The organism is Gimesia sp. (assembly GCF_040219335.1).
Lineage (GTDB): Bacteria > Planctomycetota > Planctomycetia > Planctomycetales > Planctomycetaceae > Gimesia.
On record NZ_JAVJSQ010000004.1, the window covers coordinates 230686 to 288356 of the forward strand.

The following is a 57671-nucleotide window of genomic DNA, read 5'->3' on the forward strand; positions in this document are numbered from 1 at the left end:
CTGATGCTCACTGCATCGGTGCTTTTTTTTATTGCGTCGACTCCAGAATTCGCACTACTTGCGCATAGGTGTCGACTTCGATCAAATCGCCATCATGGATCGTTTTCGTGGCTCTGCCTGTGCCGATGAGCGTCGGCTTTTTGAGTTCGCGTGCCAGAATCGCTGCATGACAGGCGATGCCGCCATCATCGGTGACAATGGCGCCGCAGGTTTTCATGAGCGGAAGCAGGGCAGGGTTGGACTGGATCGAAACCAGCACTTCATCAGCCTGAACCGTAAAACCTTGAGAATCCAGACTCAGAACCACCCGAGCCCGACCGCGAAAGATTCCCGGCCAGGCGGTCTGCCCGGTCAACTCATTAGAATTTCCCACAGGCAGATTCTGTCGCTGTTTCGCGAGACGAGTCAACAGATAACCAGTCTGGGAAACCAGATGAAAGCTCTCCTGTCCATCAAGCAACTGAAAGATGTAGCGTTCTCCGGAATCGACCGACTGCAGGCGCGTTTCCAGCAGTTCCCTGGTAACGAGCCCCTGTTTCAGTTCGCTCCATAACACCAGATCACAGGCGCGATCTGGCTGTGAAAACCACAGCCTTTCAGCGGTCTGTTTCGCCAGCGGTTGTAGCAGTTTTCTTTCAATCACCGGATAGAGAGAATGAGAACGAATCTGCTCCGCCAGAGAACGGACTTCAGAATCATCAATCTGATGTAACTCAATATATGTCAGTAACCAGGCTGGAAAAACAGTTGTATGCTGGGCAACATCGGCGAAAAAATCTTCCAGTTCTGCCAGATTGGCGAACCCACTCACTCCCTGTTCAATCACGGCCGAGCCCTGTGCATATATTCCCAGTCCGTAACGCAGGATACGAATGATTTCGTCTCGATCATTTTGGAATAGATATCCAATTCGTTCGAGGAACTCATCAGCCGATTTTTGAGAACTAAACAGATTCATCATACCCGTTTCGTCTTGTATCAGCAGTGCTTCATTGAGATGCGTCCCCAACGTATGATCCGCATGCCGGGCATCCATCCAGTAGGGGAGAATCGAAGCAGCCAGCAGGAAAAACGGGCGTCTTACACAAAAATGCCATTCCAGACTTTGATCAAACAGACTTTGATCATACTCAGCAGCCAGCGTGGTGATGGGACGTGCCTGAAGGATCTGGAAGTTCCCATTCTCAATGGCCCATTCCGTGTCGATGGGATGTCCGTAATGATCATGCAGCCGTGCCAGGATCCCGGCATATTCCGTAACCTGTGAGGTACTGATTTTAGGCTGGCTGCCTCGACCATCCAGTTCCTGCCAGACGGGCTTCGTATTTCCATCCCCCAGCCAGAGGGCCTCCTTCTGCTCACCAATCAGCGACTCCAGTATCTGAAAAGACTCACGCTCTACGATGAATTGATCTGGAACAATCCGTCCTGAAACAATCGCCTCCCCCAATCCCAGACAGGCCTCGATTAATTGGATATCCGGTTCCTGAGTTACCGGGTGGACAGAAAAACCAATGCCCGAAATTTCGCTGGCCACCATCTGCTGTACGACAACCGCCACCGCGATCTCCCCTGAGGCATAACCGTGAGTCGCTCCATAGGCAAGAGCAGATTCGCTGAAGAGAGAGAGCCAGCAGTCCCGAATCCGTTTCGTAATTTCGTCTGGGGACACATCCAGCCAGGTTTCCAGTTGGCCGGCCCAGGCACTTGTAGCGCTGTCCTCGCAGGTGGCGCTGGAGCGTACGGAAACACGTTTTAGCTGCATTTCATCAGTTGCCTGCCTGACAGCCACTTCGAGTGGTTCGGGAAAACAGACTTCCTCGAGACAGCTCTGAATTTCGGCGCGCGCCAGGGGCAGGGGCAGTTGATTCGCATTTAGTCTCTGGATGACATCAATCACAGCACGTTTGGGCTCCCCCTGAAAAAAATATTCTCGAAATGCACAACTGGAGACCACAAAGCCCGGAGGAACCGGGGCCTTAGCCTGAATCAGTTCTCCCAGGGATGCCCCTTTGCCTCCGGCTTCCGCCACATGGGTCGCATTGATTTCGGATAGTCGATAGATCAGCTGTGGCATTGCTCTGGTTCTCCTGGATCAGATCATTTTTCAGACCAAAGCTTACCGAGTTCTCTACTGCCAAGAAATACTATTCATTTACACATATCTCAAAATAATAAAATCCTCATTTCCTGCTGATTTTCAGCAACTGACTATAGAGAGTGATCTGTACTTCAAATCCATTTCTACTTATGGTTCCCCCCCTGGACTTGAACTCCCTGGCTGGGATTTGATGCGCCTAACTACGCATCGCAAGTCTGCCTTACCTTAAACCCTTCTCCTGGTTAGTCAGCAACGGACTGTAACATGAGATATTTTCTGCTCTTACTTCCACTGCTACTATTTGAGGGGGATGCAGGTCTTTTTGAGTATCGCACCAAAAACTTCACCGTATACTGTCATGACGCAACACTCGCAGTTCAGGTGGGAGAAGCTGCCGAGCATTATCGCGATCGACATGCACGGGAATGGCTCGGGCATCCAATTCCCAACTGGTATGCGCCCTGTCCGATTCGAGTCAATGCAGGAGACTATGCAGGGGGAGGGGCAACGACCTTCTCCTTCGACCAGGGACAGGTCTTTGGCTGGGATATGCAGGTACAGGGATCTTCCCAGAGCCTGCTGGAGAGTGTTATTCCGCACGAGGTGCTGCACACAGTCTTCGCATCACACTTCCGTCGTCCCTTGCCACGCTGGGCAGACGAAGGGGCTGCAACCTATGAGGAAGCAGAAGCAGAGAAACGACCGATCCGTGAACTGGCTCGCGAAGTCGTCGGCACCGAACGGCAGATCCCGATTCGGCGGTTGTTGGTCATGCAGAAATATCCCGACAATCTCGGCGGAATCGCTGTCCTGTACGCTCAAGGTTTCTATCTGGCAGAATACCTTATCGATCTAGAAGGGAAGCAGGAGTTCGTCCGCTTTCTAGACACAGCTTATCAGACGAACTGGGATACCGCTTTTCTTACTCATTATGGTTTCCAAAACCAGGAGGTTGCATACACAGCAGCCTGGCAGAAAAATAATAAGCTCGACCAGCCAATTGCAAGCCGCTACGAAGTCAAAATGTTTACTGGTACCAACTGCCGTCAGTGCGAAGAAGATCGCAGGACGATTTTACCTCAACTGCGTGCTCGAGGACTGGTTGTGAAGGTTCTGGATTATGATCGCAATCTCGAACAGGCACGTCAGGAAAATGTAATCGGACTTCCCACTTATATCATTTATGAAAATGGAAAACGGATCGCCAAACTACGAGAGAGTCGGGCCCTGAGTTCACTGCTGCAGCGTCGCCATTGAAATTGAGTTTATTCTGGTAGAATCGCATCGTCAGTGAATGGGACTCTTGGAATCAGCCTTAGTGATTATCGATATGCCTCCGACTATCACTCAATTGCAGGCTTAGCAAATCGCGATCGATTCGACTACCTGTCGAAGCTCAAAGAACAAAGTTCCGAACATCTATCTCGCGAATCATTTCCAGGAACGCAGTTCAATTCCCCCGACAGCCCTGTTGCCTGGTAACAGGCCGGATGACCACTGATCCAGATGAGCGCCTGACAGAGAATAGCTGAAGTTCTATCTACCATGTCTTATCAAGATCGATGCATGCAAATGCGTAGAATGTTCAGCGGTTGCAGTCTATTTTTTGAGTCCTCAAAAAATATGGGCCTGGATCCACAAGATTAATAACATTTCTTAATAAACAATCTTGTTGCTTCTCTTTACTCAACGCATAATGAATTTAGCTATGTGCATCATTGATACACACGGCCTTGGTATTCTCGCGAAGAATCAAGCGCTCTGATTGAACGAAATACTAATCACTTCAATTCTCCTGAATTCTATTTCGTTTCATCGATTATCTTTGAAAGGCACTCTCATGCGCACGCGCCCTCACAAACGTGGTTTCACCCTCATTGAGCTGCTGGTCGTTATCGCCATCATTGCAATTCTAATTGCGCTCCTTCTTCCCGCAGTTCAACAGGCCCGTGAAGCAGCTCGCCGCAGTACTTGTAAGAACAATCTTAAGCAAATCGGGCTGGCACTTCACAATTACCATGACACACATCGAGTACTGCCACCGGCAACTATCAACGCGGGTTTATCGTCATGTGATGCAGTCCATGGCTCAACTGGGAATCTGTTAAACCACACCTGCTACCAGATGATCCTGCCCTTTATTGATCAGGCAAATATCTATAATCAATACAACTGGAGCCTGCCCAGCGGCCGTGCAAATCATGGCTCGGGATGCACAGGAACTGTAACGACAGATCAGTATTCTATTGTGACATCTCCCGTCCCTGTCTTTCTGTGTCCTTCAGATCCGGGAACTCAGCAAAATTCCACGACCTCTGGGCCTTACTACGTCAGTCCTGGTTGGCGAACCAGTTACGGAGTAGTAAACTACACCACTGGAGGAAGTGGTGGCAGTTGGAGAGCAAATAACAGCACACTCAAAGGTGCCATGGGACCGAATGGTGCTGCTCAGTTCCGTGACTTTAAAGATGGTACCAGTAACACCATGGTTATGTGTGAGACCCAGTTGAACAAGACATCGACCAGTTACGGACCATACTGGAATGCCGCCACACATACCTTTTTCATCCTGCCAGGTGTCGCCGGTTATACCCTCAATTTTGACCACACGAATGGAAAACAATACGCTTGGGGAGCTGGTAGCCACCATGTCGGCGGAGGTCACATCCTGATGGGTGATGGTGCCGTTCGATTCCTGAGCGAAAATGTGGACCGCGTAGGAGTAGTTCAGGGTCTGGTCTCCATCGGTGGTGGCGAAGTCATTCCGGAATTCTAAATCCGACTTCCAGTAACAGACTGAATGGTAATTCGACACTGGCCGCGGTGGTCTCGTCCACTGCGGTCAGAGTCATTTCTCTGCGACGCTCGCATTTATTCCACTGCTTCTAATTTTCTGACTGGATCAGATACATGCACTCTTCTTTGAATTCGCTCAAATTCATTCTCATCAGTTCATTGCTCCTTTGTTTTTCTGGCTGTTCCGCTGGCAGTGGTGAAGCAGTTCCTGAATTGGCAGATGTAAATGGTGTGGTGACTATGGATGGTGCTCCACTGGTTAGTGCGAAGGTTATTTTTGAACCTCAGGAGACGACTGGAAACGCCAGGCGACGAGCTTCGAGTGCCACGACTCAGGAGGATGGTTCATACAGTCTGGAATACAATGAAGACGCCTCTGGCGCTTCCCTGGGTAAACACAGAGTTATGATCATTAAACTCACTGATAATCCGGAAGACGCAGGCAAACAACTGGTTCCCACGAAATACAACGACAAATCTGAACTTACGGCAGACGTAAAAGCAGATGGGAACATAATTAATTTCGATCTCAAATCAAAGTAGGTCGCATCAGATCCGGACTGGCTGTTTGACATGAGCAGTTTTTCGTTCAGATTTCTCTGAACTGATGTAGTAGCTGCTCCGCAGCAGAAACCGCTTTTCGACTAGATTCCACAACAGGATTGCCCCGAGCAGCGTCAGGCAGACTGCTGTCCCCAGGAAAGACCAGGCATGCTCTTCAGACCAACCGGCATTCAAAAGCATCTGGATTAGAGGGAAGTGCAGGATATAAACCCCGTAGGAGAAATCTCCATACTTTCCAAAGTTGCCTGCATACAAAAACAGACCGAAAAACAGGACAAGCACTGCTAGCGCAGCAGGTTGCAGCCAGGGCAGGGGAGTCCAGTGATGCGTCAGCAACACGACGGTCGCCAGCGTGACAAATAACCTGATATGACGTTCGAAAAAAGGCAGGTAATAAAACAGTGCTGCTCCTGCGATGAAGAAACAGAGCTGCCCAGGTAGTTGGCGTGCCAGCTGTTCGTAAAACGGATTCTCTGTCCGGATTGAAGCACCTAATAACATTTCGGCATATCCGATCGACAAGCCATAGACGAGAATCAGCAGTGGTAAGCGGGGGACTCGCCGCAGGCAATATACCAGCACTGGAACGGAAAAATAGAACATCACTTCCACTTTCAGTGTCCAGAGCGCGCCATTCACCGCCGGCATCCGATTCGCTTCAAAGACTCCCGGTAGAGTGGACTGCAGAAAATTCAGAAACGTCAAATTAGCCAGCAGATATTTTACCCAGGTAAAAGAAAAGTACTCAGTAAGAGGTACTCGGCTTACCAGAACCAGGCTAAGGGCTGCCAGTAAAATGACGGTAACGTACGCTGGATAAATCCGTCTGATCCGTTTGCTGGCATACGAGGAAAGCGAAGAGGAACGTTCGTAACTCATCACGATTAGAAACCCGCTAACGACGAAGAATGCCTGCACTGCAATCCGCGATGAGAGATATTCAGGCAGCACAGCTAACGCGCTAAATCCGGAAAGTTCCGCTGCATGCACCAGGCAGACTGTCAGTGCCAACATTAATCTGAGCAGATCGAAGTTATTCTTCTTGAGGCGGGGGTGATCGAGTGGCAGTAAATCCATTTTCTGACCCGAAATTGATAGAGTGAACGGCGAAGTACCAGCGGGGACTGTCGCAAAACAGGCAAACTCTGTCAATATGGGACATTAATGAGACTGATTTAAAGCGGTTCAGGAAGTCAAAACTGCTTGCATACAGGTACTTAAAACCGAATCGGAACCGATCTGCGTTCTAGCAAAGTCGCTTTCAGCTCCTTACAGGCATTCAGTTCCTCAACATGAGCTCGACACTGTTGCTGCAGATATCGAACCATCTCTTCCCGCTGTTCCTCAGAGATCTGCGGAGACTCAGGGGGTGAGAGACGAGTCGGGGCCGCCTCTTCCAGAGACGATGCCAGTACACCCACCAGCCCGGTGGCAATATTCAGGGTCAACAACACCAGATAACGTGTTCTTTTATCGGTATTTACTTCTTCTTCTGAACTTGCGAGCCGCGTGTCCGGTTCGTGAAAAGCAGGTTCAAAATCGAATTCACAATTGCAGAATTCACAACGACTACTATTACGATCAATGTCTGCTCGACAGCTGGGACACACATGAAATTGCGTCCGAGGATCGTCCTCATGATATCCAGTCATCACAACTCCTTTACTGGTTTGAGGAGAAAGAGCGCGGGTAGCTCAGTCCATTAGTCGGCCCACCGTCAATTGTACCTCCTTGAAAACAGCTGGCAATGTCATTTCAGGAGAGTGGTTCATCAATCAGAAAAACGACTGATTCGACAGGAGTGTACCGACCAGCACCCGAAGTGAATGGAAGCCACCTGACTTGTCTGGAATAATTGTTTTAGATCCAAAGCCGCTATTCTTTAGAGTTCTTCTCTCTCAACAGCTTATCGTTGAAATCAGCCGGCTTTGATCCACTCTCAAGTCGCAGGTTGGCTCCCATGCTCCGTTTGTGACTGAAGGGAACCCGGTTCGCCTCTGACTTCTCCAATATCGCATGCAGATCGGCTCGCATCTTCCGGATCTGTTTCTGATACTCAGGATCAAAAATCAGATTGTGCTGTTCCAGCGGATCCTTTTCCATGTCGTAAAGTTCGTCAATATCCCAGATACCATGGTATTGGATAAATTTATAACGTGGTGTCCGCAGTGCAAAGGTCGTTGGCGTCTGAGGGAAATTGAATTCCCAGTAATATTCATACAGAATATTCTTCCGCCAGTCGGCAGCCGGTAGTTTCCCCGCCGCCAGCTCCAGGAAACTTTGGCCATCCATCTGAGGTGGTGTTTTCAAACCGGCAGCCGCCAGACAGGTTGGACCGATATCGATGTTGGCGACGACTTCATCTACCACGGTGCCTGGTTTCCAGAGACCGGGACAGACGCCAACCAGAGGCACCCGCATTGAGGCTTCATATGCGGTCCGCTTATCAATCAGGCCATGTTCGCCCCATTGAAAACCGTTATCCCCCATGTACATGACCAGAGTGTTCTCACCATAGCCATTATCTTTCAGCCACTTCCGCACGCGAGCAATCGATTCGTCCACGCTCAGCAGGGCTTCACAGTATAGACGATAATGCTCTTCGATGTCCGTATCCTGGTGATAGGCAAAATCAACGCCGTGCCAGCTGTTTCGCTGATTCTTCAGCCACATCGGCTTGTTGAAGTAATTCTCAGAGGTATTGGCCATCGTTTTAGGAATCGGCATCGATTTATCTTTGTAACGTCCCGCATGACGTTCCGCAGGGTGGAACATCCCATGCACTCCCTTGTGTGAGAGATACATGAAGAAGGGTTTATCCTGCGTTTTGACACTTTCGTTCAACCAGTCGATGGCATAGTCCGTCAGTTCGTCGGTAATGTAACCTTTTTGCGGAACTCTTTTTCCATCGACATTCAATGACCATTTCTTCAAATGCTCGGGCGGGTAATAGTGCCCCTGGCCGCGAAAGGAAACCCATCTGTCGAAACCGGGCCGTGGGTCATCAGAGTGACCGCCCATGTGCCACTTTCCAAAGAATCCTGTCTGGTAACCAGCGGCCTGCAGGTACTGAGGAAAGAATTTCGTCCCAGGCGGGGTCAGTACGTTATTATCGACCACACCATGATTGTGCATATACTGTCCGGTCAGGATCGAAGCCCGACTGGGAGAGCAGAGCGAGGTGGTAACGACTGCATTCTTGAAGTAAACCCCCTGTTTGGCCATCGCATCCATTGCAGGAGTCTCTACCCAGGGATGACCGGCAAAACCCATCACGTCATAACGATGATCGTCCGCGAGAATAAAGACCACATTACGCGGTTTGGCACCTTTGATTTTTTCCAGTTTGAGATCTGCAGGAGCGGAATCAGCGGCGGACAGAGAAGTGGTCCCCATCAGGGCCAGGAGACAGAGCGTCGAAATCAATCGCATGGCAACACCAGTATAAATTGAGAGTAATTCTTGGTTAGAGACGGATTGTCACACAGACGGGATTAAACTTATACACTCCCAAGTTAGCAAAGGGCTCAAGCCAATACAATAAAAGCGGCTCGGGAAACAACGCGTACTCTGGCAACACCTGTAAATCTCCGCATAATACAGGCTGTAAATCCATACGTAATTTTCCACAAAGGGAACAATGGAATGTACGATTGTGTCATTATTGGAGCAGGGCATAACGGACTGGTCTGTGCACATCAACTCGCACGACAGGGTTGGAAGGTGCTGGTACTGGAACGCCGCGAGCTTGTGGGCGGAGCCTGTGTGACCGAAGAACTCTGGCCCGGTTATAAAGTATCTACCGCGTCGTACCTGGTCAGCCTTTTACTGCCTGAAATCGAACAGGAAATGGAACTGGCTCGCTATGGCTATCGCGTCCTGCCGCGCAATCCGAGTTCCTTCACCCCCTGTGCAGACGGACGTTCTCTGTTGCTGGGACCGGATCTGAAACAAAACCAGGAACAGATCGCGCAGTTCAGCCAGCGCGATGCGGAGCAGTTCCCCCGCTATGAAGCGATGCTGGAACGAATCGCCGAGTGCCTGGAACCGGCACTGGTGCAGACGCCCCCCGATCTGCTTCCTCTCCCCGCCTCCTGGAGATCAATCGGCCTGGGGAAAAAACTCCGCGACACGAAAACGGCGTACCACCTGCATCAGTCGCTGAAACGACTGGGAGAAACCATCCCGGAAGCAGTCGAACTGCTTACCGGTCCGGCACTGCCGATCCTGAATCGTTGGTTTGAATCAGACGTTCTGAAGGCCACGCTGGCAACCGACGCGATCATCGGAACCTTTCAGCCTCCTTCCGCACCAGGTACTGCCTATGTCCTCCTGCATCACGTCATGGGCTCTGCCGGTGGTGCACGTGGTGTCTGGGGTTATGTCGAAGGGGGCATGGGCGCGCTCAGTCAGGCCATGGCCGCCTCTGCCCAGGCATCCGGTGTCGAAATCCGTACCGGTGTCACGGTGGATGAAATTCTGGTCCAGGGACAGCAGACAACCGGCGTCCGCCTTTCAACTGGTGAGACGATCACGACCCGCAGCGTAGCCTCCAATGCCGATGCACATGTGACATTCGAAAAACTGATCCCTGCCGGCACGCTTCCTCAGAACTTCTCTGAAGCGGTCAGCCGAATCGATTACAGCAGCGCCAGCATGAAAATCAACGTAGCTGTCAGTGAACTCCCCGATTTCAACTGTCTGCCCGGCCATAATGAACCCGGCCCACAGCATCGGGGAACCATCCACATCGGCGCCAGTTGTGAGGAAATCGAACGGGCCTACGATGATGCCAAGTATGGCATGCCCTCACAAAAGCCGATTATCGAGATGACGATCCCCACTGCAGTCGACAATTCTTTGGCACCAGAAGGCCAGCACATCCTCTCTCTTTTCGTGCAATACGCCCCCTATCAGCTTAAGCAGGGGAACTGGGACGAAATCAAAGAAGAGTTCGCTGACCGCTGTCTAGAGCGGATAGCAGAGTTAGCACCAAACGTCCCCTCATCAGTCCTGCATCGACAAGTCCTCTCTCCATTCGATCTGGAACGAACCTTCAGCCTGACCGGCGGAAATATTTTTCAGGGAGCGATGCCCGCGCATCAACTTTACAATCTGCGTCCCGTTCCTGGCTGGAGCGATTACCGCACGCCAATCAAAGGACTTTATCTGTGCGGGAGTGCCGCGCATCCGGGAGGCGGTGTGATGGGTGCGTGTGGCCGGAATGCAGCACGGGAGATGCTTCGCAATGGCAAAGATTAATCAGTGTAATCATCAGTACACTCTGATTAGTAAGCAGCCTCATTTTACTTTCATAACAGCACCAGCTCTCTTAATCGGTGCGGTCGATATCATGTTTCACAATTCAAGATGAGGAACGATATGTGCTGTACAATCCTCATCCTTTGTTCCATTTTCAGCCGAATAAAACAATGCCGAAACCAGCGTTAGTGATCGTGTTCGAGTCACTGACAACTTGAATCCATTCACTATCCGGGAGAAATACCGTGAAACACCTCACAGGTTTGCCTGCCATCCTAGTTGCCCTCGTCTTAACTCTTTCAATTCCTGCTTCTGACACATCCGCCTGTACCGGGATCACGATCAAGCCCAAAGACGGATCAGCGATCTTCGGCCGTACTTTGGAATTCGCTCAAGACCTGAAATCCAACATCATCATCATCCCCCGTAATCGTGAGAATGTCGGAAGTACTCCGAATCAGAAACCGGGTTTAAGCTGGACATCCAATTATGCGATGGTCGGTATGAACGCCTTTAATCTACCGGTGATCGTCGATGGTCTTAACGAAAAAGGGCTGCATGTCGGAATCTTCTATTTCCCCGGTTATACCGACTATCAAAATTTGTCTGAGGAGGATCTGGCCCACAGTATTTCTCCTGTTGAGCTGCCTCTGTACCTGATGGGGACTTGCCGGAATGTCGATGAAGTAACTTCTGCGGTAAAAAAACTTAAAGTCGGCAACGTGGTCATGCCTCAACTGGGTGGCGTCCCCCCGTTCCACTACATTGCCAATGACACAAGTGGAAAATCGATCGTAATCGAATACGTGAATGGTGAGTTGAATATCCATCAGAATCCACTGGGTGTTCTGACCAATGCGCCAACGTTTGACTGGCAGATAACTAACCTGAGTAACTACGTCAACCTGCTCACCAATAATATATCCGATATCAAAGTCGAAGGAGTCGAAATAAAAGGCTTCGGACAGGGAAGTGGAATGCTCGGTCTGCCTGGCGATTTTACACCGCCGTCCCGCTTTGTACGTGCCGTCGCTTTTTCTTCGTCGGCATTTCCGGTTCAGACTGCGAAAGAGGGAATCCTGCAAACATTTCACATTTTGAATCAGTTCGACATCCCCAAAGGAACTGCCCGCGGAGTCGAACAGGGGAAAGTCGTCGGCGATTATACCATGTGGACCGGCGTCTCCGATCTGACGAACCTGCGTTATTACTTTCGGACTTATGACGACAGCAGTATCCGAATGGTCAATTTAGGTTGCCTGAATCTGGACGCTCTGGAAATTCAAACAATCTCCATCCAGGGTCCCGAACAGATCATCGATGTCTCTGGCTGTGCCCGCTGAATCATTCCTGAATTCCGTAAATCTCATCAGAAATTTTTGACGAGTTCAACCGAGACATTGCAAAACAGATTTCGTGGCGATGCCCCATTCATCTGCCTGACCAGCATCCTGCCAATCTCCTGCCCATAAGCTTCGGGAGAGAGGCAGGGGCGAATATGCGGGAACAGGCAGGAGGCTTGCTCGCGGGCAAAATGATCCGCGACCACTACAATAGGCTGTTTCTTCCGCGGATAATTCAGTTCGGAAATAATCGCCGCAATCGCCTGAGCCGCTGGTTCAGAGCGACAGAGGATTCCATGCTTATCTGAGGACCGTTTCAGGACATCCTGAGCGGAGACCTGTATCGCCCGATCATCTGCCGGAAGACAGCGAACCGTCAGTTGATCGATTCCCCAACCTGCGCCGTGCATCTCCTGCCGCACGGCATCCAGTAGAAGATGATCGCCGGCTGTCACCTGATCACGAAATACAACCAGTGCCCGCTGGCATTTCTGTTGGAGCAGATGCTGAAATAAGAGCCGACCAATCTGTCTCTGATCCCTGTCAATGTGGGCCAGTCCAGTAATCGATGGTTGCAGTACCCCATTCACGACGGTTGGCAGTCCGCTCTCCTGCAGGATCCGCTGCACGCCCACCTGTGCTCGTTGCAAAACAAAGCCCTCAGTCTCGTTCGACTTGAGCGCCCGGTTCACAATCTCTTCCACATACGCTTCTTCATCCCGGTGCGGCAGGAAGTTGAATTCAAGTTCTGCCTCGGGGAGTTCCCGCTGCAAGCCGATCAGAATACCGTCGGCCAGCAGGCCTTCCCGTTCGAGGTATTTCTGGTGTACCACCAGATGCACGCGACGCAGGGCCTGCTCAGTCAGGTTCGATTCCGGATCCGCAATGAACGTACCGGCCCGTTGTTTACGCACCAGAACCCGTCGCTGAGTGAGCAGTTGCAGAGCCCGGTTGGCAGTCGTTCCACTGACCTGAAACGAACGTGCTGTTTCACTGGTTGTGTAGTAGGGATCCCCGGGCTGCAGCTTTCGCTGTTTGATATCGGACTGAATCCGCTCGGCCAGATCCACAATCGCTGGTTTCATTGAGAAAGTACATTCACTCGAAAAAGGACAGTTTTTGCTTTGATTTCCGGATCAACTTTTATAATATTACGATACAGATAATAATATCGCAACCAAAATATTATTAAACCTTTTTACTGGAAATCAGCCCATGCCCCCTTTTCTCCAGCGCCTGGCGAAAACCTGTCCTCCGTTCCTGCTGATGATCTTGAGCCTGCTGCAGATCACTCGAGCAGGCGATCTGCAAAAGACGACGCTCTTTTCAGCCCGGGATGGTCAATATCACCACTATCGGATTCCGGGCATCATCGCCACCAGCAAAGGAACGTTGCTCGCTTACTGCGAAGCCCGCAAGACTGCTGGCGACTGGGCCGATATCGATAGTCTGATGCGTCGCAGTACCGATGGAGGACAGACCTGGGCAAAGCCACAGGTCATTCACAATGCGAAAGAAGAAACAGTCAACAATGTCGTTGCCTTCAACGATGCCCAGACCGGACAGGTGCATCTCCTCTATTGTGAAAACTATGCCCGCTGTTATTACACCCAAAGCAATGACGACGGACAGACCTTCAGCCCTCGCGTAGAAATCACCCCGGTCTTTGAAGAGTTCCGCAAAGAGTACGACTGGAATGTCATCGCCACTGGTCCCGGACATGGTATTCAACTACAAAACGGGCGGCTGCTGGTACCAGTCTGGCTATCCACCGGAGGGAAGAAACATCGACCTTCCTGTGTCTCCACCATCTATAGCGACGATCACGGCAAAACCTGGCATCGCGGTGAAATTATCGTCGACCAGGGAGCTCAGATCGCGGGCGAGACGATCGTGAATCCCAGCGAAACGGTTGCCGTCCAGCTGTTCAATGATAAAGTCCTCGTGAATATCCGCACCGAATCGAAGCCGCACCGGCGGTTGATTGCTGTCAGTGAGAACGGCGCGACCGGCTGGACGGACAAGCATTTTGATCCGCAACTGCTCGAACCGGTCTGTATGGGCAGTATTCTGCGTATCCCGGTGAGCAAGTCTCACCCCCAGAATGCCATCGTGTTTGCGAATCCCGATAACCTGGAAGGTTCCAGCAAACGTAGAGGTCCCAACCGGGACCGCAAAAACCTGACACTGCAGGTAAGCTTCAATGACTGCCAGACCTGGAGTGGCAAAAGAGTGCTTGAACCGGGGATCAGTGGCTATAGCGATCTGGCAGCCCTTCCGGATGGCACTATTGTCTGCTTCTACGAAGATGGCGGCCTGAAAAATAACGGTTACGACACAACCGGCTTGACAGTGGCTCGATTTCCATTGAAATGGATATTGGAGGATTGAGCCTGTCCGTTGTCTTTCATTTGTCCCTCCTCCCCGGCTACGCTCACCGAACTTTATTGAAAGTTGATCATGCCTCGTTCCCTTACTATTGTTGCTGCGCTTCTCTGCAGCCTCCTCGTAATCCTGTCTCCTCTCTCTGCTGCCGAACCAGACCACAGAGTCGACATCTGCGTCTATGGCGGCACCTCTGGTGGTGTCGTTGCAGCTGTCAAAGCAGCCCGTCTTGGTAAGACCGCCATCCTGATCGAACCGGGCCAGCACCTGGGCGGCATGAGTTCCGGTGGAGTCAGCTTCTCTGATATGGGAAAGTCAGCCACGGTGGCTGGCATGGCCCGCGAGTTCTACGAACGGATCGGTAAGAAATATGGCAAGCAGCTGGAAACACGATTGGAGCCACACGTCGCAGAAACGGTCTTTGAAGAAATGATCAAAGAAGCCGGCGTAAAAGTCATCCGGGGAGAACCACTACAGAAAGTTCAAAAGCAGGGACCACGGATCGTGGAACTGACCACAGAGCAGGGGACCCGCATCGCGGCAGAAATGTTTATCGACTGCACCTATGAAGGCGATCTGCTGGCCGCAGCCGGCGTCTCTTATTCTCTGACCCGCGAAGCCAATTCACAATACAACGAAACATTGAACGGCGTGCAGCTGTATGAAATTCCTCAAGTCCATTTTGGTAAGTATGACAAAATCGGCCGCCGCAAAGACCGGCGGGGGCTCTGGGATCGTGCCATCCCCCTCGATCCATACAAAATCCCTGGTAAACCGGAAAGCGGTCTGCTACCCCTGATCGAGGAAGGAGAACTGGGAACAATCGGTGAAGCTGCTCCTGGAGTGCAGGCTTACTGCTTCCGTTTATGTGTGACCGATCAACCGGAGAACCGGATTCCGATCGCGCCTCCTGCCAACTATGACCCGGCCCGTTACGAGATCGTGGCTCGCTATATCGCAGCCTGTGAGAAAGCGGGCGACGACATGGACCTCCGCTGGTTTACCAAGCACGATGCTCTCCCCAACGGCAAATTCGATTTCAACACCGCCTATTTCGGTTTGAACTATGTCGGCGGTAACAAGGGGTACAGTGAAGCCTCGCACGCCGAGCGGCAGCAGATCATCAAGGAACACGAAAACTACGCCCGCGGCCTCTTTTATTTTCTGAAGACAGACAAACGCGTCCCGCAGAAAGTAAGTGACCAGGTCAGCCGCTACGGGCTCTGTAAAGACGAATTCCAGGACAACGGAGGTTGGCCGCACCAGCTCTACATTCGCGAATCACGGCGGATGGTCTCTGACCTGGTGATGACCGAGCATTACTGTCGCCACCAGGTGGTCGCTCCGAAATCGGTCGGTCTGGCCTCGTACGGCATCGACATCCACGAAATCCGCCGGATCGTGCACAACGGAGTGATGGTGCGGGAAGGTAAACTGCTGGGGCACCACAGCACCCGCGGCCCCTATCCGATCGGCTTTGACGCGATCGTCCCCAAGCCGGAAGAATGCGACAACCTGCTGGTCACCTTCGCGATCTCCGCCAGTCATGTGGCTTTCGGCTCGACTCGCATGGAACCGGTGCTGATGATCCTCAGCCAGTCCGCCGCAACTGCCGCCAGTCAGGCCATCGACGTGGGTTGCTCAATTCAGGATGTGAATTACCAGCGACTCCGCACCCAACTGCTGGCTGACGGACAGCTGCTCGACTGGCCCTCCCCGGTTCAGAACGGTAAGTCGACTGCACGAGTGATCGTAAACCCCGAAACACTACCGGGCATCGTACTCGACGACTCCGACGCCAAATTCACAGGTAGTTGGGCGGAGAGCAACGGTCAGCCTTCACCAATCGGCAGGAACTATTCCCACGATGGAAACAAGGACCGGGGCCAGAAGTCGGCCCGGTTCACTCCTGAAATCAAACAGTCAGGCGACTATGAAGTCCGGCTGCTCTATACCTGGCATCCGAACCGCTCCACACAAGTTCCGGTGACAATTCAGAGTGCCGACGGCAAGAAAACTGTCATTATCAATCAGCGTCAGCCAGCGCTAGTCAAACAGGTGCCGGTTTCGCTGGGAACCTTTCACTTTAAAGCAGGACAGCCAGCCTCCATCACAGTTTCCAATCAGGGGGCCGACGGCTATGTCGTCGTCGATGGTCTGCAGTTGCTACCGGTGAAAATCGCTGAAGCAGAACGGGCGGGGAAACGAAAATCGGGATACCCTCAGCTGACAATGGAAGCCAAACCGAAATTCCGTCAGCCCAACGCAGCCCAGGCAGCACAGGTCGCCTTCTCCCCACTCGCAGAACAAACCTTACCCCGTACAGCCGGTGAATCGACGCGTCACTCCGTTGAACCGGTGCAGCTGGCACTGTCTGCGAACGCGGATGAAGTCGCCGGGAAATCGTATGACCTCGTCGTGATCGGCGGAACCGGGGGCGGTGTGGCAACAGCGGTGCGGGCGGCCCGCGAAGGGTGTTCGGTCCTGCTGGTACAGCACAACGGGCATATCGGCGGAATGATGACCAACGGTCTGATGCAGTGGGACGCCCTGTATGGTGGGCCACGTTCCCCGCTGTTCAGCGAGCTGTTGGAAAACATCGAAAACTACTATATCGACACCTTCGGCCGCGACTCGCGCGATCATCAGACCATCCGTTACACTCACGAAAAATATCCGATCGGCTGGGCTGAACCGCACGTCGCCGAGCGGGAGTACAACCGGCTGGTGGCGCAAGAGAAAAACATCACGCTGCTCCTGCACCACTACCCGACGGACGTCGATCGCCAGGGCGTTCTCATCAAATCAGTCACCCTCTGCCGATACGGCACGCCCGAAACGATTCAGGTAAAAGGAACCACGTTTGTTGATGCCACCTATGAAGGGGATCTGTTCGCGCTGGCCGACGTCCCTTACCGCGTGGGTCGCGAAGCCCGCGATGAATATAAGGAGCCACACGCGGGCAAAGTCTTCGTCAACATTGACGGTCATCGGCCAGAGAGCGTCGTGAAAGAGAGGCTCAACATCCGCGTCTATGGTGCCCGTCAGGGGAGCATCGATCCCACCAGCCCATTATCAGCGGATGGCGCAGTGCAGGCATATAACTACCGGTTCTGTGTGACGTCCGATCCCGCCAACCGGCTGCCGATCCCAAAGCCGGCGAGTTATGATCGTGCAGACTACCTGGCCTTTCACCGTCGGTACATCCCGGCGAGCCAGGGGCCAAACCACAAATCACACGTCAACAGCCCGATCATGCCCGGTCATAACCATGCCTATCCCGAAGCCGACTGGCCGACCCGCGAGAAGATCATCCAGCAGCACCTCGACTTCGGCCTGGGACTGATGTGGTTCCTGCAGCACGATGAATCAATCCCGGAAACCAAACGACAGGAGTACCTTAAATGGGGGCTGCCCAAAGACGAATACGCCGACTATGATCACGTGCCTTACGAAATGTACGTCCGCGAAGCACGGCGGATCGTGGGCCGGCAAGTCTTCAACGAAAATGACGGGATGCTGGCGGATGGCTACCATCGCACACCGATCCACCAGGACAGCATCGCGGTGACCGACTGGTACATGGACTCGCACTCCTGCACAACCGACAGCCGCCCCGGCTTCAAATATGACGGCAAACTGATCCTGACCGAAGAGTCCCGCCCGTCTCAGATTCCATATCGCGCACTGTTGCCGCAGGGGGTCGACAATCTGCTGGTGCCGGTCTGCCTCTCCGCGACCCACATCGCCTGGGGCGCAATCCGCCTGGAACCGGTCTTTCTCTCCACAGGCGAAGCCGCTGGTTACGCCGCCGCCTTGGCAAAGCAGCAGGGAACCACGCCTGCGGATCTCAATCCCGACCTGCTACTGAAAACGCTGGTCCGCCGCCGGCAGCTGGTCAGTTTCTTCAACGACCTGAAAGTCAACAACTCAGATCCCTCAATCCCCGCCGCCCAGTACTTCGCCACCAAAGGCTTCTTCAACGACTATGACGCCCGTCTGAACGAACCACTGACGCAAGCAGTCCGCGAAGTGTGGGAGCGGGGGCTGAGACAGCTGGAGCAGGGAACGCTGAATCCCCACCAACTGGCTGCAAAGGTTCAGCAGGCGGAAGAACAAAAATCGCCGACGTCAGGGGAGACGCGCGGGGCATTTTTATTAGAAGCACGGAGCAGAATTGAACCACGGTCTTCCTGAGAATCTGAAACCCAAGTTGACTGTTTTCTCAGTGGAAGTATGATCTGAACGTTTTGATCTTCATTCTCAGAGTGCTCATTCTTCAGGAAGCAGCCATGTTCGACTTCGATACCCCCACCGTTAATGAAATTGCTGCGGATGTGTTTCGGATTGGCTGTTATGCGCCGGCCTTGGATCTGCAATTTAATTATTTCCTGGTGCGGGATGACGCGCCGCTGCTGTTTACGACCGGGTATAAGTCCAGCTTTTCACTGGTACAGCAAGCGGTCGCGCAGGTGATGGATCCGGCAAAACTGCGGTACATCGCCTTCAGTCATTTTGAGTCGGATGAATGCGGGGCGCTCAACCAGTGGCTGGACGTGGCGCCCGAGGCGGAGCCGGTCTGCAGCCTGGTCTCGGCGATGGTGAATATCAACGACTTCGCGATCCGACCGCCCAAAGGGATGGTCGACGGCGAGCAACTTAACACGGGCAAATATCAGTACCGCTTCTGCTCGACCGCGCAGCTGCCGCACGGCTGGGACGCGGGTCTGCTCTATGAAGAGACTCAGGGGACGCTGTTCTGTTCGGACCTGTTTCACCAGGGAGGGAATGTGGATGCGCTCACCGAAAGCGATCTGTCAGAACAGGTGCTGGCGGCGATGCAGCAGATGCAGGCGGGACCGCTGGCCGATTATATCCCCTACACGAAACAGACGGGCCGAATTCTCAACCGTCTGGCGGACCTGAAACCCAAAACGCTGGCAATTATGCACGGTTCCAGTTTCGCCGGAGATGGGGAACAGGCCTTTCGGGATCTGTCGACCGCGATGAAGTCGGTCTTCGGTTGAAGAACCAAAGTCATTTTCTTCCACCATGCAAGGGACGTAAAATACGAACGTTTCTATTGGTGAAGAGATCATGCTAAGAGACGGCAGACTGAAAAAGTGGTTGCCTACTCGAATGAGATCCGTCAGAATAAAGCGCAAGAGTCCTTTGGAATGTTTCGCGAGGTTCTGTCCAATGCATCCGTCCATTAAGAAGTTACTGATCCTCTTCTGCCCATCCGTCGTTTTTCTGCTGCTGATGATAATTCTGGTTTACAACAAGCACAGTGCGCAGCATGAGCCAACGCCGCTGGAGATCAAAATGTCACAAATTCGACTGGGCACCAGTGTGGAGGACGCTGATGCCATTATCGGGACGCCCCCCGACCTCACGAAAGAGTCCAGGGGAGTGATTGTTAATTCCACTATGTTACTGGATGAAACGAATCCAAAGTCAGCCGGTCATGGTCCGCCCCAGGACTATACCCTGCGAACCTGGAAGGGTGAAGAAGTCAGCGTGACAGTCGTGTTTGACCTGGACGGAAAATCTGTCTGCCACTGGTCCTGGTGGAACAATCAATCCCCTCAGTCTCCCTACGGCCCCTATCGGGTGTTTGAGCGCGTCGGGCTGTTTTGAATTTATTTCACCTTCGCGAACTGCTTCTGGAAGAACTCCAGCATTTCGCGTTGAGGATTGCGGCCTTTGGCTTCCGGTGTGTAGATGAAGACGTTGTCGATTTCGAGTTCGTTCATCTTTTTCACCAGATCACGCCCGAAGTTGGGGTGATGGATACCCTGGCCGGGGCGGGCGTTGGCGGGCAGGGGGCCGTCTGCTTCGCTGTAGACCATGTAGAGTGGTGGATCGTCTTTCGTCAGATGCATGATCGCAGATGATTCGTCGTAGCGTTTCTGCTGTTCCGGAGTGGGATGCAGGGCCTCTTCTGCTGTGTCCACGCCGTAAGCTTTGAAGATCGAAGGGTGCTCCCAGGCCCGGCCACCTACCAGAGCTTTGATTTTGATCGGATCGTATGTGCTCTGTCCGCCAAAGGTGCCGACCGCCTGAATGCGGGTCGATTCGCGTTCAATGGGATCGTCGCTGTCCGGTTTAGCCAGGTCGTCGTGAAAGGCGATCCACATTGAAATCCCGGCGCCGGCGGAGCCTCCAAAGCAGGCCACCCGCTTCGGGTCAATGTTCCACTCTTTTGATTTGCTGCGAAGAAACTGCACGGCTCGAGCTCCGTCGCGCTGTGGCTCGGGAAGCAGGACTTTTTCCCCGTCAATAAAGCGGTAGTGAATCGCAGCGACGCTGATGCCGGCGTCCAGACACTGCTGTAGGAAGCCGGGATTCACCCGCTTACTGCCTCCTACAAATCCTCCGCCGTGAATGTAGACGACCAGGGGAGTCGGCTGATCCGATTTGGCCTGGTAGAAGTCGAGTACGTTCCGTGCATGGTCACCGTATTTCACATCGGCGTGGGTTGGTTTGACAGAATTGACCGGTCTCCCCTGACGTTTCTGCATTTGCAGGCGATAGGCCCGCGCTTCGTCTCGGGTGAGAATACCATCCTTGTTTTTGTCAGCCGCCGGAAAGCGTTTTAGCAGTTGCTGCAGCCGCTCGTCCGGCTGTGGTTTTTCATCGGCTGCCCAGACGGGATACGAACTAGCCACAAAAGCGCAGACGGCAAGGACGCGGAGACTGATATTTGTGAAACGCATGTGTGGCATTGAGTCACCAGTTTTCTGTTGATATGGGAAAAGAAAACGATTCATTAAAATCATTGATTATTTTATGATGCCGTGCTGTTAATTCTCAAGAAAATTCTTAACCACTCTAAACAACACATACTTTTTCCACCACGACGAACACAAAACATTATTGGTGCCCAAGAGTAATTGCCCCAAGTGAGTTGGCCAGTACCGTTTTCCAGAATGGAATCAACAACAGTACTAAGGACCGATAAACGAATCCGGTTCTGCCGGGCAAGAATCACAAAACAGGTCTGACTTCGGGGTATCTGGACTGATAGAATAATATAAATCGTCTGGAATTTGCGGGCCGCAATCTGGAACAGCCCTGACAGGGCGGAAAGCGCTGGTCGATGAAACTCCTCTCTTACTTACAAAGCAAACGAAATCTATACCGGCTCGGGGTAATGCTCTGTCTGACGATCTGCCTCACTTCAGTCAGTCTGGCTCAAACCAATAACGGAGGCAACAATAACGGTAACAACACCAATAACCAGAACAACAATCAGAATGCTGGTGGGATCACCATTGATGCGAAAGGTGTCATTTCGGCGCCGTTTCAGATCACGTTGAACAGCAAGCAACTGAACCAGAAACGGCTACAAGCCCTGGCGGCCCAGGCTCTACCTGCAGACGTCAATCAAAAGTCGGAGTTCCGCAAGGTTTCACTGGTGCAGTTGGAGAAAGTCTGCCAGGAATATAAAACAAAAAATGAGCCACTGCCTCCCGAGGTGCAATATCTGGCAGGGCTGTGGCGAATTGATTACCTGTTTGTCGATCGGGAGAACCATGATCTGGTAATCGCTGGCCCGGCAGAGGGCTTTGCAACGAATGCACAGAACCGAGTGGTCTGTGTGAATTCAGGGAGGCCACCGATCCGACTGGACGACCTGGTTGTGGCACTGCAATCTCAGGAACAAGACCTGGTGACTGGCTGTTCGTTTGATGCGAAACAGGAAAACCTGGCGCGGATGCATGAATATATTCGCAGAACAAACAACGCCTCTTCGACGGCGACCGCGGTAAGCCGTTTCCGCACCATGGCTCAGATCCTGGGGATGCAGGACGTGACCGTGACTGGAGTGCCGGCAGGTTCTCATTATGCTCGGGTACTGGTTGAAGCGGACTACATGTTGAAACGAATTTCGATTGGCCTGGAGCCCTCGGGAATTCGTGAGATCAAAAGTCACCTCGCGACCCTGCGGGGTGGAGGCAACAGCACTCAGCGATGGTGGTTCACACCCCTCTATGATGCATTCACAACTACAGCAGACCGGGATGCATTTCAGCTCTCCGGACAGCGCTTACAGATGATGTCCCAGGAGGAGTTTGTTAGCCAGGCGGGACAGCGAACAGAAGCTTCAGAGACCCGAAATTCAACAACCCGGTATGCGCAGCAGTTCACAAAATATTTCGCAAAACTGGCAGACCTGCACCCCACATTTGCCGAGCTCCAGTCAATCACCGACCTCACTGTGCTGGCGGCGTTGATCCGGAAAGAACGACTCGACGATCAGGTGGGATGGGATCATCGGTTCTTTCTTGCTGAATCTGATTATCTGATCCCTCAGGGAAATATTCCCACACAAGTACCAACGGCGATGAATTATAAGAAAGCAGGGCGTTTGATGATCTGCCTCGTCGGAGGTGGTGTGACGATCAATGCTCGATCTTTACTGCGTCAGACTGAGTTTGTAACGATGCGGGATAATTCACTGACTGAACGAAAACAATCTATTCAACGAGGTGTAGGCAACCTGAAATCCCGCTGGTGGTGGGATTGACGTTCGATATGTGATACGTTTTACTGAAACTGATTCTCGTCACCCTCCAGACACTTCAGGCCGATACTTTAGTGCCTGACCAACTGAAATCAACACGATCTATTAAAAGAAACTGAATTCATAATGAGACGCGCTTCCTTATTGACTCTATTCTGTTTTCTGGTCTGTTCCATAGTTTTGTCGAACGGAGCTCTCCTCTTTGCGGTGAAACCGAATGTGCTGTTGATTATGACTGATGACCAGGGATGGGGGGACGTCCGGCTGCATGATAATCCGTTGATTGAGACGCCAAACCAGGATCTACTGGCGCAACAGGGAGCCCAATTTGAGCGGTTCTTTGTTTCGCCCGTCTGTGCCCCGACTCGAGCCGCACTCTTGACGGGACGCTATAGTCTGCGGACGGGCGTGCACGGTGTGACCCGCGGTTTCGAGAACATGCGCGGGGAAGAGGTCACGATTGCTGAGATTCTGAAATCAGACGGATATGCAACCGGTGCCTTTGGGAAATGGCATAACGGGCGACATTATCCGATGCATCCCAACGGCCAGGGATTTGACGAGTTCTTCGGTTTCTGTGGAGGTCACTGGAACAGTTATTTCGACACGAACCTGGAACATAATCGACAGCCGGTTAAATCAGAGGGCTACATCACAGATGTACTGACTGACAAGGCGATCGATTTCATCAAACAAAATCAGGAACAGCCGTTCTTCTGTTATGTCCCTTATAACGCACCGCATTCGCCCTGGATCGTTCCAGAGAAATACTGGAACAAGTATGCCGACAAAGGTCTGGATGACAAAGCACGTTGTGCCTACGCCATGGTGGATTGTGTGGATGTAAATCTAGGTCGATTACTCAAAACCCTGGATGAATTGAAGCTGGCTGACAACACCATTGTACTGTTCCTGACAGACAACGGCCCGAACAGCAATCGGTACAATGGTGATATGCGCGGTCGCAAGGGCTCGATCCACGAGGGAGGTATTCGCGTACCGCTGTTCGTACGGTACCAGGGAAAAATCGAGCCTGGGACAGTCGTCAAGCCGATCGCCGCACACATTGACATTCTGCCAACGCTGCTGGAATTCTGTGACGTGGAGTCAACATCTGGAGTTCCCGTGGATGGCAAAAGCCTTGTGCCGCTGTTGACCAAGTCTGCTGAAGCGAAATGGCCAGAGCGAATGCTATTTGTCGATCGTCTGTTCCGCAATTCGATTCCGGGAACGGAGCTTCCCGTTGGATCAGTGCGTACCGATCGCTGGCGAGCTGCATATGAGCGAAACAAGTGGAGCCTGTATGACATACAAGTAGACCCGGGAGAGAAAATCGATGTCTCTAAAGAGAACCCGAAGGCTCTAAATCGATTGAAGACAGCTTACAGCAAGTGGTTTCAGGATGTATCAGAACTCGGCTTTGAGCCGATACCCATTCCTGTAGGACATCCCAAAACAACGACAACATCTCTGCCGGCAAATGAATCATTTCTGAAACCGGAAGCCGGGCAGGGGATTAACTACAGTGGCAAAGGACACAATGGTTACGCTAACAGCTGGCTCGAAGACTGGACCGACACCGGAGCAAATGCGGTCTGGCACCTGGAAGTATTAACACCCGGAACTTATACAGCAACTCTGAAATACACCTGTGCCAAAACTGATGTGGGTTGCCAGATTGCCGTGGAAACCGGTGACCAGAGTCTGAGTGCGACAATTTCCAAGCCTCACGACCCGCCCAAGATAGGAAACCAGGATCGGGTTGAGCAGTCAGATAACTATCAGCGAAAAGACTGGGCGGAGCTCAAGCTAGGCACATTGGAACTGAAAAAAGGCACCTGCGATCTCAAACTCACAGGTATCAAAAAGCCAGGCAATGAACTGATCGACGTTAAGGGGATTGAGCTGATGCGTCTGCAGTGAGAGTAAGCATGAGCCGCTCTGCGGCGTCCTCTGCACTCTGAATCGAATCAGGTATGCCAACACCACGATAGGCATTACCGGCCAGTTCCAACCCTGGATAGCGTGACGCCTGTTGTTCGATCTGCTCGACCAGTTCCAGATGCCCAAGATGATACTGGGGCATGGACTGATTGTGTCTGAGCAACTTAGAGAACAGAGGTTTGCCCTGCAGTCCCAGGATATCGTCGAGTTCGCTGCGCACAATTTCCTGCAGTTCCTCATCGGTGTGTTCCAGCATTTCTGATTGCATGGCACCACCGATGAAAGTACGAAGTTGAATACAATCTTCCGGCGCTCGACCAGGAAACTTGCGACTGGCGAATGCGACTGCAAATATTTTGCGTTTCTCTGCAGCAGGAATCACCAGACCAAAAGCGCGGAGCGGATGTTTGATATCTGAGAGCTTATAGATATTAACGAGAATCGCTGTAGATGCGTATTCAATCTGCGCAAGCAGGCTGGAGAGTTCGGGAGCGAATCCTGTGGTCATACTCGCCGCCTGATGTGTGGGCGCCGCGATTAAAACGGCGTCGAAATGCTGTGTTTGAGCTGTTCCCTTCGAGGCCATGGTCACTTCATATCCCCCCCCCGCTGAGGGCACAACATGGGTAACACAATGTTCAAAGAGGATTGTTCCCCGCTCGGAGACACGCTCCGCCAGAGTGCGTGTCAGCGTTTGCATACCTCCCTTGAACGCGGCAAACAGACCATAACGGGCACCTGTGGCATCGGACTGGGAGCGGGCTGCTTTCTTCTGATGCCGGGCGGCTTTGATCAGGCTGCGATGATCCCGTTCCATGTCCAGGAAGCGTGGAAGTGTCGCCCGTAAGCTTAGTTTCTCTGGATCGGAGGTATAAATACCAGCTACCAGTGGTTGCACGAGTCGCGTCAGAGCTTCTTTACCAAATCGGCGGGTTACGAAATGGGCAAGACTTTCATCGTCCTGGTCAAGACCATTTGAACTGTGCCGACGGGGCAGAAAGTATTCCAGTCCCATGCGAATTTTCCCCCACAAGCTCAGCAACGGAGTACGCAGTATAGGGAGCATGCGCGAGGGGGTCATCAGTTCGAACCCGAGTGGGACAGGCACTGTTAACCCTCGACTCAATACGAGTGCTCCCCGGTAGCGGGTATCAGTGGAAATCAGCTGATCTACCAGCCCCAGACGCTTACAAAGATTGATACCTGCAGGCTTGTTGGTAATGAACATGTCGGCGCCGGTATCGATCAGATAATCACCCTGATCGATAGTCCCGATCCACCCACCTGATTCAGGTTGTGCTTCGAAAAGGGTCACTTCCACAGGCTGCTGCTGTTCATCGGCCAGTTCCAGAATACGATGTGCAGCAGATAGACCTGTCACTCCACCACCAATCACGGCGATGCGTTTTACTGCTGTTGAAGGATTGGAGTCAGTCATGAGGTCGTTCAATATCAACAGGACAACAAAAAGAACTTATTTCAGGCGAAACAGTTATCTGCAGCCGAGTTCATGGACCATTTCAACAAGCGCTTTGACGTTGTCTGGATTCATATCAGGCATCACGCCATGTCCGAGGTTAAAGATATGACCGTTGCGACCGCCGGCGGCATCGAGGACGGACTTTGCTTTCTGCTTGAGAACCGGCAGATCGGCATAGAGAGCAATCGGATCCAGGTTCCCCTGAACTGCCACATCCGGACCAAGAATTTCCCAGGCATCTGCGAGGTTAATACGCCAGTCGATCCCAAAGACCTGACCGCCGGTCTGCTTCTGCAGTGGGATCAGAGCGGGGTTCCCTGTCATGAAGTTAATGACAGGAGCGTGATCCTGTACCCCGGCCACCAGCTTCGCGGTATAAGGCTGAACGTACTGCTGATAATCTTCAGGGGAAAGACAGCCGGCCCAGCTATCGAAGATCTGCACGGCCTGGCATCCGGCTGTGATCTGTCGTTGCAGATAGATGATCAGGTTGTCAACGAAGCGGTTCATCAGGGCATCCCAGGCAACCGGATCGTTATACATAATCTGCTTGGTGCGTCGGTAATTTTTTGAGCTTCCCCCTTCGATGGCATAGCTCGCCAGGGTAAAGGGGCAGCCGGCAAAACCGAGCAGAGGAATATCTGTCGGCAAGTCGGCACGGATCAGTTTGACGGCATCAAAGACAAATTCCAGGCAGTTCATATCAGCGATATCGGTCAGACGATCAACCTGGGAAGATTCCTGAATTGGATTGTGAATGACTGGGCCTTCGCCTTTGACATATTCCAGATCCAAACCCATAGGCTCAAGAATCGGCAGTAAATCAGCGAACAGGATGGCAGCATCAACCCCCAGTACACTCTGTGCAGTGAGAGTGACTTCCGCTGCGAGTTCAGGAGTTTTACAGAGTTCAATGAAGGTGACCCGATTACGAACTTCCATGTATTCCGGCAGGTAACGTCCTGCCTGTCGCATAATCCAGATGGGGGTGGTATCAACGGGCTCGCGACGGACAGCCTTCATAAACCGACTGTTTTGACAATAGGCTGTATCAGCCTGCGGCGAATTCATTCTATTTCTTTCCGGTACGTAACGTATTGAGAATATCTATCAGGTGGGAATATTCTAACAGGTAGGTCGGTCTTCTGAAATTCAGGGCAGCATCGATTCCGGAATCAGATCAGGAGACAGGATGAGTCATTTTTTCCGGGCCAGGATTTCATGAGCAGACTCTAAGGCCCCTTTAACCAGCGGCCCCATTTTAGGTGGGCTCGATTCGAAGTCGATAGGGAGTCCCTCCTGATTCAGGGCCTCGGAGCAGGCGGGACCGACTGAAGCGATCATTGCCCTGGCTGCAGCAGCGAGCCATTTATCGCGGACCTGTTCCTCTTCAGCGATCTGCAGAACATGAGACACCTGCTGTGCACTCGTGAACATCAGGATGTCAAATTCTCCTCTGATCGTTGCATGAACTGCATTTCGCAGCCCGGAAGTATCTTCAGGAAGCGCCCAGCGATATACGGTCACCGGCGTCACCTGGGCTCCCTGATTACGGAGTTCGTCATAAAATTCCTGAACCGGCTTTCCGTATTCCTGAACGACAATGTGCTTACCGGTAACGGAGAATTCTTTTTCGTTCCAGATCGAAATAATTTCGTGCCAGGTATTGGGTTCCGGGGCGGAATAATGAATGGGAACTTCCCAGTTGCGAAGTACAACAGTTGGCTTAGGTCCGCGCACTGTAACTATTGTTTTTCGCAAAGCGTCGAGAACCCGTTCCCGGGGATAATATGCCTCTGCAGCCTGTAGCAGAGCAGTAGCTCCGACTCCGGTCAGAAAGACAATCACATCGATTTCACCACGAAACAACCGTTCGCAAAATGATTTAACCTGCGCATTGTCTTCCAATGGTATTTCATCCATGGAGTGCACCAGAGTGGGAATCCCCTGATTGCGTTCGATCAGAGCCTGCATGGCGTCCTGTTTTCGACTTTCAAAACTACAGACGCGTAAACTGGTAGCATTCATAGAGCGAGTTTCACTGTAAACGTAATCAAAAGAGGGTGGCTGTGTCGTTATTATAGAGCGCGCAGCAGAGACATTGAATGACCGATTTGCAGTTTCTTAGAGAGAACCTGTATTTCGGCGACAGGAGCCCAGCCACTCACGAAAATCTGCATCAACTGTAGAGAGATCATCCACATTCAGAATCTGACACAAGGTCAGTCGGCCTGTGGGGTCAGAAGCCTGATTCTTTCTGAGTTTGCGATAGAATGGGGAGAGGAGATTCTTTTGTTGCAGATACAGACAGAAACAACGAGCGTAAGCATATGTCAGAGCTTCCCGATCCGTTCGAATTCTGGCCTGGATTACCAGATCATTGAGAGGTGGAAGCTGATTTCGCTCAAGGGCGGATAACAGGATCTGAACCCTCCAGTTAGTCGTCCCCAAAAGTCGATTCCCCTGGTCGGAAAACTCACACTGCTCATGTAGCGAAGCGAGCCCTTCATCGAACCATTCTGGCATGTCAGGATAATCGACCTCGGCCAGTGCGTGGGTCAATTCATGCCCCAAAGTTCCGCTTCCTGTAGTCAAGTTCAAGACAATCCGCAACTCATCAGCGATAAAGTAACCATAATAAGATCCGGTCTGCCGCTGATCCAGATCGCGAGCGACCTGCTGATACCGTTCCTGGCTGGAAAGAGCAACAATTGTGACAGGTTGATCTGGTTTCGTGTCAAAATATGAGACATTCAGTGCGTATTCCGTCGGCTGGATCGCTTTGCGGTAAAGTGCATCAAGAGTCGTGACCTCATAATCGCCAATCAGAACATAAGGTGCGATGATTAGACGATTGGTCGGTAAGGAAATGCGTTTCTGAATTGACTGCGCCTGCAACTCGCAAGCCGTCTGAAGCTGCAAGGGTACTGATTCAGAAGGTCTATCCGGTAGGGCTTGCCAGGATTCTGGTGGGCTGAGGCGAACGACATTTGCCAGTGCGCGGTTCTCCTCTGTACCAGAAAATACCAGAAGGTAAAATCCGGCGACCAGACCAAGTGGCCCGGCGATCAGCAGAGTGGTGCGATGAATAGACAAAAGCAAACCTTCGACAAAGTCGATCTGATTAGAATTCAGATTTCCCCAATTGACAGACGGATCTATCAAAAAGACGACATGTAATTATAGATTACCTGCCGATGGTCCACTTGAGTAAAGCTTGCCGGTTTTTGAAATTTAGAACATGTTGCAGCCCGCTTGAATATATTATCCATCCTGATCGCCGCGAATTGCCCAATCACCAAAACCCTCATGATCGGTTTAATTTAACAGATTACTGAATACTGTTCCCGGAGATGCAGAAAGAACGCGGTAAAACCCCATCAAGGATCAGTAACAATCTAACCGAAATCTTGTTATAATGGGCTTACCAATTATGATGGCGCAGAGGCCGACTGTACCATCAGACACTGAATACAGACCTTTAAAACAGATCAAAATGAGCCAATCTTTTCATCCTGAAACAAACCAAAACCGCCCCAATGTTCCGTGGCGGCCCCAAAGCCTGCACAATAAGATTCAGACTCGTCGACCATTATTTACTTCCGCCGAACTTCACGCACTAAAGACAGGAATGCATTGCACCATGTACCAATCAATGGGAGCTCACCCCGACGAAGTTAATGGAATTAAAGGCACACGCTTCGCTGTCTGGGCACCAAATGCACAGGAAGTCTGTGTGATTTGTGATCGCAACCACTGGAAACATGGAGAAAATCACCTTAACTCCAGTGATGCAGGAGTCTGGTCGGGGTTTCTTCCCGAGGTAGGGCAGGGAGACGCTTATAAATTCAGTCTGCGAGGTCAGAACGGGGAGTTCTTTGAAAAGAGCGATCCCTACGCTTTTTACTCCGAACTACGCCCCAAGACTGCTTCGATCGTTTATGATATCGAAAACTTCCCCTGGCAGGACCAGCAGTGGTTACGGAAACGCCAGGAGACCAACTGGCATAATGAACCTGTTTCAATTTATGAAGTCCATTTGGGTTCCTGGAAACGCCCCAAAGACGGGCGTCAGTTCTTTTCTTACCGGGAGTTGGCCAAGGAACTGGTCGATTATGTGCATCAGATGGGCTACACCCACATTCAGCTGATGCCTGTCACAGAGCACCCGTTTGATGGATCCTGGGGCTATCAGACGACCGGTTATTTCGCGCCAACCAGCCGATTCGGCACCCCACATGACCTGATGTATTTCGTAGATTACTGCCATCAGGCGGGAGTCGGTGTACTGTTCGACTGGGTTCCCGGCCATTTTCCCACAGATGGTCACTCCCTCGGCCGTTTCGACGGCACCTGCATATACGAACATGCAGACCCTCGCAAAGGGTTCCACCCCGACTGGGGGACCTACATTTTTAATTACGGGCGGAACGAAGTTCGCGATTTTCTGTTGTCGAGTGCCCATTTCTGGATTGATAAGTATCACTTTGACGGTCTCCGCGTAGATGCCGTTGCCTCAATGCTGTATCTGGACTATTCACGAGAGGAAGGGGAGTGGGTTCCCAATCCCAGTGGAGGCCGTGAAAATCTGGAAGCAATTCAGTTCCTGAAGGACGCAAATATCAGCCTGCACGGAGCCTATCCGGGAATTCTCACGATTGCCGAAGAATCTACATCCTGGGGCGGTGTATCGCACCCGGTTTATAATGGAGGACTGGGATTCAGCATGAAATGGGATATGGGCTGGATGAACGACACCTTGCGTTACATGCATTTCGATCCGATTTATCGATCACATCACCAGGGCGAACTTTCTTTTCGCATGATCTATGCCTTTACAGAAAACTTTGTACTGCCTTTATCTCACGATGAAGTGGTACACGGTAAGCGTTCCCTGCTATCCCAGATGCCGGGCGATCTGTGGCAACAATTCGCAAATTTAAGACTGTTGTACGGATATCAATACACAATGCCAGGCAAAAAACTACTCTTCATGGGGGGAGAACTGGCACAGTGGACCGAATGGAATCATGATAACGAACTTGACTGGAAACTGATCGGTCACGAAAAACACGATGGAATTCGTCGCTTGATCGGCGACCTGAACTACTTATACCGTACCGAAAAACCTCTATATGAAACTGATTTTTCTCAGGAAGGATTCTCCTGGCTCCAGTGTGATGACTCGAAGAACAGCGTGTTTGCATTCCAGCGAAATTCGACAGATGATGAGGAGCACGTCATTGTGATTGCTAACTTCACACCTGTGCCAAGGGAAGGCTATCGAATCGGGGTCCCCAAAGCGGGTTACTACCATGAAATCATAAATAGCGATGCAAAGATTTACGGTGGTTCCAATATCGGAAATGCAGGTGGGGGCTATAGCGAGAAAATCAGCAGTCATGGCAAGAACAACAGTATCACGTTGAATTTGCCCCCCCTGGCATTGCTGATTATGAAACCGGTAGCAGCACCGCAGAAGAAAATAAAACCAGACACGAAGTAGAGTAAGTGTTTTGGGGATTCCAGATGGTACTGAACATCGTCTAGTACCCGTGCAGATCGAGAAATTCTGCGAAGAAAAGGGTGGAAATTGCGGTTCCACCATTCTATGATATTGAACTTATCAGCACGTTTTGCATGCTGATAAAAAAAGGACGCCGCTGAGTGTATAGGCGCTCGCCCAAACAGTCCCAACGAGGGAAAGTTCGGCTATACTCCCCAGCAGCGTATCCTTTGGTGAAGTTCAAGTCAGAGTGAGGAAGTTGCTCGTTTCCTCACTCTGTAGCTGGTAACAAAGCAAACACCGTACCAGCGACAACCCCATCTCATTCACATTTCCATAAGTCCATACTCTATCGTGACTTACAACACAAAAATAATATCCCCCTTTTTTACAACCACCCTCCAAACTCCAAATCTGCCCTCCTCGAAGGCATTTTGCTGCTTAGATACACAGCAGATGGTTATCAAATGTGCTGCCAAAGATTCAGATAGAGTTATTCCGGGCAATCGTCTACTATATTGGTTGAATAAAAGAATCAGGGACTTGCTGAGGATCTATGTTTGCATAATCCCTCGACTGGTCCAGTCAGAGTCATTTCTTGTGCTGATGGTGATTTCTTGTCTGACTTAGAATTTCAAGAATGGGCGCGTTACACGGGACCTGCGTGCTGGTATTCACTGTCCTATCCTGGCGACTGGGTTAAAGATGAGAAAGATGGGATTCTGCAACTCAGCCCCCCGGAAGGTGAGTCCACTCTTACAATCAGCTGTCACTGGAAATCAGTCCTGCCTCAGACTTCTACAGTTGCTGGCATGGAAATGGATTTCGATCAACTGTTCGTCAGGCATCGCAATATCCAGCAGCGCACCCCATTAGCAATCGAACATGAATCGAGTGCCTATTCTGGTGAAGCCATCATTCAAAAAAAACGGAACTGGTGGCAAAACCTGGTGTCGCGGATCCCCGGTTTTCCCCAGAACTGGCAGTTCTGGAACCTGTGGTTGATACGAGAGCGCTCGATTCAGATGGTAGTCACCTATTTTTATGATCCACGCTACAAAGACGAACATTTTAAAATCGTACAGCAAATCTTACACTCGATTCAGATTACTCTCGATCCTGCACATCCTCCAGAACTATTTGCACAGGAAGTCCTGACTCTGGCAGAAGCTAAGTTCCCACTGATTTCTTCACATTTATTACCGGGGTTCCGGCTCAAATTTGGTGAAGCAGAGTTGAATCTGAGCAATTTTTATCGAGCCTATCTGAATTCTCGATCTGAATTCGAGAAAAATATCACGACAGCCCTCGCCACGATTCTGCAGATCAATGAATGGGGAACTGATCAAACGGAACCGGAATTTGAACAGGTGCGGGATCGAATCATGCCGATCCTGTTATCCCGAGACTCCTGGCAGAACCATTTTCCCAATTTTGTCGGGGAGAACTGGATTGCGAATCTCGCCATCCTGTATGTGGTCGACGAATCAAACGCGTACTGGTATATTCATGAGAAGCTGCTGGAAAAGTGGGGAATCAACTGTGAAGAAATTCATGAGTTGGCCCTGACAAACCTGGACCGATATTTCGAGTATCACCAAATTGAGTTAATCTGCATGTCCCGGGAAGACGGGCCAGACATGATCATTCAAAGTAAACCTGATGCTTATAATGCATCTCAGGTACTGAGTCGGGGCTTTTATCAGCAGGCACGCCGGTTTCTGGGAAGCGAATTTCTGGCCGGGGTCCCCAACCGTGACTTTCTGCTGGCGCTCAGCTTAAGTGAGTCACAGATAATAGAAAAAATTCAGCACAATATTGCCTGTGATTATTTGAAAATGGACCACCCGCTTACGGATCAGTTACTGGTTGTCACTGCGGATGGAGTCAGCGAATATTGCGGTGTAGGCTGATTCTGGATTTCTAAAGTGATGAAAGAGTAATGCAACAGGAATCAAATATCTTCTCCGAGAGACCGGGTGAATTCATCACAATGGGAACGGGAACCAGCGTAGGAATTCCTATCGTTGGCTGCGACTGTGAAGTCTGCACATCCCCCAATCCGAAGAACCACAGAGGACGCACCTCTGTATATATTGGCGCTCCTGAAGGTGGCTTTTTAATAGACACGCCACCTGAGCTAAGACTGCAAATGTTACGGGAAAATATCCCCTGGGTTCACGCGGTACTCTATACTCATAGCCATGCCGACCATCTATTCGGTCTGGATGATGTCAGGATCAGCGGTTATCGACTGGAAAAATCGGTTACGCTCCACTGTGAAGAAATCGTGGAACAACAGATTCGCCGTTCTTTCAACTATGCTTTTGAAGAACCTACCCACAATCTTCACCACATGTCGAGGCCAAGGCTGGATTTCCAACGTGTCACCCTGGAATCTTTTGACCTCCTGGGCTTGAGAATTCAACCTATCCGACTGATGCATGGCACACTGCCAATCCTGGGATACAGGATTAATGACATCGCTTTCTGTACCGATGTAAGTCATATTCCGGAGGAAAGCTGGCAGTACCTGGAAGGTCTGGAGTACCTGATTATCGATGCCTTAAGAATCAAACCACACCCCACACACTTTAATCTGGAACAGGGGTTGGAAGTCGTTGAGAGGGTTAAACCCAGACGCGCTTACTTCACGCATATCTCGCACTCGCTAGAGCATGAAGAAACGAACGCCAGCCTGCCTGAGCATGTCGAACTGGCATTCGATGGTCTGTCATTACCTTTAACTGGGACGAAGTGATTCTCCAGTTACGGAAGCTGGAGCTTCATTCCCGGCATGATGTAATTTGCATTCTTCAGTAGATCACGGTTTTTCTGGTAGATCTGGAACGCAGCGGAACGTTTACCATAAATCCGCAGAGCGATTGACTCCAGTGTATCTCCCTTCTGAATTACATAGGTCTTCGCTTGTTCGCCTTGAGTGCTGCTTTTAGACGCATCCGGTAGACGGTCAAACAGATCTTCTTCAATATCATCCACATTTTCAGGCTGAACTTGAGAAAGTGAATGCCCGGTGCGAGTTCCCTTTTCTGTGGTCCGAGGTGTCAGAGGAGAGCGGGGGACTGGAATGAATTTACGGTAACTGTCAGGAATTGAATTCATCCCCGCTGAATCTTCGAGTTGCTGAACAGCTTTCCCGACATCCTGTGCATCGGGAGTTCCTTTTTCTGTTGACTGAGACAGTGACTCGATCAGCCCTTCAAACTGAACCGAGCCATTCTCTGATTTGAGTTTGGGCTGAGAAACCATCTGCCCCACTGTTCGTTTCCCTGAAACAGCAGAAGTTCCAGTATTAGTTTGCCGAGCTGCTGACTGTGGCTTCATTTCGAAAGTCGGGTAAACGGGAATCCGTAATTTCATCCCTTCACGAATGTCGTTAGGACTACGAAGCTGATCGCGATTGATATTGAATATTTCCCGATATTTCCGGCTAGTTCCCAGGTAGCGAATCGAAATTTCAGACAGAGTTTCGCCCGATCGCACAGTATGAACTCGATACTGCAACGGTTGTCTCTCGCCACTGTTTGCTGGCTCTGGATTTCTCTGAGGCGGATTCACATCCCAGGCATTATTGTGCGCGGGTTTACGCGTTTCGTTCTTGAGAGATTCTGAACCTTGCGTTGAATCAGGAGCCTGCGGTTGTGTGAATGTTTGATTCTTGTTGGGTTCAAATTGATCATCTGAAAGATCTGAACTGGTAAACTGATTCTCAATCGTAACCTCTTCTTCCGGAAGTTCGATCTCTTTCAAAAAATCAGGCATTTCTCCCCAGCGTTCAGCGTTGCCGGTCTTAGCCTGCCCCCCTGGTTTTGTATGAGAAATAGTTGGGACAGAAACTCCTGTTTCTTTGGTGGGCCGAGGCGAGTCCGAATTTCCGGTCAGAGTCTGCTCACTTCCCAATTGAGTTTCCAGTGGGTCCTTAGCCGAGGGCCCCAGATAGGGCGTTCGATCTTTATCAGCGATCTGTTCATCCAGATAGTGGGGGTCATTAAGTTCTGGAATCTCAACTGTGGTATTCTTTTCCTGGCGCAGACAAAATGCGCCAACGAAACCAATTACCAGTAACGCTAAAGCTAAACCGACTTTTTTATCTTGATGCATTAGAACCTCGCCTCGAATAAACGCAGTGTAGTAATGCGTATCGGGCGAAGTTCTTTAAAAGAAAATCAGAAATTGAGCAGATCGGCTCTGCGCAGGAAGATCCTGCTTCCAGTATCACACTTGAGTGGATCATGCTGAAAATACGGAGAACGGTCAGAACAGCCCCATCAGTTGATCAGGCTGTAGTGATTAAATTGACCGGCAAAAAGAGTGTGACTTTGACGTGCCATCTCCTCTTGGGGAAGACTACACCTCTGATCAGGAATGCGACTCCTGTTTGCGTCTCAACCGGCTGAATAGATTCTTATACCTGCCCAGAGCAGGGCCTCGCAGATGGGCAGTTGCAGATGACTCTGATTTTTCTGTTGTGGGGGAATCCAGTCGAACAGAGGTTTTTGATGAAGTTTCAACCTGACCGTCGTGCTGCAAGTCATTGCCCCACGCTGGATAAGCCGAAACGGCTGAGATCTCTTCCGTCTCAGGCTGAACGATATCATATACGTCTGCAGGATCGGTTTCTTCAGGTACCGAATAATTCCGAATCTCATTCAGCGCATTGAGCAGGCCCTTACGAGTTTCCGAGCAGACTTCATAAACCTGGGCAGCCAACAGTTCCTCAAAAGAGCCCTCACCGCGTGAAGCCTCTGCAGCAAGTTCCTGGAACACGTCGGGCTCCAGTTTATTCAGTTCCGCTTCTTCAAATTCCAATTCAGAAGTTTCATTCTGCTCAAGGGGATTTCCCGCGGAAAACTCAACGGTATGTCCAAGATCACTCTCAGATTCTTGAGTTGGCAGCTTCAGCGACTCTATGTCAGATACTCCCTGAGCCTGATGTTGTGGTGCATACTGGAATTGAGGCGCACGCAACTGAAAGACGGATGTCGTGGACTCAAAACTCTGATGTTTTTCACCAAACAGAGACGCAGGATCGAATCCGGCATCGATGGCAGCATATCGATCGACAACATCTACAAAATCGCCGTATGTTTCTGTCACTGCTGAGAGAACCGGGGTTAAATCTGCTTCGGACAACGGTTCCTGATTTTCAACCGGAGAATTAAACTCCAAGTCCATTTCTGTGGTCGTTTCAACAGGCTCCTGAGAAGATACGGCCTCTCTGCCAATCTCGATCGCTTCTAATCCTTCACCAAACGAGAACGGGTCCTCGGTCGAAGCGCTCTCTTCATCGATTGACAGTTCTTCAAATATCTCCGAGGGTTCATCTACAAGTTGATGGAGTCGTTCCTCAATCGACTCGTCAATGTCATGCTCCATTAGAGCATCATCATCAATGAACTGATCCAGCTCTGTGCGTGCTTCTTTTTTGCGCATTTCTTCGAGGGGTGAAGGAACCGGCAGGGGATCATTCCAGTGAAGAGGTAATTGCTGCAAGTCTGCAAAAGCTTCACGGGCAATCGCCTCATCAACTTCTTGAACATCCTGCATATAGGCCAGCATCAGGCTGTGATCGCAGATTTGATTCAGACAGCGGGGCAACCCGTCACTTACGTGAGTAATAAACTTGACTGCTTCGACAGAAAAACAACGTTTGTTCTGAGTTGAAACGCGATTGATGCGGTATTCGATGTATTCTTCAGATTCCTGTCGAGTCATTCGGTCCAGATAGGTCTGGCATCCAATTCTCTGGTTTAACGAAGACAGCGCTGGCTGGATGAGCGTCTCTTCCAGCACCGTCTGTCCGGAAAGCAGTAGTTGTACAGCAGGCTTTCCGTCAAAGGCGATATCTGACAGAACCCGTAATTCTTCCAGAAAGGAAGTACCCAGCAAATGAGCTTCATCGACAATCACCAGTAATGGCTGTCCATGAACCAGAAATGAGGAACGGATTTCTGCGGTCAAAGCCAGCCGTAATTCCTGCTCGCTGATTTTTTCATAACAGTCAGTCAGGCCATACAGCAGAGTCTGCAGTAAAGCCCGGACTGTCGGAAAATTGCAGTGCTCCAGAAACTGAATCTGGAACTGATCCTCAAGTCGATTAATCAACTGCCGGCAAATTGCCGTTTTTCCAGTTCCCGCATCGCCGGTAAGAATCGTAATTCCATTTAAGCTGGAAATCGTTACCTGGATTTCGTCCAGTACATTCTGGTGTTCCGCTGCCTTGAAAAAACATGCAGGGGAGGGTGAAACGCTAAAGGGTCGATCCTTGAACCCAAAGAATGTTTCGTACATTTCCGATTGCCTTCTGGATGATTTTGACTCAAGAAAAGGACACTCAGAACCTGAAGCGCATCCTGACATTACCGGTCCCGCGTCCTATGGAGAATTCATCGAACAGGCCCCCCCCACTTCTTGAACATTACCATTACAATCGGCAGCATCTGAGCAGGGTCACAGCGGCGCATTACCCAAACGCTAGATCTTGACACTCACTGGTATTGAAAATCGGAAATATTCCGATTGTGAAGAATGGGTAATTTTACCTTTTATGTGCCTCAGAGGTTCCCGAAGGACATGCGCCTCAATTCCAATATCCAGCCACTGGAAAACTCTGAGTTGACGACAATTTCACAAGAATGTAAGTTTTTTCCTGGTAATATTTTATGAAAACGTAAGCAATTATACGTAACTCTCTCCTTTTTCTTCCCAGTTTGCTGGAGTAGACTTTATAACATGCTCGAAACAGAGGCCCTTTTCCTTTGTATTCCGGTCTCTGATTTAATTGCAGTTTTAGCGATTTCAGTGTAGCGAAATTCAAAAATACCTGTCATTATTTCCAAGCTCTGAATTGTTTTATTCCTCATCTCAGGAGGCACTCGTAGAATTTCTGATGTCAGAAGCCACACTTTCTTTCTCTGATCCTGATCAGATCCCGGTCCTGCTGGGAACCCATGATTGTCACATCAGACAGATTCAGGATGCACTGGGGGTGAACGTCGTTCATCGAGGCGACGAATTACGAATCATCGGCGATGATTCGCAACTTCAGAAATCACTTCGCATCTTTTCCGAGTTGAAAGCCATCATCGAAAAGACCGGACAGCTCAAAAATGAGCAGGTACAAACAGCTCTGTTTGGTGGAAACCCGAGCAGCAAGCAAGAAAAACAGACCCCGGACTCGACGCCTTCGGCGATTGATCTCTATGAAAAGTCCCGAAAGGTACATCCACGAACTCCAGGGCAGTCTGAATACATTAAGTCAATCCTGGAACACGACCTGGTTTTTTGCACAGGTCCAGCAGGGTGCGGTAAAACTTTCCTGGCGGTCGCGATGGCTATTAACGCCCTCCGCACGGAACAGGTCCGCAAGATCGTGCTGGTACGACCGGCGGTCGAAGCTGGTGAAAAGCTGGGATTCCTTCCGGGCGACATGCTGGCCAAGGTCAATCCATTCTTACGTCCACTCCTGGATGCTCTGGGCAGTCTGCTCGACTATGAGCAGGTCAGTCGTTACATGGAAAATGATATCGTTGAAGTCGTGCCGCTGGCATTTATGCGTGGTCGTACTCTGGACAACACATTTATCATTATGGACGAAGCTCAAAACACTACAGTGACCCAGATGAAAATGTTCCTGACCCGGATGGGAATGGGATCCAAAATTGTGGTCACAGGCGACGTCTCTCAGATCGACTTGCCCCCCGATGTCTCATGTGGCATGACGGATGCCATCAATCGCCTGCGAAACATAAAAGGCGTCGGACTTACCCAGCTAAAGAATGAAGACATTGTGCGTCATCGGCTGGTAGGCGAAATTGTCAAGGCTTACCAGAACGAAGACATCTCCTGATACCGATTCTGACCACGTTTTCTTAACTTAATCTCATCTTTACGAACGACTCAGGTTGCTTCCATGGCTTTTTTTGGTCCTAAAAGATCCCGAACGGCGCTTGCTGCCAGTTTGCGTGATTCTTCCAAATTAAGTTCGAGGCTGCGCGAATTACTGAGCAACCGGGGTACACTATCCCGTCTCAGTGTCTGTCTGCTGACAATCCTGATTCTAATGGTTGCTGTAGAAAGCTGGAAAGCGCCGTTTCCCTACCGACTGGGTATGTACTCCGAACATGGTATTCTTGCCAGTGTTTCGTTTAAGGTAGCTAATCCCATCGAAACCGATCGGGAGCGGACGCAGAAGGAGTCTGAGGTCCCGTATTACTTCATTCAGAACCCCGTCTTGATTGACAACCTTCCTAAACTTCTGAGAGAAGACTTGAAAGCCATCGCCGATGCCAAATCGCTGGATGAACTGAATGGCGATGCCCGTGCTGAACTGGGTTTGACTCCCTCACGTCGACTGGAACAGTTTGTAGATCAGTTCCCGGAGGAATCTGAGCAGACCTTTGCAGAATTGAAGTCACAGGTCTCCAGTCCTGACTCCAACGATACTAAAAAAATCGACGCAATCATTGAGGATTTTACAAAACTCATTGCACCACTCAAGACTTATGGGATTGTCAACGAAAATGATCTGACGAAAAACCAGATTCGCCCCGGTGATAAAATCGAAATCGTTTATAAAAACACGGGAGAACAGAAGAAGGTAACCACCTTTGATATCCGGCTGCCTGACCAGCTCTCTGCAAACAGCGTGATCGGTCGTGAGTGGAGTAAATTCCCCAAACTTGATTCAATGAAGTCGGCGCTGTCTCACTGGATTTATTTCCAAGCTCCGACAACACTGGTTTACGATGCTGCCCGAACCATGGCAGAACGAAAACAGGCGAGAGAGGAAGTTGAAGAGGTCTACGACACTTTCCAGAGGGGGACAGTTCTGGTCGAACCTGGTCAATTGATCGAAGACAATCAGCTGACTCTACTTAGAGCGGAGTACGAAACGAAAGAAAAAGCTGTCCCCTATTACGAACGGGTAGTGCGCGTCAGTTTCATTTTTCTGATGTTTATCGTTTTGGCAGTCTTAAATGGATATCATCTGCTGAGAAATAAGAGGGCTGTTGCCAGAACGGTCAGCAGATTGAGTATTTATCTGAGCGTCATTGTCTTGACCGTGTTTCTGGGGCGGATTCTTTCCTACGATCCCTGGCGTGCAGAAGTACTGCCTCTGGTAGTCACCGTAATGGTCTTCGCGATCGTTTATGATCAAATCATGGCGATCCTGACAGCGTTGTCGTTGTCTTTGATACTTTGTCTTTCCACGGGAAGCTCGCTGGGGCATTTCGTGGTATTGATGAGTATCTCCTCAGTGGCGGTTACTTCGCTGGCAACAGTCTCATCCCGCTCCACTTTAATCAAACTTGGTTTCGGCATGGGGTTAACCTACTTTCTGGTCTACTGGGGAATCAACCTCATCAACAGTCAGGAGCTCTCCAACGGCCTGATTGATCAGCAGGTCCTCTGGGAAAGCCTGCAGGGAGCAGGGTGGTGTCTGGCAGCAGGTTATCTGGTTGCCGGCAGTCTTCCCTTTATTGAATCTCTCTTTGGCGTGGTAACGGATATCAGCCTGCTTGAAATGAGTAATGTTTCGCACCCGCTGCTGCAGGAACTGGTTCGTCGAGCACCAGGTACCTACAACCATTCCATCTCGATGGCTACTATCGGTGAAGCAGCAGCAGACAAAATCGGTGCAAATGGATTACTGGTCCGGGTCGCCGCCTATTACCATGACATCGGCAAGATGCTCAAACCCCAGTACTTCATTGAAAACATGGTCGTTGGGAGTGAAAGTCTACACGACAATCTGGCCCCGGCGATGAGTACCCTGATCATTATCGGCCATGTCAAAGATGGCGTCGACCTCGCTCGTCAACACAATCTACCACAGCCGATAATTGACTTCATCGAACAACACCATGGCACCACACTGGTTGAGTATTTCTTCCGTGAGGCAGAAAAACAAGCCGACCAGAGTCCTGATCATAAAACCGATGCCGAAGAGTCATCCTTCCGCTATCCCGGCCCTAAACCACAGACTCGCGAAGCAGGGGTCATGATGTTAGCCGATGCCGTGGAAAGCGCCAGCCGAACCTTAAGTGATCCAACTCCGAAACGGATTAAATCTCTGGTTCATTCATTAGTCATGAAACGTCTGCTGGATGGGCAGTTTAACGAATGTTCGCTGACATTGAGTGAGATTAATATTGTTGAAGAATCCCTGGTGAAATCTCTGATTGGGATCTATCACGGACGCATCAAGTACCCCGAAGAACGTTCTGCATAATCGAGTAATCAACCACGGAATGAACACAACAGACCAGTATCAGATCGTTATTCAGAACTCTCAAAATCTGCTCGCGATTGATGAGCCCCAACTTCAAGACGCAGTCCGCTACCTGCTGGAAGCAGAGCAGGTAACCCAGGCAGAGATCAGTCTAGCGATTGTGGATAACCTCACAATCAGGGAATTGAATCAGAAATACCTGTCACACGATTATGACACAGACGTGCTCAGTTTTCTGCTGGAGTGCTCCCAGGACGAGAATCTGTACCAATCAGTCATCAGGGGAGCAGGGAAGTCGATTGAAGGTGAAATAATAATCTCGGCAGAGATGGCTATTTCCATGGCCGAACAATACCACTGGTCCGCTGCAGATGAATTTCTACTGTATGTCGTGCACGGATTGTTGCATCTGTGTGGTTACGACGACCTGTCGGAAGATGAATTAAAAGTGATGAGAGCCCGCGAACAGCAGATTTTTGATCACTGGAAATTACAGATTCCTCGCCGTGAAGAGTGAAATATGATCAGAATATTCCCGAGTTACCGATTTATCTCTGAGTTTCCAAAAGGTAAACTCTAACCTGAACTGGCTGAGTTCCAGCTTCAACTTATTCTCCTGATATTTGGTTATTTAATCGACAAATGGTCCCGCTGGTTATTTCCGTACTCATCGCCTTGATCCTGTTTTCAGGGTTACTGGGCTTTTCTCTGAGAGATTTCTCCCGCAGCCGACTGGAAACACTTTGTACTGAGGCGGGAGTCCCAGATCGATTCAGCGAAATTCTACGTTCACATCCCACCGTCCTGCTGGCCGCTGATATCTGTTTTCTGACAGGTGTCATTCTCCTCTCAATTATCCTGACGCGACTGTATATACACATACCGGCCGAATTCAATTCACTGGTTGTCACCGCCCAGTTTGCGGCTGAGTTGCTGCTAGGTCTTTTGACTGCCATTCTGGTTATGTTAACCCTCCCCTGGACTCTGTCCCGCATTGCGGGAGAACAGTTCCTGCAGCGTTCCTGGCCACTGGTACGCTGGATCCCCGTTTTCCTGAGCCCAATCACGTGGCTGTCCTGGAAAATCGATGAATTCTCACACCGTCTGGCAGGGAAAGAAGAGAACAAGAACGGGCGTGAGGCAAACATCAGTGAAGAAATCCTCTCGGTAGTGGAAGAAGGAGCCCGCGGAGGCATTCTGGAGTCGGAAGCTGGCAAAATGATCCAGCGTGTGATGGAACTGCAGGATGAGGACGTCGGAGCTATTATGACCCAGCGAATGGATATGGAATACATTTCCGTAACTGCAACGCTGGATGAAGCTCTGCTCAAATTTATCGATGTAGGTCATTCCCGGATCCCTGTAATTGGAGAATCTACAGACGACATCGTCGGCATTCTCTATGCCCGGGAACTTCTTAAACATTACTCCAAAGAAAATCAGAACCTGAACTCAGCAGACCAGCTTACAATCAAGGATCTGATGTTTACCCCCTTCTATATACCGGAAACGACCGGAATCGATTCACTGCTGGAAACCATGCAGAAAGAGCATGTTCACATGGCGATTGTCATCGACGAATACGGCGGTGTCGCCGGTCTGGTTACCATGGAAGATGTTCTCGAAGAAATCGTGGGAGATATCGTCGACGAATTTGACGAAGAAGAGGAGCAGATGATTTTTGAACTGGGTGAAAACCTGGTGGAAGTCGATGCTCGCGTCCACATTGATGACCTGAATGAACAGTATGATTACGGGCTGCCTGAAGGCAAAGACTTCGATACGATCGGAGGATTCGTAATCACCCAGTTCGGTAAAGTCCCACTACCGGGAGAAACCATGACCTGGCAGCAGTTGCGTATTGAGGTCATTGAGTCGGACGAACGCAGAATCAGTAAACTACGCATCGAGCTTGACCCCTCTCTGATGGAAGAAATCGACGCTGACGTCTAGTTATGTACTTACCAGCGCTCCACCGGCCCACCAGGCACGGGGATATGCATATCAGGTAATGTGCCTGTCCGCGACCCGGAAGCGGGCCCTTGCGACGCAATATTGCGGATCGCCTGATCGAAGTCTGCCAGTGTCTGGGCACACTGGAATTCATGCCGCAAAGCCGGTTTGACGCGCATCGATTTCAAATACCAGTGCCCCATTTTGCGAAACATGGAAATCGCCCGATTCTCGGTGGTCATCTCCAATAGATAGCGAAACTGCCTTAAGAGGAGTTCAAGCCGCTCATCAAAATTACCCGGGGGATCACAGTCTCCTGTCTGCTCCCATTGTACAAGCTGCCGGAATATCCATGGGTTTGCCAGTGCACCGCGACCAATTGATACCCCCGCACATCCTGTAGTCTTCAGCATGAAATCCGCATCCGCAATCGAGGTGACATCACCATTGCCGATTACGGGAATGGACTCTACTGCTTCTACGACTTGCCGGATGCCGTCATGATTCACAGTTCCCTTAAACCCCTGCTCGCGGGTACGACCATGGATGGCAACTGCCACGATTCCCACCTGCTCGAACTCCCGGGCAAAGAAGGGGGCTGATAAATCAGAATCATCCCAACCGAGTCGCATCTTGACTGTGACGGGAATTTTGACAGCATCTACTACAGTCTGCACCAGTGAGACTGTGTCACTGGGGCGACACATCATACTGGCCCCAGCGCCCCCCTTGACGATCCGGTTCACGGGACAGCCCATATTGATATCAATTGAATCGACCCCGCGGGACTCAAGTAACTGTGCTGCATCCCGCATGTATTCTGGTTTACTGCCGAAGATTTGGACTGCAAAAGGGGAGTCCTCTGGACAGGTCTGAATCAGTTGGAGTGTTTTCTCACTTCCTTCCAGCAGGCCCCGCGCATTCACCAGATCGGTGGTTGCCAGCCCAACACCACCCAGTTCTCTAACAATCCGTCGAAAAGGTAAGTTTGTATAGCCCGCTAATGGAGAAAGCAGATATCGCGACTCAAGCTTCAGCGTCCCATAACAGACGGCAGGACGAGACACGGGCATAGGGGGTAAAGTTTGATTCATGATCATTCAAATTGAAAATATGACAGTGCTTATATTCTGAGTTTTATTTTAGCAGGGGATCAGACAACTGAAAATACTGACCAAATCAAGCTCTTACTCGCTTAAAAAGACAGCAGATTCTTTCAAATTAACGATGTCAAAATAGGGGAAATAACAAAATATTTCTTATTGAAGTCACCCTACCGATTATGCCGATAAAGTCGATATAGCTTTATTCTAACCTCCACCGCGGGAAATGATCTGGTGCTGACTCGTATTTTGGCAATATTGATTGGTTTGTCGAGCCTGACAGGGTGCGTGATCATGCGGACCACTGTGACCAATCCAAATCCGAGACTCAAAACCGTTGCTGTGGTTCCTTTTTTTAATTTGAGCCAGGAGCCAGAAGTCGACGGGCGCCGCTTTGCCCTCGCCTATTATTCAGAACTACAGAAGGTCCCGGGGTTCCAGGTCTTGCCCGTCGGTGTTGCAGAAGTGGCGATGGTAGAACATCAGCTGCAGATGAATAATCCGGATGACGTGCTCAAGCTGGCTAAAGTTCTTGACGTTGATGCCGTTGTGATCGGTGCAGTCACTGATTACTCCCCCTATTATCCTCCTCGAATTGGATTGCAGGTCTCCTGGTACTCGCCTCATGCCCAGGAATTTACTCCCGGAGTCCCACTGCTGGTCGAAGAGCGTCATGAGAAAAAATCGGTCCTGAACCAGGTGTTTAAATTAGATCGGATTGTGAATCATGAAGCCAAAAAAGAAGTTCGATATTCAAATCATCTGGAACGGAAACAGACCCGTCAGGAGATGAAAGCGATATTCAAATCATATAAGGAATCCGCATCGGCTGAATGTCCACCTGAATTCCAGATACCTGAGCCTGCTTCCGAACCAGTTTTCAGAGGTCAATCAGAGGAGCCACTCGCTGCCTGGCCCCATGCTCAAAACCAGAAGCAGGTGATACAAGCCTCTACTCAATCGAATCAGGGCGTTGATTCAACCTCCCCCTTTGGTCAGCTTCCATTGAAAGCTAAACCTGCTGTGAACTCGCCAGAAGTTCAAAAATCAATGGATGCACCTTCTCCCTCCTCACATAACCTTCCCGAAACAAATTCTACTGCAATTCCTTCATACACGAAGCAGTTTGGTGAATTTTGCCCTCCCACCACTACGACAGAAATCGGCGTCTGCGATCCTCGCCAGCCATTTATGTCTTATACACGGCTGTTTGACGGTTCTGATGCCGCTCTGGTTGCCAACCTACGTGATTACCTGGAAGTCAGCGGAGACCGCCGCAGTGGAGGCTGGGAAGCTTACCTGCATCGGAGTGAGGACTTTATACGGTTTACAGCACATTTAATGATTGTAGAGATGTTAACACTGCATGGTGGTCAGGCTGAGCACCAGATGATCTTCAAGGTCAGAAAATATCGATAACCCCACCTCTTAACCGCCGATATTAATTAGCGCGGTTGCTTGAGCACTTCCAACCAATCCTGTCTCTGACGTTAGTGCTCTGACGAATAAAAAGGACTGCTACTGTGAAACAACAAATGAACGTCGTTGCTTTGGTAAAAGATTCAGAACGCTATGTTTTTCTGTATGACGATGCCAGTTCTTCCCAGATGCTTCAGACTCTGGGACAATACGCAGCAGATAAAGAGTTGAGCTTCACCTGGTATGATGCGGCAGTCATGAGTCAGAAAGTCAGAAAACTCAGACGGGAAGCTGAACAGGAACAGCAGTCTGGCAGATTACGCAAAACTGCGTGAGAGCGGTGCTGACAGCGATTCTTTCAGACTCTGAAATCCATTTCATTCATTCAGCCAGACTAGCGATCACATGATATCCTCTGAGCATGTCAGGCCAGTTGAGCTGCACGATGCGATTGATAGTTTCCTCAGGTACCTGGAGATCGAGCGAAATGCTTCTGAACTGACATTGAAATCGTATTCAGAGGACCTGGGAAGCCTGCTGGAATACCTGACCGAGTACGAAGAAACGCTGCTGTCACCCGACCAGATCGGAATCAGCGAATTACGACGTTACGTAGCGTACTTACACGAGTGTCAGTACGAAAAGACTACGATTGCCAGACGTCTGGCGTGCCTGCGGAGTTTTTTTCGTTACTGTTGCCGTGAAGGATTCACTCAAACGAATCCAGCTAAGCCGCTACGGACTCCGAGAACCGGGAGAAAACTACCTCATTTTTTGACAACAGATCAGATTGGCGCGCTACTGGAGGCACCACCTGCCAATCAGAAAATGGGCTTAAGGGACAGGGCCATTCTGGAAACCCTATATTCAGCGGGGCTGCGTGTTTCCGAACTGGTGGCACTGAATGTAAGTGACTGGGATCAGGATACAAATATCATCCGAGTGCTTGGAAAAGGCCGCAAGGAGCGGATTGCTCCTATCGGCAGTTATGCCGCGAAAGCACTCCAGCGCTGGACAGCAGAACGTGAAGGCAAGCCACAATCTCATCCTGATGCGGATGCCCTTTTTCTGAACCGGCTAAAAACGCGACTGACATCACGTAGTGTAGGGCGGATGCTGGAGAAATATTTACTGCAGACGGGTCTGGATAAAAAGACCAGCCCACACACACTGCGGCACAGTTTCGCCACACACCTGTTGGATGGAGGCGCCGATTTGCGAAGTGTTCAGGAAATGCTGGGGCACAAAAGTCTGACAACCACACAGATCTATACTCACGTCAGCACTGCCCGCCTGCTTGAGACCTATGAAAAAGCCCACCCGCATGCTCAAAAGCAATATAAGAAACGCTAAGCTGAACAATTTAGTTGGCTGTTCGGGTCCAAAGAATCAGGCACCATTTTAATCGACCTGATATATCTGAGGCGTCCCTGATTCCAGACTACAGCGAGCAAGTTGAACCAGCCGGATTGCCTGGCATACATCTCTGATATTCGCTACAGGAATAATCCCGCCCACAGCTCTGCGACAAAAGTGATCCAACATGACTTCCAGTTCCTGGCGATCACTTTTTAGTGATTCCGTCATCGTCTCTGTGTCATTTTCCCAATGGATCTCATCTGGTGAATGAAATTCTGCGTGACCATTCCGGCAATGAACCTGATGTCGGGGATAAAGTGAATCAGTCGACTGCTGATGTTGTTTAATATCAATTAGTGCAAAACGCTCGGCAGCAGTGACCGGATCTGGTAGAAATTCGATTTTAATTCTCCAGTGATCCTCTGACTGAATACTTGAGTCTGAATGGAAACTGGAATGAACTTTAACCGGCTTGGTACGCATGACGTAACAACACCAGTCGATTAATCCAACCAGAAAATCAGTTTCGTTTTTCTGACCCGGAATCTCCACCTGTTGATCAGCTGCAGGCCGACAGGTTTGCAGATGGATCGAAACCGGCTTACCAAGCCGTGTGACAACCAGTTCAAAAAAACGACTTGTGGCCTGGGAATAACGGCGGCTGAATTCCGGCATTAATGTCACCAGTTGATCGGTTGCCCGCTCATGAATTTCTCCCAGGAGATTCAGGTCTTCTCCCAGACTGCCGGCAATATACACGGGGCGATGCTGCTGACTGAGCACCTTCAGTGGATAGTGATTCATCCATTCTGAATTTAACAGCAGGAAAGCGTCAACGGGATAACGGGTGGTCAATGCCCCAATCCCTGAGGCGACCGCTGCATTCCATTGAGTTGAAACCTGTTCCGCTCGACTGCGCACCGGATCATAGACGGCTTTGATCTGGATTCTTTGATCCATCATCCGCAGGACAGGTTCATAGCGCTGCTCCCAATATGGGCCGAGCCCTATTATTCCAATTCTGACCATACCGGGAACATTACAATTTGGGAAACAGGATGAAACAGATTACATTCTCCAGATAGAACCTGATCAGAAAGTCAGAAACTACTACCCAGAGATCCAAGTGCAGAAACAGATATGATATTCATTAAATATGTATAGAATCAAGACTGTATGAGCCTCTCGCCAACGATACCCTGAATCAGTGAGCGACATTTAATCAAGTAGGCCGAAAATTCATAAATACATTTACCAGGATGACGATAAAAGATCACGCAATCAGCCCCTTGACGTGACAGAGAGTCTCTAATGAGATTGACTTCAGGCAAAGTCAGTCAAATGCTGTTTTCCAGATCTCAATGAACTCAGCAGCCAACACCGGAAAATCGAATTTCCCGCTCGCATCGTGTCTGTCGCGAAACATTCCCATCTGCCTGCAAAATCTTAAAAAGACAGCAAATAATTTGATAGTCAGGAGTTCAAACAAATTTTGGGTGTATGTTTTTTAGCTGAATTACGTAGAATTACGATAAGAGATCATTCCAAATCCAGTATCAATCAGTCCCTTTGGCCTGTCAAAAGGACTGATTCAGAGAGGTGAAGCCAGTTATGGGTGATACAACCGATAAACCATCCGATCTCCAGAAGCAGAGTTCACTTAGTGTCAGCGAAGAAATCGAATTACAGGGCCATATCATCGATAGTCTGCTCCTGCCCAAGATTCTGGATGAAATTACGGTTTTGGGTGGCGATTTCTCGATTGATGAAATTTCAATTGGTCATTCCCGATCTGACAGCAGTCGGGCCCAGATCAAAGTCACTGCCCCCGATGAAGAAACACTGCAGTCAATCCTCACTCAGATTGCCCAACATGGGGCAGTTCCCCTGGAACAGCATGACTGTCTTCTGGCACAGGCTGACATGGGTGGTGCGTTTCCGGAAGGGTTCTATTGCACAACCAATCAGAAAACCGAGATCCGTGTTGATGGAAACTGGATTCCGGTATCGCTCCAGGAAATGGACTGTGGCATCGTGGTGAGTAAAGATCATAAATCAGCTCACTGCCTGCCGATGGCCGATGTTCAGGAGGGTGAACTGGTCGTGCTGGGTACCCGGGGCACACGTGTCTTTCCCATAGATCGAGGTGCACCGGAAGTTGCCGGTTTTTCATTCATGAACAGTACTGTCTCTAGTGAGAAACCCAAGGGCGTTACCGTCCGTGAAATCGCCGCCGAGATGCGACGCGCAAAGCAGGGAGCGGGAAAGATACTGGTTGTCGCTGGTCCTGCGGTTGTACATACCGGGAGTAGAGCCTATTTCAGCGAATTAATCAGGGAAGGGTATGTCAATCTGCTGTTCGCGGGAAACGCTCTGGCCACCCACGACATCGAAGAATCGTTTTATGGGACCAGCCTGGGAATCTCGATGGAACATGGTGGATCCAGTGAAGAAGGCCACGAACACCATTTACGATCAATCAACCGGATTCGTCGTCTGGGTAGTATTCAGATTGCAGTCGAGCAGGGAGTCTTAACATCAGGGATCATGTATGAATGCGTGAAGAATCAGGTCCCTTTCCTGCTGGCGGGGAGTATTCGTGACGATGGTCCTTTACCCGATGTCATCACTGATACGGTCGATGCGCAGCGAAAAATGCGTGAACTGGTAGAAGGAGTCTCTTTCTGTCTGATGATCGCCACCACTCTGCATTCGATCGCTGTCGGAAATCTATTACCGGCCAGTGTCAGAGTGGTCTGTGTGGATATTAACCCGGCCACTGTCACGAAACTGGCAGATCGCGGCACGTTTCAGACAGTCGGGCTGGTTACTGATGTGGAACCTTTTCTCAGAGTGCTGCTCGATGAAATCAATAAATCATCGTAAGGATTTTGTTGGCCGGATCGCCTTGTTATACTATAAGAAAATAGCCTTTATTTGCCTCTAATTTAGCCTGTTTCCCCCGAAAGGGCATTCTGCATGCAGGAATCGACTCAAAAGAAATATCACGTTGCTGACTTCGCTCAGATCGAAGGGACCGCTTGCCCTTGTGGAACTGCCCGCCGCGCATTTGCTGATGTGGATGAGTTTCCCGGAACCCTGCACGTTACCGAGATCTCAGAAACAGCTGAGCTGCACTATCATCGCAAACTGACAGAGACGTACTACTTCCTGGAGTGTGGTGAAGATGCGCAAATGCAACTCGATGACGAAATCATCCCAGTACACGCCGGAATGTCTATCGTAATACCTCCCGGGGTCCGTCATCGCGCTATCGGCACCATGAAAATCATCAACATCGTTTTTCCGAAGTTTGACCCTGCTGATGAATGGCTCGATTGAACCACTTTCTCAAAATACGATCAGCAGTTAAAAAGAGGCGACGGTCCTTTATGTATTCACCGTCGTTTCACTGCAATAAGGGCAGGACTCTCCGTAGATAATTTTCCCACAATTCGTACATTCGTGTGCACCGTAGGATGGCTTATCGGGTGTCACCCAGCGCTGGTAAGCCAGAAACACGAATACGGCTGTGACGAAGATAGCAAACAGAATTGCCAAACCACCGGTACCGTAAGAAAAGAAGATTCCCAGATCGATCACGATTCCGCAGACTAGAAAGACGATCGCATCCCGGAGACGCTCCCTGCGATTATCCGGGGAATCGACAATTACCTGCTCCTGGTACTGCAGAATCTGATACAGCAATTGATCACGTTCTTTCTGGAGTTGCTGTGCTTCTTTCCTCGCACCAGCGGCGGACAGCAAACGGGCAGCGGTATCCAGAATGCGGAGTGTGTCGTCAGTGTTAATCTGGGTCTGATGAGCCCAGCGGTTTCGATACTCTCTCAGTTCGCCCACAAAGCTGCGTTCCAGAGGAGTGAAACGGTTACGAAAGACGCTGTTCCAGTGATCCCATAAAATCAGGAGTGTTGAGTGCGCGTCCCAGCGGATTGCGTCACCTTCAGGCTGTGAAGTCAGGGGAGAGTTGCGGAAACTCTCTTTCGCACGGTCAATCCAGTTGTCCCGGTAAACCGCTTTCATTTCCTGCTCAATGACGGGATAGAGTCCTGTCCCCAGTAACTCCAGAGTCAGTTTGATGCGCTCATTATCACCTGCCACGCAATTCCCCTCTTCCGCCTCACAGAATATTTCCCTAAAGTCATGCCCCCGAATCCTTTCTTAAGCGTCCTGATACCAGAACAATACTTCCTTTTTTTAGGGAACAGGTCAAGCACGCAACCGGCAGATTCAACGAAAGCAGGGGATTTCTTTGTCCACTAATCTGGTAGAAACGATTTAGCAGGCCTTTGCGGTGAATAATCGCAAATTAGATTCAGGCAATCAATTCATCCACAACACAACCGTGTACATCCGTCAATCTGAAATCGCGACCTGCAAAGCGGTAGGTCAGACGCTCATGATCAAATCCGAGTAGCTTCAAGAGTGTCGCATGCAGGTCATGCACATGCACCTTATTCTCAACAGCAGCAAATCCGAATTCATCGGTCGCCCCGTAGGCTTGCCCACCTTTGACTCCACCTCCAGCCAGCCAGACGGTGAATCCATGGTTATTGTGGTCACGACCATTCATTTTGCCAGCGTTGGCTCCGGGTGTAGGGAGTTCCACAACCGGGGTCCGTCCAAATTCACCACCACAAACGACGATCGTATCCTGCAGTAATCCACGCTGCTTCAGGTCTTTGAGCAATGCTGCAATTCCCTGAGAACACTCGCCGGCCAGACGACGGTGATTCTTCTCAATTTCATCGTGATTGTCCCAGGGCTGACCGGCACCATGCCAAAGTTGTACGTAGCGGACACCACGTTCCACCAGCCGACGAGCGATCATCAACTGACGAGCATGCACACCGGAGCCGTACATCTCATGAATGTGCTGTGGTTCCTGACTAATATCAAATACATCCGAAGCCTGCATCTGCATACGATAAGCCAGCTCAAAAGACTGAATCCGGGACTCCAGGGCGGACTCTTGAGCCCGTGCTTCCTGATGACGACGGTTCAATGCCTGCAATAGATCAAGTTGTCGGCGCTGCTCGGGCAGGGACTGCTTCTTATTTCTGATATTGCTGATCAGCTTCTCAATATCAGTATGTTTGGTATCAATGTGCGTTCCCTGATATGCTCCCGGCAGAAAAGCAGAACGCCAGTTAGCGGATTCCGTAATGGGATATCCCCCTGGGCACATCACGACGAAACCGGGGAGATTCTGGTTTTCGGTCCCCAGACCATAAGTCACCCAGGCTCCCATACTCGGGCGTGGCTGAATCAGGTCGCCACAATTCATCATCATCAAAGAAGGCTCATGGTTCGGCACGTTGGTATACATCGAACGCACGAAGGCGATATCGTCGACACAGTCTCCCAGTTCGGAGAACAGCTCGCTGACTTCCAGGCCACTCTCGCCGTACTTTTTAAATTTAAACGGTGAGGGCAGGGCGGCCCCGGTTTTCCGTTCTGTCCGCAGGTTTTCTGTCGGCAGCATCTTCCCAGTGTACTTCGCCAGCGCAGGCTTGGGGTCGAATGTATCGACTTGAGAGGCCCCACCATTCAGGAAGATATGAATAACGTGCTTGGCTTTACCCGGAAAATGAGAGGTTTTCGGTGCCATTGGCGATTCTGTATCGACCCCAGAAGCTCCCTCAGCAGAATTCAACATTCCTTCAGAAGCCATCAGTGAGGCGAGTCCGAGCGAGCCCAGACCGGTACCGCACCGCTGCAACATCTGTCGCCGTGTTAAAATCGGATCAATATTGAAATGTGGGTTAGTATCAGCCATGAGTTCAGGCTCCCCATTCTATTCGAATCTTTTGAAAAAAGACTTAGTCTACAAACATGAATTCATTTGAAGTGCAAAGCACCTGGGCATATTTTTCCCAACCACTCATTCGGGCAGGAGCTTTAACCTGATCCCTATGGTGTTCCAGAAACTGTCGCCCTAATTCAATTTCTTCCAATGCAGGCTTTCGTGCCAGCACCCGCTGGTAGAGCTGTGTAATCGCAGCCTCAATGCCTTTGTCGGCAGCCACCTTTTCGAGGTCGAGATCCTTGACCAGTAAAGCCGACTGTTCCAGTAAAAGCGGACTGTTCATCGCAAACAATGCCTGCTGTGGTACTGTCGTGTAAGGCCGTTCTGCGGTACTGGATTCTACGTTGGCAAAATCAAACGTCCGAAATACGTTGGGCAAATTATTTCGGTCGATAAAACCGTATACCGTTCGTCGGGGTTCCGTCGGTATCTGATCGATCTGGAAACTCCGCCCCCCTCGATCATCCGACAGCTGTCCGGAGACAAACAGGATGGAGTCCCGCATTGCCTCAAAACTCAGTCGTCGAGGAACATGTTTCCATAACAGACGGTTGTCGGCATCAACCAGAATGGCATCTGGATTATCTTGTGCTCCCTGCTTATAAGTCGCAGACAACATGATCAGTTTATGGAGTTTTTTTACGGACCAGCCCTCTTCCACGAAGCGGGACGCCAGATAATCTAAAAGCTCCGGATGTGTCGGCGGATCGCTGCGGACACCAAAATCACTGGGGGTACGAACCAGTCCTTCCCCGAAGTGATGCATCCAGACCCGGTTCACGAAGACCCGCGCTGTGAGAGGGTTATCAGCCGAGGCGATTGCCTGAGCCAGTTCCAGTCGCCCACTGCCTTTCGCGAATGGCTTCCGATCTTCGCCTGCCAGAATCCGGAAAAACTGTCGTGGCACCTTATCACCACGACGGCCCGGATTCCCACGCAAATGTACAAATGAAGTAACCGGCTGGTCTTTATCGTACATCACCATCGCCCGCGGTGGTGCTCCCGGAGAGGTGACATCCAATGTGGCCAGCTCTTTTTCCAGCTGACGAATGCGATTTCGCTGCGCCCGATTGAACATGCTCTGAGCTACTTCATCAGTGCTGGCAGTGGGGGTTTCAGGGTGATATAAAATCTGACGCAGTTCTTCAGCAGCCGGATCATCCAGCTTCTCAGGTGCGGCAGCTTTTGCTTTGGCAGCGTCAGCAACAGCTTTCAACCAGGCCTGTTCAACTTCTTTAAAAACGCTCCCATAGACGCGACAGACATCGTAAATCGATTCCGGTGGGTTATTTTTGAGAGCATGGATCACCAGGCGATTGATACGTTTATTCGGATCAGTTTCAGCTTCTACTTTTGACAGTTTTTCAATGATTTCAGCAGACTGTCTGGCAAAATCACCTTTCTGTTTTTTCAGAGCAGCAAATTCCGTCCAGGGAGCAAATACTGACCGATAGTCCTTGGATTTTCTCCCCAGAAAAGCACGCCAGAGGTCCACATACCGCCGATGAGGTGCTTCTTTAGCATACTGAGGTTTTTCATCTCCCTGGGCCAGGTTCTGTTTTTCAGCAACCGCCTGTAGTACCTCGCCGACGGACAGACGGGCTTGTGCGCGGAATTTGTCTGCTTCCGCATGTACATAATCGTCTACTTTTTTCTGGCGTTTGGCCCGCTCTTCCTGATATTTCTCATAAGCCTTCTCTGACTTGGGCTTGCCGATCAAAGGCAAATCTTTTTCTTCAGGCTCATAACTGCTGACAAACACGCTGTAGAGCGAGTAGTAATCTTTAATCGGCACAGGATCGAATTTATGGTCATGACAGCGGGCACAGGATGCGGTCAGTCCGAGCAGTCCTCGTGAAACCAGATCGATCCGGTCATCTGTAATATCGTGGATGTTTCCTCGGTAACGGCGTCCAACGGTTAAGAACCCTAAAGCCGCCAGAGAACGATCATCACCTTTGCGATCCAACTGGTCTGCAGCCAGCTGTTCGAGAATGAACTGATTAAAAGGAAGGTCTTCATTAAACGCCCGAATCACATAATCGCGATATGTGTAGCTGTAAGGATAACGTCGCTCTGATGTAAAGACATACCCTTTGGTATCGGCGTAGCGGGCCACATCAAGCCAGTGCCGCCCCCAACGTTCTCCATACTCAGGAGAAGCCAGCAGGCGATCAATTAGCTTTTCATAAGCCTGTGGATCTTTATCATTGACGAATGCTTCGACTTCTGCATAGGTAGGAGGCAATCCTGTGAGATCAAGACAGGCACGTCGAATCAATTGTCGCTGGTCGGCTGGCGGAGAGAGCGACAGTCCCTTTTCTTCCAGTCTGGCGAGTACAAAATGGTCTACCGGTGATACTGCCGACTGATCATTTTTGACCGGTGGTACAGACGGCTTGGACACAGGCTGAAACGCCCAGTGACTGCTGGATAAGGTTTCATAATCATAGGCACCATTGCCGGGAACTGCTTTCGCATCTTTTTCCGAGTAGGGCCAGGGGGTCCCCATTTTGACCCATCGGGTCAAAGCTGCAATTTCCTGGGGAGGCATTTTTCCTTCGGGAGGCATCTGACTGTCATCGTCATGATATTGAATCACCTGAATCAGACGACTTTTCTGAGGATCCCCGGGAACAACCGCAGCACCGGTGTCGCTCCCCTTCATCATCCAGGCATGTGAGTCCAGACGCAAACTGGCTTCCTGTTTTTTGGAACCGTGACAGGCATAGCACCGCTTGACCAGAACAGGACGAATTTCTTTCTCAAAAAACTCAACCTGTTGCGCCGGGATTTTTTTGTTATTCGCAGCGTTCACTTCAACAGAAGCTGTACAGCTCAGATAGACACAAGCAGCCAGATAGAAAGCTTTGGGAATCAGATGAGACTTCACAGTGGGAGAACTGCAAATCGGAAGTCGCTTCATTTCTAAGCTCTTTCTCAGTAAAACGCGGTGGGAACAATCAGGAGGGAGGGGACCGCCACAGATGGTAAGCCTGACGAGTCCTGCTGCAGGTATTTTACACTGCCAGAAACGCAATGTGTAGTCTCTTTTTTGCGTTTAAGGCTTGTGAATCTTAGAGTTAGTTCAATTCTAATTCACGCGTATTCTTAACATTGTTGTGTAAATGGGCAGTAGCGCCATGTTTAATTAGTCCCGTGAATGTATTACAGTAGGACTATCGTCAATATCGACTGGTTCAAAGGTCGATTCCATAGAATTCCCTGAACTCATTGCTCAGAAAAGAGGTACTACGATGACTGAAGATCAGGCTTTAACTGAAGAGCAGATCCAGGAATTCCTGAACACTTACTCTGAATGGGAATTACGCGACGGCTGGTTACGTCGCAAATTCGGAACCCCCGGCTGGTCTCATACTCTTATGCTGGTGAATACGATAGGTTATCTGGCCGAGGCTGGAAACCACCATCCCGACCTGAACGTTGGCTATGCTGCTGTCACCGTTAAACTGCAAACTCACAAGGTTCGTGCCATCACAGCCAAGGACACCAGCCTCGCACAAAAAATTGAAGAGACCGTACTCTGGCAACCAGCAGAGGAGTCGGCCCTCGATGGTTTCCCCAAGAAGTGGGTTCATTAGGAGAAAACGGACGCTTGAACAAAAATAACTCAATCGAGCATCCGGAACGGATTCTGTTTGTTACCGGCAGACTGGCCGAATTCTCGCTACGGGAAATTCTGGAGAAACTCGCCCCCCAGGTGGGATTTGAGTATGAAGTCTCCGTTTTGAATGTGCAGGTCGCTGCCTTGTTACACGTTCCGCTGATCAGACGCCGTCTGCAGGTTCCGGAAACTATCGATTGGGTCATGCTCCCCGGT

The 57671-nt window shown here is 50.4% G+C and carries 42 protein-coding genes (1 of these 42 running past the window's edge); 25 read left to right on the top strand and 17 right to left on the bottom strand.

The genetic code is table 11. The annotated features are described in order from the left end of the window. Positions 1–28: 28 nt before the first annotated feature. A complete protein-coding gene (locus RID21_RS02000) occupies positions 29–2077 on the bottom strand; it encodes a PEP/pyruvate-binding domain-containing protein (RefSeq protein ID WP_350186937.1) in 2049 nt (682 codons plus the stop codon). 288 nt (positions 2078–2365) lie between these two features. Here RID21_RS02000 and RID21_RS02005 point away from each other — a divergent pair, with 288 nt between their 5' ends. The 3 genes from RID21_RS02005 (at position 2366) to RID21_RS02015 (ending at position 5440) form a co-directional block, all read left to right on the top strand. Then, the gene (locus tag RID21_RS02005) at positions 2366–3358 is read left to right on the top strand and encodes a hypothetical protein (RefSeq protein WP_350186938.1); all 993 of its coding nucleotides are present in this window, start codon (positions 2366–2368) and stop codon (positions 3356–3358) included. Positions 3359–3941: 583 nt separating this feature from the next. Then, a complete protein-coding gene (locus RID21_RS02010) occupies positions 3942–4877 on the top strand; it encodes a DUF1559 domain-containing protein (protein WP_350186939.1) in 936 nt (311 codons plus the stop codon). Positions 4878–5011: 134 nt separating this feature from the next. After that, complete coding sequence (locus RID21_RS02015; RefSeq protein WP_350186940.1) at positions 5012–5440, top strand: transthyretin-like family protein; 429 nt, start codon at positions 5012–5014, stop codon at positions 5438–5440. Positions 5441–5446: 6 nt separating this feature from the next. Here the strand turns inward: RID21_RS02015 and RID21_RS02020 are convergent, their stop codons facing one another. The 3 genes from RID21_RS02020 to RID21_RS02030 form a co-directional block, all read right to left on the bottom strand. Continuing rightward, entirely contained in the window at positions 5447–6538 is a 1092-nt protein-coding gene (locus RID21_RS02020; RefSeq protein WP_350186941.1) for an acyltransferase family protein, read from the bottom strand. A gap of 140 nt (positions 6539–6678) precedes the next feature. Further along, positions 6679–6915 (bottom strand): hypothetical protein, encoded by a 237-nt coding sequence (locus RID21_RS02025; RefSeq protein WP_350186942.1) that lies wholly within the window; start codon positions 6913–6915, stop codon positions 6679–6681. 421 nt (positions 6916–7336) lie between these two features. Next, positions 7337–8893 carry a sulfatase family protein gene (locus RID21_RS02030; RefSeq protein ID WP_350186943.1) on the bottom strand — a complete coding sequence of 519 codons (1557 nt, stop codon included), beginning with the start codon at positions 8891–8893 and terminating at the stop codon, positions 7337–7339. A 213-nt stretch (positions 8894–9106) separates the two neighbouring features. Here RID21_RS02030 and RID21_RS02035 point away from each other — a divergent pair, with 213 nt between their 5' ends. Further along, positions 9107–10723, top strand: a complete 1617-nt coding sequence (locus RID21_RS02035; protein WP_350186944.1) for a phytoene desaturase family protein — start codon at positions 9107–9109, stop codon at positions 10721–10723. Positions 10724–10968: 245 nt separating this feature from the next. Next, positions 10969–12066, top strand: a complete 1098-nt coding sequence (locus tag RID21_RS02040) for a linear amide C-N hydrolase (protein ID WP_350186945.1) — start codon at positions 10969–10971, stop codon at positions 12064–12066. Positions 12067–12092: 26 nt separating this feature from the next. On the opposite strand, the gene RID21_RS02045 is transcribed toward RID21_RS02040, so the two are convergent. Next, positions 12093–13151, bottom strand: coding sequence for a GntR family transcriptional regulator (locus RID21_RS02045; protein ID WP_350186946.1), 1059 nt, complete (start codon positions 13149–13151; stop codon positions 12093–12095). 130 nt (positions 13152–13281) lie between these two features. On the opposite strand from RID21_RS02045, the gene RID21_RS02050 reads away from it, so the two are divergent. The 4 genes from RID21_RS02050 (at position 13282) to RID21_RS02065 (ending at position 20091) form a co-directional block, all read left to right on the top strand. Beyond that, positions 13282–14457 carry a sialidase family protein gene (locus tag RID21_RS02050; protein ID WP_350186947.1) on the top strand — a complete coding sequence of 392 codons (1176 nt, stop codon included), beginning with the start codon at positions 13282–13284 and terminating at the stop codon, positions 14455–14457. A 69-nt stretch (positions 14458–14526) separates the two neighbouring features. Next, positions 14527–18648, top strand: coding sequence for an FAD-dependent oxidoreductase (locus RID21_RS02055; protein ID WP_350186948.1), 4122 nt, complete (start codon positions 14527–14529; stop codon positions 18646–18648). A gap of 95 nt (positions 18649–18743) precedes the next feature. Beyond that, entirely contained in the window at positions 18744–19478 is a 735-nt protein-coding gene (locus tag RID21_RS02060; protein ID WP_350186949.1) for an oxygen-binding di-iron domain-containing protein, read from the top strand. A 172-nt stretch (positions 19479–19650) separates the two neighbouring features. Beyond that, positions 19651–20091 (top strand): hypothetical protein, encoded by a 441-nt coding sequence (locus RID21_RS02065; RefSeq protein ID WP_350186950.1) that lies wholly within the window; start codon positions 19651–19653, stop codon positions 20089–20091. A gap of 2 nt (positions 20092–20093) precedes the next feature. Here RID21_RS02065 and RID21_RS02070 read toward each other — a convergent pair whose 3' ends face one another. Then, on the bottom strand, positions 20094–21170 hold the full coding sequence (locus tag RID21_RS02070) for an alpha/beta hydrolase fold domain-containing protein (RefSeq protein ID WP_350186951.1): 1077 nt from the start codon (positions 21168–21170) through the stop codon (positions 20094–20096). A gap of 383 nt (positions 21171–21553) precedes the next feature. Between RID21_RS02070 and RID21_RS02075 the strand changes: the two genes are divergently transcribed. Beyond that, positions 21554–22984, top strand: coding sequence for a DUF1598 domain-containing protein (locus RID21_RS02075; RefSeq protein WP_350186952.1), 1431 nt, complete (start codon positions 21554–21556; stop codon positions 22982–22984). Positions 22985–23188: 204 nt separating this feature from the next. Next, positions 23189–24904 carry an arylsulfatase gene (locus RID21_RS02080; RefSeq protein ID WP_350186953.1) on the top strand — a complete coding sequence of 572 codons (1716 nt, stop codon included), beginning with the start codon at positions 23189–23191 and terminating at the stop codon, positions 24902–24904. Here RID21_RS02080 and hemG read toward each other — a convergent pair. The 4 genes from hemG to RID21_RS02100 form a co-directional block, all read right to left on the bottom strand. Further along, positions 24873–26363, bottom strand: coding sequence for a protoporphyrinogen oxidase (gene hemG / locus RID21_RS02085; RefSeq protein ID WP_350186954.1), 1491 nt, complete (start codon positions 26361–26363; stop codon positions 24873–24875). The two genes, RID21_RS02080 and hemG, sit on opposite strands and share 32 nt — an antisense overlap. 54 nt (positions 26364–26417) lie before the next feature. Further along, a complete protein-coding gene (gene hemE, locus RID21_RS02090) occupies positions 26418–27476 on the bottom strand; it encodes a uroporphyrinogen decarboxylase (protein WP_350186955.1) in 1059 nt (352 codons plus the stop codon). 126 nt (positions 27477–27602) lie between these two features. Beyond that, positions 27603–28433: a uroporphyrinogen-III synthase gene (locus RID21_RS02095; RefSeq protein ID WP_350186956.1), complete on the bottom strand. Its 831-nt coding sequence runs from the start codon at positions 28431–28433 to the stop codon at positions 27603–27605. A gap of 96 nt (positions 28434–28529) precedes the next feature. After that, complete coding sequence (locus tag RID21_RS02100) at positions 28530–29327, bottom strand: hypothetical protein (RefSeq protein ID WP_350186957.1); 798 nt, start codon at positions 29325–29327, stop codon at positions 28530–28532. A 514-nt stretch (positions 29328–29841) separates the two neighbouring features. On the opposite strand from RID21_RS02100, the gene glgB reads away from it, so the two are divergent. The 3 genes from glgB to RID21_RS02115 all read left to right on the top strand — a co-directional run bounded on the left by glgB (position 29842) and on the right by RID21_RS02115 (position 34672). Continuing rightward, positions 29842–31911 (top strand): 1,4-alpha-glucan branching protein GlgB, encoded by a 2070-nt coding sequence (gene glgB, locus RID21_RS02105; protein WP_502892604.1) that lies wholly within the window; start codon positions 29842–29844, stop codon positions 31909–31911. A gap of 617 nt (positions 31912–32528) precedes the next feature. Continuing rightward, positions 32529–33824 (top strand): DUF1444 family protein, encoded by a 1296-nt coding sequence (locus tag RID21_RS02110; protein ID WP_350186959.1) that lies wholly within the window; start codon positions 32529–32531, stop codon positions 33822–33824. Positions 33825–33904: 80 nt separating this feature from the next. Further along, positions 33905–34672, top strand: coding sequence for an MBL fold metallo-hydrolase (locus RID21_RS02115; protein ID WP_350187287.1), 768 nt, complete (start codon positions 33905–33907; stop codon positions 34670–34672). A gap of 8 nt (positions 34673–34680) precedes the next feature. Here RID21_RS02115 and RID21_RS02120 read toward each other — a convergent pair whose 3' ends face one another. Continuing rightward, on the bottom strand, positions 34681–36033 hold the full coding sequence (locus RID21_RS02120) for a LysM peptidoglycan-binding domain-containing protein (protein WP_350186960.1): 1353 nt from the start codon (positions 36031–36033) through the stop codon (positions 34681–34683). A 258-nt stretch (positions 36034–36291) separates the two neighbouring features. Further along, positions 36292–38223 (bottom strand): ExeA family protein, encoded by a 1932-nt coding sequence (locus RID21_RS02125; RefSeq protein ID WP_350186961.1) that lies wholly within the window; start codon positions 38221–38223, stop codon positions 36292–36294. A gap of 598 nt (positions 38224–38821) precedes the next feature. Here RID21_RS02125 and RID21_RS02130 point away from each other — a divergent pair. The 4 genes from RID21_RS02130 to RID21_RS02145 all read left to right on the top strand — a co-directional run bounded on the left by RID21_RS02130 (position 38822) and on the right by RID21_RS02145 (position 44119). Next, positions 38822–39781, top strand: a complete 960-nt coding sequence (locus tag RID21_RS02130) for a PhoH family protein (protein ID WP_350186962.1) — start codon at positions 38822–38824, stop codon at positions 39779–39781. Between the two features lie 213 nt (positions 39782–39994). Next, positions 39995–42166, top strand: a complete 2172-nt coding sequence (locus RID21_RS02135; protein ID WP_350186963.1) for an HD family phosphohydrolase — start codon at positions 39995–39997, stop codon at positions 42164–42166. A 19-nt stretch (positions 42167–42185) separates the two neighbouring features. Further along, entirely contained in the window at positions 42186–42683 is a 498-nt protein-coding gene (gene ybeY / locus RID21_RS02140) for an rRNA maturation RNase YbeY (protein WP_350186964.1), read from the top strand. Between the two features lie 125 nt (positions 42684–42808). After that, positions 42809–44119 (top strand): hemolysin family protein, encoded by a 1311-nt coding sequence (locus RID21_RS02145; RefSeq protein WP_350186965.1) that lies wholly within the window; start codon positions 42809–42811, stop codon positions 44117–44119. Positions 44120–44127: 8 nt separating this feature from the next. On the opposite strand, the gene dusB is transcribed toward RID21_RS02145, so the two are convergent. Further along, positions 44128–45213, bottom strand: coding sequence for a tRNA dihydrouridine synthase DusB (dusB, locus tag RID21_RS02150; RefSeq protein WP_350186966.1), 1086 nt, complete (start codon positions 45211–45213; stop codon positions 44128–44130). Positions 45214–45516: 303 nt separating this feature from the next. Between dusB and RID21_RS02155 the strand changes: the two genes are divergently transcribed. From RID21_RS02155 to xerC, 3 genes are all read left to right on the top strand, one after another. Further along, a complete protein-coding gene (locus RID21_RS02155) occupies positions 45517–46641 on the top strand; it encodes a hypothetical protein (RefSeq protein WP_350186967.1) in 1125 nt (374 codons plus the stop codon). A 104-nt stretch (positions 46642–46745) separates the two neighbouring features. After that, positions 46746–46976, top strand: a complete 231-nt coding sequence (locus RID21_RS02160) for a hypothetical protein (RefSeq protein ID WP_350186968.1) — start codon at positions 46746–46748, stop codon at positions 46974–46976. 103 nt (positions 46977–47079) lie between these two features. After that, entirely contained in the window at positions 47080–47994 is a 915-nt protein-coding gene (gene xerC, locus RID21_RS02165) for a tyrosine recombinase XerC (protein WP_350187288.1), read from the top strand. Positions 47995–48042: 48 nt separating this feature from the next. Here xerC and RID21_RS02170 read toward each other — a convergent pair whose 3' ends face one another. Further along, positions 48043–48963 carry a Gfo/Idh/MocA family oxidoreductase gene (locus tag RID21_RS02170; protein ID WP_350186969.1) on the bottom strand — a complete coding sequence of 307 codons (921 nt, stop codon included), beginning with the start codon at positions 48961–48963 and terminating at the stop codon, positions 48043–48045. Positions 48964–49611: 648 nt separating this feature from the next. Between RID21_RS02170 and RID21_RS02175 the strand changes: the two genes are divergently transcribed. Both RID21_RS02175 and RID21_RS02180 read left to right on the top strand, forming a co-directional pair. Then, positions 49612–50886 carry an ornithine cyclodeaminase, nickel-pincer nucleotide-dependent gene (locus tag RID21_RS02175; protein ID WP_350186970.1) on the top strand — a complete coding sequence of 425 codons (1275 nt, stop codon included), beginning with the start codon at positions 49612–49614 and terminating at the stop codon, positions 50884–50886. Between the two features lie 93 nt (positions 50887–50979). Next, a complete protein-coding gene (locus RID21_RS02180) occupies positions 50980–51342 on the top strand; it encodes a cupin domain-containing protein (protein WP_145039980.1) in 363 nt (120 codons plus the stop codon). Between the two features lie 48 nt (positions 51343–51390). Here RID21_RS02180 and RID21_RS02185 read toward each other — a convergent pair whose 3' ends face one another. The 3 genes from RID21_RS02185 to RID21_RS02195 all read right to left on the bottom strand — a co-directional run bounded on the left by RID21_RS02185 (position 51391) and on the right by RID21_RS02195 (position 56756). After that, a complete protein-coding gene (locus RID21_RS02185; protein WP_350186971.1) occupies positions 51391–52122 on the bottom strand; it encodes a Swt1 family HEPN domain-containing protein in 732 nt (243 codons plus the stop codon). A 214-nt stretch (positions 52123–52336) separates the two neighbouring features. After that, positions 52337–53800, bottom strand: a complete 1464-nt coding sequence (locus tag RID21_RS02190) for a DUF1501 domain-containing protein (protein WP_350186972.1) — start codon at positions 53798–53800, stop codon at positions 52337–52339. Between the two features lie 43 nt (positions 53801–53843). Beyond that, the gene (locus RID21_RS02195; protein WP_350186973.1) at positions 53844–56756 is read right to left on the bottom strand and encodes a DUF1553 domain-containing protein; all 2913 of its coding nucleotides are present in this window, start codon (positions 56754–56756) and stop codon (positions 53844–53846) included. A gap of 331 nt (positions 56757–57087) precedes the next feature. Here RID21_RS02195 and RID21_RS02200 point away from each other — a divergent pair, with 331 nt between their 5' ends. Both RID21_RS02200 and RID21_RS02205 read left to right on the top strand, forming a co-directional pair. Then, a complete protein-coding gene (locus tag RID21_RS02200; RefSeq protein WP_350186974.1) occupies positions 57088–57432 on the top strand; it encodes a 4a-hydroxytetrahydrobiopterin dehydratase in 345 nt (114 codons plus the stop codon). Between the two features lie 14 nt (positions 57433–57446). Next, a protein-coding gene (locus tag RID21_RS02205; protein WP_350186975.1) for a DUF6513 domain-containing protein crosses the window boundary here: on the top strand, positions 57447–57671 show its start. 1209 nt of this gene lie beyond the right edge of the window; the window shows 225 of its 1434 coding nt (coding positions 1–225); it begins with the start codon at positions 57447–57449; its stop codon lies off the right edge, out of view.

Bases quoted from the DNA above. Each gene is read 5' to 3' on its own strand.
- RID21_RS02000 (WP_350186937.1), bottom strand. From the start codon at position 2,077: ATGCCACAGCTGATCTATCGACTATCCGAAATCAATGCGACCCATGTG.
- RID21_RS02005 (WP_350186938.1), top strand. From the start codon at position 2,366: ATGAGATATTTTCTGCTCTTACTTCCACTGCTACTATTTGAGGGGGAT.
- RID21_RS02010 (WP_350186939.1), top strand. From the start codon at position 3,942: ATGCGCACGCGCCCTCACAAACGTGGTTTCACCCTCATTGAGCTGCTG.
- RID21_RS02015 (WP_350186940.1), top strand. From the start codon at position 5,012: ATGCACTCTTCTTTGAATTCGCTCAAATTCATTCTCATCAGTTCATTG.
- RID21_RS02020 (WP_350186941.1), bottom strand. From the start codon at position 6,538: ATGGATTTACTGCCACTCGATCACCCCCGCCTCAAGAAGAATAACTTC.
- RID21_RS02030 (WP_350186943.1), bottom strand. From the start codon at position 8,893: ATGCGATTGATTTCGACGCTCTGTCTCCTGGCCCTGATGGGGACCACT.
- RID21_RS02035 (WP_350186944.1), top strand. From the start codon at position 9,107: ATGTACGATTGTGTCATTATTGGAGCAGGGCATAACGGACTGGTCTGT.
- RID21_RS02045 (WP_350186946.1), bottom strand. From the start codon at position 13,151: ATGAAACCAGCGATTGTGGATCTGGCCGAGCGGATTCAGTCCGATATC.
- RID21_RS02050 (WP_350186947.1), top strand. From the start codon at position 13,282: ATGCCCCCTTTTCTCCAGCGCCTGGCGAAAACCTGTCCTCCGTTCCTG.
- RID21_RS02055 (WP_350186948.1), top strand. From the start codon at position 14,527: ATGCCTCGTTCCCTTACTATTGTTGCTGCGCTTCTCTGCAGCCTCCTC.
- RID21_RS02060 (WP_350186949.1), top strand. From the start codon at position 18,744: ATGTTCGACTTCGATACCCCCACCGTTAATGAAATTGCTGCGGATGTG.
- RID21_RS02065 (WP_350186950.1), top strand. From the start codon at position 19,651: ATGCATCCGTCCATTAAGAAGTTACTGATCCTCTTCTGCCCATCCGTC.
- RID21_RS02070 (WP_350186951.1), bottom strand. From the start codon at position 21,170: ATGCGTTTCACAAATATCAGTCTCCGCGTCCTTGCCGTCTGCGCTTTT.
- RID21_RS02075 (WP_350186952.1), top strand. From the start codon at position 21,554: ATGAAACTCCTCTCTTACTTACAAAGCAAACGAAATCTATACCGGCTC.
- hemG (WP_350186954.1), bottom strand. From the start codon at position 26,363: ATGACTGACTCCAATCCTTCAACAGCAGTAAAACGCATCGCCGTGATT.
- hemE (WP_350186955.1), bottom strand. From the start codon at position 27,476: ATGAATTCGCCGCAGGCTGATACAGCCTATTGTCAAAACAGTCGGTTT.
- RID21_RS02095 (WP_350186956.1), bottom strand. From the start codon at position 28,433: ATGAATGCTACCAGTTTACGCGTCTGTAGTTTTGAAAGTCGAAAACAG.
- glgB (WP_502892604.1), top strand. From the start codon at position 29,842: ATGGCGCAGAGGCCGACTGTACCATCAGACACTGAATACAGACCTTTA.
- RID21_RS02115 (WP_350187287.1), top strand. From the start codon at position 33,905: ATGGGAACGGGAACCAGCGTAGGAATTCCTATCGTTGGCTGCGACTGT.
- RID21_RS02120 (WP_350186960.1), bottom strand. From the start codon at position 36,033: ATGCATCAAGATAAAAAAGTCGGTTTAGCTTTAGCGTTACTGGTAATT.
- RID21_RS02125 (WP_350186961.1), bottom strand. From the start codon at position 38,223: ATGTACGAAACATTCTTTGGGTTCAAGGATCGACCCTTTAGCGTTTCA.
- RID21_RS02130 (WP_350186962.1), top strand. From the start codon at position 38,822: ATGTCAGAAGCCACACTTTCTTTCTCTGATCCTGATCAGATCCCGGTC.
- RID21_RS02135 (WP_350186963.1), top strand. From the start codon at position 39,995: ATGGTTGCTGTAGAAAGCTGGAAAGCGCCGTTTCCCTACCGACTGGGT.
- ybeY (WP_350186964.1), top strand. From the start codon at position 42,186: ATGAACACAACAGACCAGTATCAGATCGTTATTCAGAACTCTCAAAAT.
- RID21_RS02145 (WP_350186965.1), top strand. From the start codon at position 42,809: ATGGTCCCGCTGGTTATTTCCGTACTCATCGCCTTGATCCTGTTTTCA.
- dusB (WP_350186966.1), bottom strand. From the start codon at position 45,213: ATGAATCAAACTTTACCCCCTATGCCCGTGTCTCGTCCTGCCGTCTGT.
- RID21_RS02155 (WP_350186967.1), top strand. From the start codon at position 45,517: ATGCGGACCACTGTGACCAATCCAAATCCGAGACTCAAAACCGTTGCT.
- RID21_RS02170 (WP_350186969.1), bottom strand. From the start codon at position 48,963: ATGATGGATCAAAGAATCCAGATCAAAGCCGTCTATGATCCGGTGCGC.
- RID21_RS02175 (WP_350186970.1), top strand. From the start codon at position 49,612: ATGGGTGATACAACCGATAAACCATCCGATCTCCAGAAGCAGAGTTCA.
- RID21_RS02180 (WP_145039980.1), top strand. From the start codon at position 50,980: ATGCAGGAATCGACTCAAAAGAAATATCACGTTGCTGACTTCGCTCAG.
- RID21_RS02190 (WP_350186972.1), bottom strand. From the start codon at position 53,800: ATGGCTGATACTAACCCACATTTCAATATTGATCCGATTTTAACACGG.
- RID21_RS02195 (WP_350186973.1), bottom strand. From the start codon at position 56,756: ATGAAGCGACTTCCGATTTGCAGTTCTCCCACTGTGAAGTCTCATCTG.
- RID21_RS02200 (WP_350186974.1), top strand. From the start codon at position 57,088: ATGACTGAAGATCAGGCTTTAACTGAAGAGCAGATCCAGGAATTCCTG.